Source organism: Mesorhizobium sp. WSM4850 (assembly GCF_055811735.1).
Window position 1 is genome coordinate 52,141 of the sequence record NZ_JBVVPV010000014.1, and the last position, 53,924, is coordinate 106,064.

General features: G+C 62.4%; 57 protein-coding genes, 1 tRNA gene and 1 pseudogene. 27 read left to right on the plus strand and 32 right to left on the minus strand.

Going from position 1 to position 53,924, the window contains the following annotated elements; genetic code table 11:
* Positions 1-135: 135 nt before the first annotated feature.
* Positions 136-1,716 (minus strand): PRC-barrel domain-containing protein, encoded by a 1,581-nt coding sequence (locus tag AC0L2Z_RS15845; protein ID WP_473628674.1) that lies wholly within the window; start codon positions 1,714-1,716, stop codon positions 136-138.
* A 284-nt stretch (positions 1,717-2,000) separates the two neighbouring features.
* On the opposite strand from AC0L2Z_RS15845, the gene AC0L2Z_RS15850 reads away from it, so the two are divergent.
* Positions 2,001-2,921: a diacylglycerol/lipid kinase family protein gene (locus AC0L2Z_RS15850; protein ID WP_128168775.1), complete on the plus strand. Its 921-nt coding sequence runs from the start codon at positions 2,001-2,003 to the stop codon at positions 2,919-2,921.
* Positions 2,922-2,950: 29 nt separating this feature from the next.
* Here AC0L2Z_RS15850 and AC0L2Z_RS15855 read toward each other — a convergent pair whose 3' ends face one another.
* Complete coding sequence (locus AC0L2Z_RS15855) at positions 2,951-3,151, minus strand: hypothetical protein (RefSeq protein ID WP_023797117.1); 201 nt, start codon at positions 3,149-3,151, stop codon at positions 2,951-2,953.
* 196 nt (positions 3,152-3,347) lie between these two features.
* Here AC0L2Z_RS15855 and AC0L2Z_RS15860 point away from each other — a divergent pair, with 196 nt between their 5' ends.
* A complete protein-coding gene (locus AC0L2Z_RS15860; RefSeq protein WP_287229610.1) occupies positions 3,348-4,865 on the plus strand; it encodes a sensor histidine kinase in 1,518 nt (505 codons plus the stop codon).
* A gap of 94 nt (positions 4,866-4,959) precedes the next feature.
* Here the strand turns inward: AC0L2Z_RS15860 and AC0L2Z_RS15865 are convergent, their stop codons facing one another.
* The 3 genes from AC0L2Z_RS15865 to AC0L2Z_RS15875 all read right to left on the minus strand — a co-directional run bounded on the left by AC0L2Z_RS15865 (position 4,960) and on the right by AC0L2Z_RS15875 (position 6,650).
* On the minus strand, positions 4,960-5,424 hold the full coding sequence (locus AC0L2Z_RS15865; RefSeq protein ID WP_473628676.1) for a hypothetical protein: 465 nt from the start codon (positions 5,422-5,424) through the stop codon (positions 4,960-4,962).
* Between the two features lie 11 nt (positions 5,425-5,435).
* The gene (locus AC0L2Z_RS15870; RefSeq protein ID WP_023797113.1) at positions 5,436-5,762 is read right to left on the minus strand and encodes an ElaB/YgaM/YqjD family protein; all 327 of its coding nucleotides are present in this window, start codon (positions 5,760-5,762) and stop codon (positions 5,436-5,438) included.
* Positions 5,763-5,888: 126 nt separating this feature from the next.
* Entirely contained in the window at positions 5,889-6,650 is a 762-nt protein-coding gene (locus AC0L2Z_RS15875; RefSeq protein ID WP_473532552.1) for a Crp/Fnr family transcriptional regulator, read from the minus strand.
* 260 nt (positions 6,651-6,910) lie between these two features.
* Between AC0L2Z_RS15875 and AC0L2Z_RS15880 the strand changes: the two genes are divergently transcribed.
* On the plus strand, positions 6,911-7,231 hold the full coding sequence (locus AC0L2Z_RS15880) for a response regulator (RefSeq protein WP_473532555.1): 321 nt from the start codon (positions 6,911-6,913) through the stop codon (positions 7,229-7,231).
* Positions 7,232-7,303: 72 nt separating this feature from the next.
* Here AC0L2Z_RS15880 and AC0L2Z_RS15885 read toward each other — a convergent pair whose 3' ends face one another.
* On the minus strand, positions 7,304-7,855 hold the full coding sequence (locus tag AC0L2Z_RS15885) for an RNA polymerase sigma factor (RefSeq protein ID WP_023797110.1): 552 nt from the start codon (positions 7,853-7,855) through the stop codon (positions 7,304-7,306).
* Between the two features lie 3 nt (positions 7,856-7,858).
* Positions 7,859-8,056 (minus strand): NepR family anti-sigma factor, encoded by a 198-nt coding sequence (locus AC0L2Z_RS15890; protein ID WP_027153467.1) that lies wholly within the window; start codon positions 8,054-8,056, stop codon positions 7,859-7,861.
* Positions 8,057-8,292: 236 nt separating this feature from the next.
* Between AC0L2Z_RS15890 and AC0L2Z_RS15895 the strand changes: the two genes are divergently transcribed.
* The 6 genes from AC0L2Z_RS15895 to AC0L2Z_RS15920 all read left to right on the plus strand — a co-directional run bounded on the left by AC0L2Z_RS15895 (position 8,293) and on the right by AC0L2Z_RS15920 (position 11,877).
* On the plus strand, positions 8,293-9,087 hold the full coding sequence (locus tag AC0L2Z_RS15895; protein WP_023797108.1) for a response regulator: 795 nt from the start codon (positions 8,293-8,295) through the stop codon (positions 9,085-9,087).
* Positions 9,088-9,315: 228 nt separating this feature from the next.
* Positions 9,316-9,483: a DUF1328 domain-containing protein gene (locus AC0L2Z_RS15900; protein WP_023797107.1), complete on the plus strand. Its 168-nt coding sequence runs from the start codon at positions 9,316-9,318 to the stop codon at positions 9,481-9,483.
* Between the two features lie 149 nt (positions 9,484-9,632).
* A complete protein-coding gene (locus AC0L2Z_RS15905; RefSeq protein ID WP_473628677.1) occupies positions 9,633-10,712 on the plus strand; it encodes a sensor histidine kinase in 1,080 nt (359 codons plus the stop codon).
* A gap of 109 nt (positions 10,713-10,821) precedes the next feature.
* A complete protein-coding gene (locus AC0L2Z_RS15910; RefSeq protein ID WP_473628679.1) occupies positions 10,822-11,073 on the plus strand; it encodes a hypothetical protein in 252 nt (83 codons plus the stop codon).
* A 153-nt stretch (positions 11,074-11,226) separates the two neighbouring features.
* The gene (locus AC0L2Z_RS15915; protein ID WP_473628681.1) at positions 11,227-11,553 is read left to right on the plus strand and encodes a hypothetical protein; all 327 of its coding nucleotides are present in this window, start codon (positions 11,227-11,229) and stop codon (positions 11,551-11,553) included.
* Positions 11,554-11,634: 81 nt separating this feature from the next.
* Entirely contained in the window at positions 11,635-11,877 is a 243-nt protein-coding gene (locus tag AC0L2Z_RS15920) for a YMGG-like glycine zipper-containing protein (protein WP_027153471.1), read from the plus strand.
* Between the two features lie 124 nt (positions 11,878-12,001).
* On the opposite strand, the gene AC0L2Z_RS15925 is transcribed toward AC0L2Z_RS15920, so the two are convergent.
* The 4 genes and pseudogenes from AC0L2Z_RS15925 to xylF all read right to left on the minus strand — a co-directional run bounded on the left by AC0L2Z_RS15925 (position 12,002) and on the right by xylF (position 17,146).
* A complete protein-coding gene (locus tag AC0L2Z_RS15925) occupies positions 12,002-13,645 on the minus strand; it encodes a CHASE domain-containing protein (protein ID WP_473628744.1) in 1,644 nt (547 codons plus the stop codon).
* Positions 13,646-13,758: 113 nt separating this feature from the next.
* A pseudogene (locus AC0L2Z_RS15930) lies at positions 13,759-14,552 on the minus strand (ATP-binding cassette domain-containing protein).
* Positions 14,553-14,645: 93 nt separating this feature from the next.
* Positions 14,646-15,965: a sugar ABC transporter permease gene (locus tag AC0L2Z_RS15935; protein ID WP_287175717.1), complete on the minus strand. Its 1,320-nt coding sequence runs from the start codon at positions 15,963-15,965 to the stop codon at positions 14,646-14,648.
* Between the two features lie 140 nt (positions 15,966-16,105).
* A complete protein-coding gene (gene xylF / locus AC0L2Z_RS15940; protein WP_091593248.1) occupies positions 16,106-17,146 on the minus strand; it encodes a D-xylose ABC transporter substrate-binding protein in 1,041 nt (346 codons plus the stop codon).
* A gap of 266 nt (positions 17,147-17,412) precedes the next feature.
* Between xylF and AC0L2Z_RS15945 the strand changes: the two genes are divergently transcribed.
* Positions 17,413-18,660, plus strand: a complete 1,248-nt coding sequence (locus AC0L2Z_RS15945; RefSeq protein ID WP_473628682.1) for an ROK family protein — start codon at positions 17,413-17,415, stop codon at positions 18,658-18,660.
* A 268-nt stretch (positions 18,661-18,928) separates the two neighbouring features.
* On the opposite strand, the gene phoB is transcribed toward AC0L2Z_RS15945, so the two are convergent.
* The 6 genes from phoB to AC0L2Z_RS15975 all read right to left on the minus strand — a co-directional run bounded on the left by phoB (position 18,929) and on the right by AC0L2Z_RS15975 (position 25,324).
* Positions 18,929-19,618: a phosphate regulon transcriptional regulator PhoB gene (gene phoB, locus AC0L2Z_RS15950; protein ID WP_031254097.1), complete on the minus strand. Its 690-nt coding sequence runs from the start codon at positions 19,616-19,618 to the stop codon at positions 18,929-18,931.
* Between the two features lie 16 nt (positions 19,619-19,634).
* Positions 19,635-20,342, minus strand: coding sequence for a phosphate signaling complex protein PhoU (phoU, locus tag AC0L2Z_RS15955; RefSeq protein WP_023797095.1), 708 nt, complete (start codon positions 20,340-20,342; stop codon positions 19,635-19,637).
* Positions 20,343-20,377: 35 nt separating this feature from the next.
* Entirely contained in the window at positions 20,378-21,193 is an 816-nt protein-coding gene (gene pstB / locus AC0L2Z_RS15960) for a phosphate ABC transporter ATP-binding protein PstB (protein ID WP_091593253.1), read from the minus strand.
* Between the two features lie 12 nt (positions 21,194-21,205).
* Positions 21,206-22,819: a phosphate ABC transporter permease PstA gene (pstA, locus tag AC0L2Z_RS15965; protein WP_473628683.1), complete on the minus strand. Its 1,614-nt coding sequence runs from the start codon at positions 22,817-22,819 to the stop codon at positions 21,206-21,208.
* Entirely contained in the window at positions 22,812-24,200 is a 1,389-nt protein-coding gene (gene pstC, locus AC0L2Z_RS15970; RefSeq protein WP_473628685.1) for a phosphate ABC transporter permease subunit PstC, read from the minus strand. Before pstC ends, pstA begins: the two co-directional genes overlap by 8 nt.
* Positions 24,201-24,319: 119 nt before the next feature.
* Positions 24,320-25,324 (minus strand): PstS family phosphate ABC transporter substrate-binding protein, encoded by a 1,005-nt coding sequence (locus AC0L2Z_RS15975; RefSeq protein ID WP_091593258.1) that lies wholly within the window; start codon positions 25,322-25,324, stop codon positions 24,320-24,322.
* Positions 25,325-26,138: 814 nt separating this feature from the next.
* On the opposite strand from AC0L2Z_RS15975, the gene AC0L2Z_RS15980 reads away from it, so the two are divergent.
* From AC0L2Z_RS15980 to AC0L2Z_RS15990, 3 genes are all read left to right on the plus strand, one after another.
* Positions 26,139-26,465, plus strand: a complete 327-nt coding sequence (locus tag AC0L2Z_RS15980; RefSeq protein ID WP_473628686.1) for a hypothetical protein — start codon at positions 26,139-26,141, stop codon at positions 26,463-26,465.
* A gap of 320 nt (positions 26,466-26,785) precedes the next feature.
* Positions 26,786-27,043 (plus strand): hypothetical protein, encoded by a 258-nt coding sequence (locus AC0L2Z_RS15985; protein ID WP_128175409.1) that lies wholly within the window; start codon positions 26,786-26,788, stop codon positions 27,041-27,043.
* 529 nt (positions 27,044-27,572) lie between these two features.
* Positions 27,573-28,457 carry a hypothetical protein gene (locus AC0L2Z_RS15990; protein WP_473628687.1) on the plus strand — a complete coding sequence of 295 codons (885 nt, stop codon included), beginning with the start codon at positions 27,573-27,575 and terminating at the stop codon, positions 28,455-28,457.
* Positions 28,458-28,921: 464 nt separating this feature from the next.
* On the opposite strand, the gene AC0L2Z_RS15995 is transcribed toward AC0L2Z_RS15990, so the two are convergent.
* The 5 genes from AC0L2Z_RS15995 to AC0L2Z_RS16015 form a co-directional block, all read right to left on the minus strand.
* A complete protein-coding gene (locus AC0L2Z_RS15995; RefSeq protein ID WP_473628688.1) occupies positions 28,922-29,878 on the minus strand; it encodes a glutathione S-transferase family protein in 957 nt (318 codons plus the stop codon).
* A gap of 27 nt (positions 29,879-29,905) precedes the next feature.
* Positions 29,906-30,487 (minus strand): VOC family protein, encoded by a 582-nt coding sequence (locus AC0L2Z_RS16000; protein ID WP_027153486.1) that lies wholly within the window; start codon positions 30,485-30,487, stop codon positions 29,906-29,908.
* Positions 30,488-30,701: 214 nt separating this feature from the next.
* Positions 30,702-30,776 (minus strand) — tRNA-Glu (locus AC0L2Z_RS16005).
* A 90-nt stretch (positions 30,777-30,866) separates the two neighbouring features.
* Entirely contained in the window at positions 30,867-31,274 is a 408-nt protein-coding gene (locus tag AC0L2Z_RS16010) for a VOC family protein (RefSeq protein ID WP_473628690.1), read from the minus strand.
* Positions 31,271-31,648 (minus strand): fimbrial protein, encoded by a 378-nt coding sequence (locus tag AC0L2Z_RS16015; protein WP_287341922.1) that lies wholly within the window; start codon positions 31,646-31,648, stop codon positions 31,271-31,273. The genes AC0L2Z_RS16010 and AC0L2Z_RS16015 overlap by 4 nt, the downstream gene beginning before the upstream one ends.
* Positions 31,649-31,673: 25 nt before the next feature.
* Between AC0L2Z_RS16015 and AC0L2Z_RS16020 the strand changes: the two genes are divergently transcribed.
* The 3 genes from AC0L2Z_RS16020 to AC0L2Z_RS16030 all read left to right on the plus strand — a co-directional run bounded on the left by AC0L2Z_RS16020 (position 31,674) and on the right by AC0L2Z_RS16030 (position 34,679).
* Complete coding sequence (locus tag AC0L2Z_RS16020) at positions 31,674-32,762, plus strand: RluA family pseudouridine synthase (RefSeq protein ID WP_473628692.1); 1,089 nt, start codon at positions 31,674-31,676, stop codon at positions 32,760-32,762.
* A 207-nt stretch (positions 32,763-32,969) separates the two neighbouring features.
* The gene (rpoH, locus tag AC0L2Z_RS16025; RefSeq protein WP_023797074.1) at positions 32,970-33,881 is read left to right on the plus strand and encodes an RNA polymerase sigma factor RpoH; all 912 of its coding nucleotides are present in this window, start codon (positions 32,970-32,972) and stop codon (positions 33,879-33,881) included.
* A gap of 180 nt (positions 33,882-34,061) precedes the next feature.
* Complete coding sequence (locus AC0L2Z_RS16030; protein WP_473628693.1) at positions 34,062-34,679, plus strand: hypothetical protein; 618 nt, start codon at positions 34,062-34,064, stop codon at positions 34,677-34,679.
* A 183-nt stretch (positions 34,680-34,862) separates the two neighbouring features.
* Here AC0L2Z_RS16030 and AC0L2Z_RS16035 read toward each other — a convergent pair whose 3' ends face one another.
* The 4 genes from AC0L2Z_RS16035 to AC0L2Z_RS16050 all read right to left on the minus strand — a co-directional run bounded on the left by AC0L2Z_RS16035 (position 34,863) and on the right by AC0L2Z_RS16050 (position 37,401).
* Positions 34,863-35,735 carry an MBL fold metallo-hydrolase gene (locus tag AC0L2Z_RS16035; protein WP_473628694.1) on the minus strand — a complete coding sequence of 291 codons (873 nt, stop codon included), beginning with the start codon at positions 35,733-35,735 and terminating at the stop codon, positions 34,863-34,865.
* A 145-nt stretch (positions 35,736-35,880) separates the two neighbouring features.
* The gene (locus tag AC0L2Z_RS16040) at positions 35,881-36,540 is read right to left on the minus strand and encodes a peroxiredoxin (RefSeq protein WP_077380501.1); all 660 of its coding nucleotides are present in this window, start codon (positions 36,538-36,540) and stop codon (positions 35,881-35,883) included.
* Between the two features lie 211 nt (positions 36,541-36,751).
* Positions 36,752-37,117, minus strand: a complete 366-nt coding sequence (locus tag AC0L2Z_RS16045) for a cell division protein ZapA (RefSeq protein WP_023797070.1) — start codon at positions 37,115-37,117, stop codon at positions 36,752-36,754.
* An 11-nt stretch (positions 37,118-37,128) separates the two neighbouring features.
* Positions 37,129-37,401 (minus strand): DUF4164 domain-containing protein, encoded by a 273-nt coding sequence (locus tag AC0L2Z_RS16050; RefSeq protein WP_128170608.1) that lies wholly within the window; start codon positions 37,399-37,401, stop codon positions 37,129-37,131.
* Positions 37,402-37,705: 304 nt separating this feature from the next.
* Between AC0L2Z_RS16050 and tkt the strand changes: the two genes are divergently transcribed.
* The 7 genes from tkt (at position 37,706) to AC0L2Z_RS16085 (ending at position 47,194) form a co-directional block, all read left to right on the plus strand.
* Complete coding sequence (gene tkt, locus AC0L2Z_RS16055; protein ID WP_473628696.1) at positions 37,706-39,697, plus strand: transketolase; 1,992 nt, start codon at positions 37,706-37,708, stop codon at positions 39,695-39,697.
* 157 nt (positions 39,698-39,854) lie between these two features.
* Positions 39,855-40,865, plus strand: a complete 1,011-nt coding sequence (gap, locus tag AC0L2Z_RS16060) for a type I glyceraldehyde-3-phosphate dehydrogenase (RefSeq protein ID WP_473628698.1) — start codon at positions 39,855-39,857, stop codon at positions 40,863-40,865.
* 251 nt (positions 40,866-41,116) lie between these two features.
* Positions 41,117-43,006, plus strand: a complete 1,890-nt coding sequence (locus AC0L2Z_RS16065; protein ID WP_473628699.1) for a potassium/proton antiporter — start codon at positions 41,117-41,119, stop codon at positions 43,004-43,006.
* Positions 43,007-43,116: 110 nt separating this feature from the next.
* Positions 43,117-44,313, plus strand: coding sequence for a phosphoglycerate kinase (locus AC0L2Z_RS16070; protein WP_473628701.1), 1,197 nt, complete (start codon positions 43,117-43,119; stop codon positions 44,311-44,313).
* A gap of 159 nt (positions 44,314-44,472) precedes the next feature.
* On the plus strand, positions 44,473-45,498 hold the full coding sequence (locus tag AC0L2Z_RS16075; protein ID WP_473628702.1) for a class I fructose-bisphosphate aldolase: 1,026 nt from the start codon (positions 44,473-44,475) through the stop codon (positions 45,496-45,498).
* A 136-nt stretch (positions 45,499-45,634) separates the two neighbouring features.
* Positions 45,635-46,375 (plus strand): DUF899 domain-containing protein, encoded by a 741-nt coding sequence (locus AC0L2Z_RS16080; RefSeq protein ID WP_473628704.1) that lies wholly within the window; start codon positions 45,635-45,637, stop codon positions 46,373-46,375.
* 87 nt (positions 46,376-46,462) lie between these two features.
* The gene (locus AC0L2Z_RS16085; RefSeq protein WP_287229985.1) at positions 46,463-47,194 is read left to right on the plus strand and encodes an SGNH/GDSL hydrolase family protein; all 732 of its coding nucleotides are present in this window, start codon (positions 46,463-46,465) and stop codon (positions 47,192-47,194) included.
* A 41-nt stretch (positions 47,195-47,235) separates the two neighbouring features.
* Here AC0L2Z_RS16085 and AC0L2Z_RS16090 read toward each other — a convergent pair whose 3' ends face one another.
* Together AC0L2Z_RS16090 and AC0L2Z_RS16095 are read right to left on the minus strand one after the other, a co-directional pair.
* On the minus strand, positions 47,236-47,397 hold the full coding sequence (locus AC0L2Z_RS16090; protein WP_023797063.1) for a hypothetical protein: 162 nt from the start codon (positions 47,395-47,397) through the stop codon (positions 47,236-47,238).
* A gap of 75 nt (positions 47,398-47,472) precedes the next feature.
* Positions 47,473-48,426 (minus strand): ring-cleaving dioxygenase, encoded by a 954-nt coding sequence (locus AC0L2Z_RS16095; RefSeq protein ID WP_473628705.1) that lies wholly within the window; start codon positions 48,424-48,426, stop codon positions 47,473-47,475.
* Positions 48,427-48,683: 257 nt separating this feature from the next.
* On the opposite strand from AC0L2Z_RS16095, the gene AC0L2Z_RS16100 reads away from it, so the two are divergent.
* The 4 genes from AC0L2Z_RS16100 to AC0L2Z_RS16115 all read left to right on the plus strand — a co-directional run bounded on the left by AC0L2Z_RS16100 (position 48,684) and on the right by AC0L2Z_RS16115 (position 50,839).
* Positions 48,684-48,851: a hypothetical protein gene (locus AC0L2Z_RS16100; RefSeq protein ID WP_473628707.1), complete on the plus strand. Its 168-nt coding sequence runs from the start codon at positions 48,684-48,686 to the stop codon at positions 48,849-48,851.
* Between the two features lie 83 nt (positions 48,852-48,934).
* Complete coding sequence (locus tag AC0L2Z_RS16105; protein WP_473628708.1) at positions 48,935-49,537, plus strand: DJ-1/PfpI family protein; 603 nt, start codon at positions 48,935-48,937, stop codon at positions 49,535-49,537.
* Positions 49,538-49,638: 101 nt separating this feature from the next.
* Entirely contained in the window at positions 49,639-50,049 is a 411-nt protein-coding gene (locus AC0L2Z_RS16110) for a hypothetical protein (RefSeq protein ID WP_473628710.1), read from the plus strand.
* Between the two features lie 70 nt (positions 50,050-50,119).
* Positions 50,120-50,839: a helix-turn-helix transcriptional regulator gene (locus AC0L2Z_RS16115; protein WP_023797058.1), complete on the plus strand. Its 720-nt coding sequence runs from the start codon at positions 50,120-50,122 to the stop codon at positions 50,837-50,839.
* Between the two features lie 171 nt (positions 50,840-51,010).
* Here AC0L2Z_RS16115 and AC0L2Z_RS16120 read toward each other — a convergent pair whose 3' ends face one another.
* The 4 genes from AC0L2Z_RS16120 to AC0L2Z_RS16135 all read right to left on the minus strand — a co-directional run bounded on the left by AC0L2Z_RS16120 (position 51,011) and on the right by AC0L2Z_RS16135 (position 53,902).
* Positions 51,011-51,715, minus strand: coding sequence for a DUF1013 domain-containing protein (locus AC0L2Z_RS16120; protein ID WP_473628711.1), 705 nt, complete (start codon positions 51,713-51,715; stop codon positions 51,011-51,013).
* Between the two features lie 152 nt (positions 51,716-51,867).
* Positions 51,868-52,332 carry a hypothetical protein gene (locus tag AC0L2Z_RS16125; RefSeq protein ID WP_473628713.1) on the minus strand — a complete coding sequence of 155 codons (465 nt, stop codon included), beginning with the start codon at positions 52,330-52,332 and terminating at the stop codon, positions 51,868-51,870.
* Between the two features lie 64 nt (positions 52,333-52,396).
* Complete coding sequence (locus AC0L2Z_RS16130) at positions 52,397-53,494, minus strand: helix-turn-helix transcriptional regulator (protein WP_473628714.1); 1,098 nt, start codon at positions 53,492-53,494, stop codon at positions 52,397-52,399.
* A gap of 267 nt (positions 53,495-53,761) precedes the next feature.
* Positions 53,762-53,902, minus strand: a complete 141-nt coding sequence (locus AC0L2Z_RS16135) for a DUF1127 domain-containing protein (protein WP_023797054.1) — start codon at positions 53,900-53,902, stop codon at positions 53,762-53,764.
* Positions 53,903-53,924 lie beyond the last annotated feature (22 nt).

Here is a 53,924-nt window from a genome sequence, read left to right on the forward strand (position 1 = left end):
CTGCTATTCCAAGGCGGTATCGCGGGGCGACAAAGGGGCCCCCGGGGGGCGCCCCGGCCCCCGGCCGCCCCCCTTCCCAATAATAAAACGCCCCGCGCGGTGGCGGGCGCGGGCCTCTTTCATCGTTGGCGCAAGCTAGCGCATCATCATGCGCTGGGTGTCGCGGTTTTGCGCATATGTGGCCTTGTCATAGGGGGCCTGCGCCTCGAGCTGCTCCTTGGTGAAGTTCGTGTAGAGATAGCGATTGCCATCCTTGTCGGTCATGAATTTAAGGTTGTCCATGCCGATCGCCACTTCCTTCTCGCCAACGCCGAGGAAACCGCCAACGTCGATGATGACGGCGTCGACCTTCTTGTCGCCGGTCAGCACGACGTCACCAATCTCACCGACGTTGACATCGTTGGCGCCATAGACCGTGGTTCCAACCAAATCCTCGGAGCGGATTTCGTTGATCGGCATTTCGGTCAGCGCCGACTTGTCGATCGCCGCGGTCTTCGTCTGGTCGGGGGTTGCGTCAGGCGTTGCTGCAGCCGGAGCCTCGGCTGTCTTGTCCGCCGGTGCCGGAGCAGCCGGGTCAGGCGTTGCTGCAGCCGGAGCCTCGGCTGTCTTGTCCGCCGGTGCCGGAGCAGCCGGGTCTGGCGTCGTCGCCGGAGCCTCGGCTGTCTTGTCCGCCGGTGCCGGAGCAGCCGGGTCTGGCGTCGTCGCCGGAGCCTCGGCTGTCTTGTCCATTGGAGCCGGAGCAGCGGGTTCAGGCGTTGCCGCCGGAGCTTCCGCAGTCTTCTCCGCCGGGGCTGGAGCCGCAGTGACAGCAGGGGTGGTGGTCACTGGCGCCGGCGTCGCCGCGTCAGTCGATGCGGTTGTCGCCGGGGCGGGATCATAGGGCTCGCGGTCGAACTCCGGCAGCGCCTCCAGGTCTTCCTTCGTGGTCTCGGCGACCAGCCAGCGGTCGCCGTCCCTCTCCGCCCACTTGGCCTTGTCGAACTGATAGGCGACATTCTTTTCGCCAACCTCAAGGAAGCCGCCGACGCCAATGATCAGCGACTCGGCCTTGCCATCCTTGGCCAGAACGATGTCGTTCACGTCGCCGATGTTTTGAGCGTCGTCGCCAGTGCCGTTATAGACGGTTTCGCCGATGATATTCGTGGCAAGGTTGCCGTCGGCACTCTTCACAGGTTCGGCCGGAGCTGCGGCGCTATCGGCTGGAGCCGCCGGAGCATTCTGCGCCGTTGTATCCGTCGAGGTCGATGGAGCGGGAGCCGTAGCCGTGGTGTCGGTGGCCGCAGGAGCCGGATCATAGGGCTTGCGATCGAAGTCCGGCTGAGCCGTCAACTCATCTTTTGTGGTTTCGGCAATCAGCCAGCGGTCGCCATTCCGTTCGGCCCATTGCAGCTTGTTGTAGTCGAAAGCGACATTCTTGGCACCGACGCCAAGAAAGCCGCCGACGCCGATGACGACGGATTTCGCCTGACCGTTTTCATCGAAGACGACATCACTGACCTCACCGATATTCTCGGCATCGTCGCCGGTGCCGTTATAGACGGATTCACCAATGATATTGGTCATCAGGCTGCCCTCGGCCCGCGCAACGGGAGCCGCCGGAGCGGTCTCCTGGACCGCCGGGTCCTGGGTGGGCGCCGGTGTGGTGGCTTCCTGCGCATACGCACCGGTCGCAATCAACGCTGCCAGTGCGGTGGTGGATAAAAGGGTGCGGATCATCGTAATCCTCCTCGTGCGTTATCTCTGGCCGCGAGCAGGGGAGATCGGTCGCGGCGTTACACATTCACAACGTCGTGACCGCGCCGTTGTTCCGACACCAGGGCGAGCGTTGTGAAAAAACCACCCGAATCGCGCTCAATTATGCGTTTGGCCGGGTGAGATTGGCTCCTGTATTTTCGTCAGAGCGGCGGAACTTTTTTTCAACCGCCCCGTTTCCGCCCATGGCTCGGTCTGTTACGGCCGATGATTATCCAATGGTAGCCAAGAAAAATCGGAGCGGGGGAATGCGATTTGCGGCGGTGCTGAACCAGGAGGGCGGCACCCTGCGAACGGTTGATCTCTCCGCCTTCACCGACCGAATGCGCCAGACATTGGAGGCAGCAGGCCACCGCATCGATATCGAAATCGTTGCCGGCAGGGACATTGTCGCAACGCTGGACCGCATCGCTTCCAGGCATAGTGTCGACATTGTGCTGGCCGGTGGCGGCGACGGCACCATTTCGGCCGCGGCGGCTCGGTTGATGGGCAGCAAGAAAGCGCTTGCCATTTTACCGGCTGGCACGATGAACCTGTTCGCGCGCGGGCTCGGCATTCCACAAACCCTTGACGCGGCCGTGAAATCCTTTGCCGACAGTGAGGTTATTGCAGTCGATATGGCAACCGCCAACGGCAAGCCATTCGTGCATCAATTCTCGATCGGCATGCATGCTAGGATGGTCCAGCTTCGCCAAGCCATGGAGTATGGCTCGCGGTTGGGAAAGATGCGGGCCTCGGCAAAGGCTGCCTGGGCGGCGATCAACAACCCTTCGGCGATGAAGGTGACGCTGACCATCGGCGAGGCCGAGATCGTGACGCGCACCACCGGCATCGGCATCACCAACAATCTGTTCGGTGAGGGTCATCTGCCCTATGCCGACAATCCCGCCGGCGGCGTGCTCGGCATCTATGTCACGGTGGCGCGGCGGCGTGGCGAACTGGTCAGGGTCCTCTTCGACATGGCGCGCGGCAAATGGCGCGACAGCGAGCATGTGGAGATCCACCAGGCTGACCGGGCTGTTTTGAAACTCCACTCGGCTGCGAAGAAATTTCGCGCCGTCATGGATGGCGAACTGGTCAGGCTTGACCGCGAAACGACGATGGAAATTCATCCTGGTGCGCTGAACGTTCTCGTCCCGGCGCGCGCCGTCCAAGCGAGGGCAGCGTGATGCATCCCGGCACAGTCGATCGGAAGGCTTCAGCCTCTGGGAATCTCGCCCTGCTCATTCCTGGGAAGCTCGCCCTGTTCGGTTGTCGGCGTCCGGTCTATCATGTTGCCGTAGATCTCGGCGATGCCCCAGGCGATAAACGCCAAAAGCAGCGCAGCGATCAAGATACGGAAGGTGTGCCACCCCCAGCGTCCCTGCCGGGCTTTGTCTTCAGGAACGATCTTGGGCATGATCGGCCTCCATTTCGGTTGGCGCTGGCATTTCGTTTGGCGCTGGCATGTCGGTTGGCGCTGGCGGCGCGGCTGGCAAAATGTGGTTGGGTAACGGTTCCTCAGGGCGAAGGTTCCGGTTTCAGGGCCCGGCAACTGGGCCCAGCGCGGATGGCTGCAAGCCGATGCATCTGGGGGACTTGTGGATAGCAGGGTAGTGACAAAGCCGAATCTGCCGGTCGATGTCCTTAGCGTGGTAACGGCGCAGGATCGGCTTGCCGTGCTCCATGATCTCGATGCAATCGACACGGCGGCCGATCCTGACTTCGACACTATCAGTGGGCTCGCCGCCGCGGTGATGCAAACACCTGTCGCGCTGGTGACGGTCGTCGATGTCGAGCGGCAGTGGTTCACGTCCTGTGTCGGCCTGGACGAGACCGAGGCCGCGACCGATACATCCTTCTGCGCCCACACCATTGCTGCCGGCGACCAGCCGATGGTGGTTACGGATGCGACCATGGATTCACGCTTCAACGCCAGCCCGCTGGTCACTGGCGAGCATCATTTCCGTTTCTATGCGGGTGCGGCGATTGTGGTGGCCGGTGCCCGGATCGGCACGCTCTGCGTGCTCGACCGGAGGCCGCGCGGGTCGCCGTCCGCCGCCCAGCTCGAACAATTGACGGCGCTCGCCAGCCTCGCTGCCAGCCTGTTCGCATTGAAGGACGCCACCCGCAACGCCGCCAGCGCCGCTGCGGCACTGGCGCGCGAGGAAAAGCGGCGCGGCATTGCGCTCGATGCCGCATCGCTCGCGAGCTGGGCATGGGATATCCATAGCGATATGATCGAATGCGATGCCCGATTGTCCGAGCTGTTCGACCTGCCGCGCTCGACCCGGCTGAGAGCACGCGATATCCTCGCCGCCATCGACCCGCGTGACGCCTACCAGACCGAGACGCGCTTTCGCGACGTGCTGAGCGGCGGCGACGATTATTTTGGCGAATACCGCGTCAAGGGCTTCAGCCCGCCGCGCTGGCTCGCTACGCGCGGCCGGGTCATCGAGCGTGACGGCGACGGCAAGCCGACGCTGATCTTCGGCGTCAACTACGACATCACCGAACGCAAGCTCGGCGATGAGCGGCAGCGGCTGTTGCTGCGCGAGCTGAACCATCGCGTCAAGAACACGCTGGCCACCGTCCAGGCGCTGGCGACGCAGACAGTTCGCCATGCCCGCCAGCCGAGGGATTTCCTCGACGCCTTCAGCGCCAGGCTTCAGGCGCTGGGCGCCGCCCACAGCCTGCTGTCCGACCGCGAGTGGCGCGGCATTGGCATCCGCGAACTCGTGCAGATCGAGGTCAAGCCGTTCGACACCGCCGATCAGCCGCGCATGACGATCTCAGGCGCCGATCTGCTGCTTTCGCCCGACCAGGCAGTCGGGCTTGGCCTGATCCTGCATGAACTGGCCAGCAACGCGCTGCAACACGGAGCGCTGTCGGCGGTGTCGGGCACGGTCGATCTCGACTGGAAGGCACAGGTTAGGAAAGGCGCCCGGCGCCTGGTCCTGACCTGGCGCGAAAGCGGCGGGCCTGAAGTTGCCTCGCCCGAACGCCACGGCTTTGGCTCGATCCTGATCCGCCGCAGCCTGGCCAAGGTCATCTCCAGTGAAGTGACCCACGAATTCCGGCCGGAAGGCGTGTTCGCCGAAATATCGATGCCGCTGGAGGATCTGCCGAAGTGACCGCTCGACTATGGACCCGAACCAAAGGTCCGCGTCAGGGAAAAGTGGAACCCGGTTTTTCGGATCATTGCCGAACAAGAAGAAACGCTTCGAGCTATTTCGCCTCGCCGGCATCCGGATCGTCGGCATCGGGCTTTGTGTTCTCGCGGTAGATGGCGTAGGCGGCGAGCGCAATCGCCGGGGCGAGTATGGTGCCGAGGCCGCCTTTCCCCTTGAGTAGCGCCGGCAGCGCGGCGAGCGCGGCCGTGATGCCGACCGCCTTCATATCGGCATTGCGCCTCCGCGCCCGGCGTCGGGCGCGCGCGCCGGCCGACAGCTGATGGATGAGCAGGAGGAGCCCTGCGATCACCAGGAAGCCGACCCCGAAACCAAGGCAGGCTGCCATCGGCCCATAGCGACCCGCCACCCAGACATAGGCCGCTCCGACGAGGAAACCGAGGCCGCACAGTGCTGCAAGTGCTGCGAGCGCATAGACGATCGCAGCCGTGCGCGCGCGGCGCACGGCGGCAACGGCTTCACCCGAGGCGAGGCCCGAGATCAACGATGCCAGCATTCGCATCTGGGCTGAGACTAGCGGCGCGCGAGAAGCGCAAACAGAAAGCCGACGCCTGCCGCGATTGCCAGCGACGTCACCGGCTTTTCGCGCACGCTCGCCACCACTTGCGCTTCGAGATCCTTGGCGTTGCTGCGCATATTTTCAAAGGCTGCTTCGCCTTGGGCGCGCAATTGCTCGACCCCTTCCGCAGCAACCCGACGGGCAGTCCCGTAACCATGTTGGCCGGTCTCGGCCAGCTGTTCGGTGAGTTTCTGAATGTCGACTTTCAGCTGCCTGATGTCGTCTTCAAGGTCCGAATTCGGCCGGCTTTCGTTCGGGGACTTTCCTGCGGCAGTCGCCATTGCTTGACTCCTTGCGTTTGCTCGGGTCGAAACGTTCGACCCACCCCAAGGTTCCGAAATCGGAACAACGGCCATGAAAGGGTTTTTGCGCAGCCGAGTCCAGCCCGGCACGTCTCCGGCAGCCGCTCAGATCAGCGGTCGGCGACCTTCGCTCAACCCTTCCCAGCGGGCGAGGTCCTTGAGCCTTTCGTTGTCGACCACCTCGCAGCCGCCGTCGCGCCAGAAGATAAGCTTGCGATCGATCAGCTTGCGAATCGTCTTGTTGGTGTGGACCAGCGACAGGCCGAGCGTATCGGCGAGGTGCTGCTGGGTGATCGGAATCTGCACGGGCGTCCTGCCGTTCAACCCGACCACCCTGGCGCGAGTGGAGATGAAGGCGATCAGATAGGCAGCACGCTCGAGCGCGGTGCGTCTGCCGATACTGAGCAGGTTCTCGTCGAGCATGCGCTCCTCTCGCGCTGCGATCCAGGTGATGTCGTAGGCGAGGCCCGGATGGCTGCGGTAGAGTTCGGGGAGGGCCTCCCGCTCGAAGAGGCAGAGCAGCATCGGCGACAGAGCTTCCACGGAGTGCTGCATTTCGCCCATCAGACTGCCTTGCAGACCGATGAGGTCGCCTGGCATGGAATAATTCAGAATCTGCCGGCGGCCATCCGACAGCAACTTGTAGCGGAAGGCCCAACCCGACAGCACTGTATACAGATGGGCACTGCGGCTTCCCTCAACCAGAACCGTGTCGCCCTTCTCGACGGCCAGTTCGCCCTTCTTGAAGCCATTGACGAAGACGAGTTCCTGCTTCTCGAACGCCCGGAACGCCGGCAACGGCCGCAGCGGGCAGTTCTCACATGTATACCGGCGGGCGGACAAGGAACGGCCGTTCTGGCCAGACATTTCAATCCTCTTTGAAGCCCTCTTCCGGAGGGCGATAGCAAACGTCCCTGCAGGCGTCGAGGTTCCGCCATCTGCGGCGGCATGTCTTTCTTAAATGACAGGATGCGAAATAACTTTAAATGACAGGAAGCCAAATAGGGATCATGACTCCTCTAGCCCTTGCGCTCCCTGTTCCCTGCGCCCCACGGAGACATCGCCACGTGCCCCCATTGCTGGACGGATTGCGGATTCTTGTTCTGGAGGATGAATTCCTGATCGCCATGGATGTCGAGCAGCTTTGCCGCGACTATGGCGCCGGCGATGTTGTCGTCGCCCGCGATCTGGCTGAGATCGATCGGCAGAGCATTGCCTCGCAATTCGACGCGGCCATCGTCGACCTCATGCTGGGCGGCACTTCGACACTCGATTTCGCTTCGCGGCTGCGCGAATCGGGCGTGCCTTTCGTCTTCGCCTCGGGCTATTCCGAGATGGACGAAATCAGGGTGGCGTTTCCGGATGTCAGGTTGGTCACCAAGCCCTATTCGGGAGACGATCTCGTGGAGGCGGTGGCGTCGGCGTGCGGGCGCGGACCTGTTGTTTGATGTCCGCAAACCGGAGCCCGATTACCGGGCCCGACATTAATTACAGGGTCCCACATTACCGGTGCTGCGTATTCAGGCGGCGTTCGACCCCGTCACCTGAGCCGAGATCGCATCCGGGCCAAACTCGTCGTCGCCGGAAATCTTCAGGATTTCCTGCAGCCGCGTGCGGGCGCGGCTGACGCGGCTCTTGATCGTTCCGACCGCACAGCCGCAAATTTCGGCGGCTTCCTCGTAGGAAAAGCCCGACGCGCCGATGAGGATGATGGCTTCGCGCTGGTCCTCTGGCAATTGCTCGAGCGCGCTCCGAAAGTCCTTGAGGTCGAGCTGGCCGTGCTGGGCCGGATGGACGGCCAGTCTGGCGGTCATGATGCCGTCGCTATCCTGCACCTCGCGGCCGCGCTTGCGCATCTGCGAATAGAATTCGTTGCGCAGGATGGTGAACAGCCATGCCTTGAGATTGGTGCCCGGCTCGAAGCTCTCATGCTTGTCCCACGCCTTCACCAGCGTTTCCTGGACCAGATCGTCGGCCTTGTCGGCGTTTTGCGTCAACGACACGGCAAAGGCCCGCAGGCTCGGAATCGAGGCGAGCAGATCCGTCTTGAAGCTCTGGGAGACGGCCGCCATGCCTCAGTCCTTTTTCCGTGCAGGTTGGGCCTGTTCCAACTGGCTGAGCAATTGGGCGAAACGATCCGGCACGCTGTCGGAGACCAGCTCGTCGTAATATTGTTTGAGTTTGCGGCCGATTTCCGAGTTTGGCCCGAGCGGGTCGCCGGAAGCAGCCCGGCGCCTGTTCGTTGCAGCGCCAGCCGTGTTGTCTTTCCTCATGTCGTCATTTCGCCCTTTGTTCCCAGTACCCTGCCGCCCTTCAATACGCGACGCAAAGCAGCCGGCCCCCTCGTCTGGTTGCCCGTCCCGATCTCAAACGCCTTCCGCTTACATTAGTTCCAACCCCTCGGAACTTTTTCGGAAAGCCGGCGTTTATGCTTTCAGGGTTTATTCTCGGGGCTTGTCATTAGCTTGGCCTGCAATCTATGCAATTACGTCAGAGGGAGACGTCTATCATGAGCCTATCCGCAACCATCGCTCCACACCTGCCGTTCCTGCGCCGCTTTTCGCGGGCCGTCTCCGGATCGCAGGAGAGTGGTGACGCGCTGGTCGCCGCGATGCTCGAGGCCATCATCGCCGACGTCGACATCTTTCCAAACGCGTCGAATGACCGCATCGCGCTCTACAAGGTCTTCGCCAGGCTATTCACCTCGGTCGCCATCCGCGTTCCGCAGGAACACCCGCAGTCGGCGTGGGAACAGCGCGCCGCCGCCAATCTGAACGCGATCTCACCCCGCCCCCGCCAGGCCTTCCTGCTGGTCGCCGTCGAAGGTTTCAGCGAAGACGAGGCGGCGGAGATCCTCGACGTCGACGATCAGGAGTTCTCCGAGCTTCTTGCCGAGGCCAGCAACGAGATTTCCCGCCAGGTGGCAACCGATGTGCTGATCATCGAGGACGAGCCGCTGATCGCCATGGACATCGAGCAAATGGTCGAGAGCCTGGGGCATCGCGTTGTCGGAACGGCGCGTACCCATGCCGAGGCGGTGGCGATGTTCGCCAAGACGCGGCCGAAGATGGTGCTGGCCGACATCCAGCTTGCCGACGGCAGCTCGGGCATCGAAGCGGTCAACGAGATCCTGTCGACCACCCCGGTGCCGGTGATCTTCATCACCGCTTTTCCCGAGCGCCTGCTGACCGGCGAGCGGCCGGAGCCGGCCTTCCTCGTCACCAAGCCGTTCAATCCGGAGATGGTCAAGGCCCTGATCAGCCAGGCGCTGTTCTTCGATCGGCACGCGAAAGCCGCTGCATAGGCCGGGCAGCCCGGCCCTGAGCGGCCCTTTCCACAGTTCCTCCGATCGCCCGTTTTCCACAGATGAGTAACGCTGGCCGCTTGCGGCCGGCACACGCTCTTGCAACTCACCTGCGCATGACGATCCAATTCGAGCGGGAAAGCTTTCCGGGGCTCGTCTTTTTCGGGAAATGCTGGAACAAACGGCAGCGAAAGACGTTTTTGGCATACTATTTGAAGGAGATGGACCATGCTTTACTGGGCCCTCGTATTTCTCGTCGTCGCGATCATTGCAGGCGCTCTTGGCTTCGGCGGCATTGCCGGCACCTCGGCTGGTATAGCGCAGATCTTGTTTTTCATCTTTCTCGCTTTCCTGATCATTTCGCTTATTGCGGGCTTGTTCAAACGCGCGTCGTGAACTGCGATCGAACACTGGGAGCCGCACCCCTCAAGCGGTTTCCAGCTACCGCCGGGCGGTGTCCTTAGCAGGACGTCGCTCGGCGGACTCTTTTTGGAACCCAATTTTCCGTCAGCCGTTCAGCCTGCATTGGGCGGGTGAAGTGACCGATGCAATCCAGAGCCGGAGACATGAAATTCAGCGGACGGAGTGATGAGATCATCGCTTTGCAGTCCGCTGAGAGTGGAATGCAGGTTGGCCGGGCCCTTCTCCATGCACTGCACAACGCCGGTATTTCGGTTCTCTATCAGGATCGCGAGATGAAAACCGTCTGGGCCCGCAACATGCGCCCGCCCTGGATTGCCGACACGGGGATTTCCGGCACGGGGGTTTCCGACACGGGGGGTTCCGACACGGGCGACGGCAACGGCATCCTGCCGCTTGCGCAGGCGGAGCGCATCGGCGCGGCCAAACGCAAGGTCGTTGCATCCGGCAATCCGGAACATCTTGAGTTCAGCGTTCCGGCCGACGATGGCGTCCGCTGGTTCCAAATATGGGTAGACGCGGATCATGACGACGGCGGTGCCGTGCAGGGCGTCGTCACCACCATGGTCGAAACGACCGAGCAGAAACGTCGCGAGCAAACCCTGAAGACGCTGCTGCGCGAGGTTAGCCACCGTTCGAAGAACCTTTTGGCGATCATCCAGAGCATCGCCACCCAGACCAGCCGTTATTCGGACACGCTCAGTGATTTCCTGACGCGCTTTCGCGGCCGGCTGCAGTCGCTTGCCTCATCCCAGGACCTGGTGACCTCGTCCAACTGGCGGGGAGCGGCACTGCGCGAACTGGTGTCCGGCCAGGTCGGCCGCTATGGCGCCGACCCTGTGCGCAGCCTGCGTTTTCGCGGTGCAAACCCATACCTCAATCCCAATGCGGCCCTGCATATCGGCTTGGCCATGCACGAGCTTGCCGTCAATTCTGTCAGCTACGGCGCTCTGTCGCGAGCCGACGGCTTCGTCGAGGTGACGGCCGATCTGACGGCCGCTGCCGCTGGCGAGACCGCGCTGTCGCTGACATGGGCCGAGGCCATCGGAGCCAATGACAATCAGCCCAGCGAGAAGCGCTTTGGCAGCGTCGCGCTCGAGCGCGTCGTGCCTGCGTCGTTGAACGGCACGGCGAAACTTGAAATCAGCGGGGATCGTCTCGAGTACCATCTCGTCGTTCCTCGCAGCAATTTCGAGACGGATTGAACGGGCAACAGCCGAGCCCAAGAGAGGTGGCCGAGGGGGTTGGGGCCAAGAGGGGTGGGGATTGATACCAGCCGCGCCGGCTTTAACCATCTGTTCACCATAAGGTTCGATGCTGTTTTTCTCAGGCACCACTCCGCACGACGTTTTCGATCGCAGTTTGCTGCGCAGTACGGGAGAAATGGCTTTGACGGTTGCCGACATCAACAGGCTGGAACAGGCCGCACGCGTTTCGATGAGCGGGTTTCAGGATCTCGAAGCATCCGCAATGCGGTCGCCCCGTGCTTCTCTGCCGATTCCCGGCCTCGCCGCAATCGGGCTGGCTGCAGTGGTCGTCCTGGCCGCCGCGTTCCAGTTGGTCTAATGCATGTCACGCGAAAAGCATGCCCTCAGGCTTGAACCGAGGGTGTGCAGCGTTTTGCGATAATAATTTCAAGCAAAGCGTCGGACGCAAAGTGGCCGGCATCGCAGGAACTTTGGCGGATGTGGCCCGTTCTATGGCGGGAGGACCGACGCCATGGAACATATCGCTGCCGTGCTGCTGGTCATCGGCTGTTCGAACACGATGACCGAGTGCCGCGAACTGCCCGTATCGGTGAGCGTTTTCGAAACCGCTCAGGAGTGCACCGCGGCGCGTCCGTTTGCCATGGGCGATGTGCAGGGTCAGGCTCCGCGCATCATTGCCAAATGCCTTTCCGTCGATCCGACACTTGAGGATGACTACGACCGGATCGTCTGGAACGTACGCCCGGACGGCACCCTCGACGCTTCCGTGGAGATTTCCGACCTCGAGCTTGCCTCGAGCGGCGCGCGCCCCGAAAAAGATTCTCTTAGCCAACAATGAAATCGAGCAGGGCAAAACACTTTTTCGCGTGATAAATGACGGGCGGAGCTACAAGTGAGGACAAAGGCGAGGAGTGACCCTATGCGGAAGATGATTATTGCCATGGTTGCCGCAATCGCGGTCAGCGGTTGCAGCACCACCGAACAGGATGTCGGCGTCGGCGCCGGTGTCGGCGCTCTGGCCGGCGGCCTGATTGACGGCGGCAAGGGTGCGCTGGTGGGCGCAGCTATCGGTGCCGGTACCGGCCTGCTGGTGCGCAACCTGCGCAATGGCTATTGCCAGTACCGCGACAACCGTGGACGTCTGTTTACGGCGCGCTGCTGATCCGTTTCAAACGCAAGAGGCATTGGAAGCGGAGACCGGACGAGCCGGTCTCTGTTTACTTGGGTGCTTCATTTGGGGCGCTTTATTCGGGCGCTTTCGAAAACGGCCGGTTTGCGGCAGCGTTTCAGTCCGACAGCGGGATCCTGATTTCCACGCTTAGCCCGCTATCGTGAAAATCGCGATTAATCGTACCGCGCAATTCGCGCGTCACGTTCAGATCGATCAGCTTGGTGCCAAAACCTGTTTTGACCGGTGGTTCGAGCTTCTTCTTGCCGGCTTCGCGCCAATTGAGAACCAGCGTTCGGTCGCTCCTGTGGCCTTCGACCGACCAGTCGACCTTGAGCGACCAGTCGCCGTTCCTGGTAATGGCCGAATTGCCGGTTTCGCCATATTTTAGCGCGTTCGTCGCCAGTTCGTGAAAGGTCAGGCCGAGCGCTTGCGTCGTCGTCTCGTCGAGCAACACCTCTGGCCCCGACAATATCCCGTCGGGAAGCTCCTTGCCGAACACCTGGCCAAGCTCGATGCGCAAGAGATCGCCAAGATCGGCCTTCTGCCAGCGCGAGCGCGTCAGCATGTCCTGAGAAGCCGCCATCGCTTGCAGCCGGGCCGAAAAAGAAGACGAGAACTCGTGGACGTCGGTGGCATGCGATGCCGTCTGGCGCGCGATCGCCAGCACCCGCGTGATCGAGTTCTTGATGCGGTGCTTCATCTCCTGCAGCATCAGGTCTTTTTCGAGCAGGCTCTTTTCCGTCGTCTCATGAAGCAGCGAGACCGCGTCATAGGCCCGCTCCTGATAGCGGGCCACCAGCGCGATGGTGCCCGCGAGCAGCAGCCCGAACAGGCCGAGCATCACCGGAATGGCGCGCGAGGACGGTTGCGAGAAGGCGCTTGTCGGCCTGAACAGGACGGTCCATGGACGTCCGGCGATGGTGAGTTCGCGAGAAACCAGCAACCTGTCGCCGAAGCCCGACGCCGGCGGCGTTTCCGACTGGAACAAAAGATGGTCGGCATCCACCTTGCCGTCATAGATTTCGATGTTGACCGGCAGCAGCGGCGTCCGGCTGAGCGCGGTCTGGAACAGGTCGCGGGCGCGGAACGCCGCATAAAGCAAGCCTGTTGTCGAGGATCTGGACGCATCGATGCCGTCCCCCGCGGTTTCGATGTTGAGCCGCACGAAGACCAGGAAGCCGGTGAAGGTCTGCGCAGCACCTGTTTCCTGGCCTAGCTGCACGCGCCCGCTCGCGTGCTGCTGGTTGTCGGCCATCGCCCTTTCGATCGCGTCGCGCCGCACCGGTTCGGTGAACATGTCGTAGCCGATGCCGGATTGATTGGAAGGGTCCAGCGGCTCGAACAGCGTGATGGGCGCACGCCATGGCAGCGTCGTCGTGGCCGGATAGATCGCATCGCTGACGCCATAGTCGTGCAGGATAGCACGCTCGACCGCTGCCTCGTCGCCGGCTCTCACCAGCCGGAGAAAGCCGATGCCGCGCAGGCCGGCGAAATTGTCGTTGATACCCAGCGCATCGAAGAACGCCTTGAACTCGCCCCGCGAAATGTCACCATTGCGAGCCTCGAACAGCGCATGTGTCGATCGCAGCAGTGACAGATGCAGGTCGATGCGGCTATCGATCCGGTTGAGGGCGTCGTCCGCCGTCGCCTCGAATTTGATGCGCGCCGCTTCCTGGGTGGCGAAATAGGCGAATCCCGCCATTGTCAGGCTGATCAGCGCGACGGCAATGAACGCGACGATCGGGAAGAACTTCTTCAAATTGCTGCTGCGACCCATGGTTTCCCATCTTATGGGCAAGTCCCCGTGGCAACACAATGGCGCGGCCAAACCATCATGACGGCTGGCATATCACATGACAGGTATTTGACGCTTCAGGCGGCGATCTTCAGCGCGCCTGGTCCCGGAACGCGCCGGGCGGGCACTTGCCCAGAATGATCATGCCGAGCACCTCGTCCTGGGTGACGTCGCTGGTGCGCGCCGTTCCAACGACCCGGCCATTCTTCATGACGCAGACGCGGTCGGCAAGCTCGAACACATCGTGGATGTCATGGCTGATCAGGAAGATGCCGATGCCGTCGGCCTTGAGCTGCATGACCAGTTCGCCGACCTGCGCCGTTTCCTGCGGTCCCAGTGCCGCCGTCGGCTCATCCATGATCAGGATGCGGGCGTTGAACAGGATGGCGCGCGCGATCGCCACCGACTGCCGCTGGCCGCCCGAAAGCTTGACCACCGGCTCCTTGAATCGCTGGAAGCGGGGATTGAGCCTGCCCATCACCTTGCGCGCCTCGGCCTCCATGGCGCCATCGTCGAGCGTGCCCCAGCCGGTCATCAGCTCGCGGCCGAGGAACAGGTTGGCGGCGGCGTCGACATTGTCGGCGAGCGCCAGCGTCTGGTAGATCGTCTCGATGCCGTATTTCTTGGCGTCGCGCGGATTGGCGATCGAAGCCTCCTCGCCATTGACGAAGATTTGGCCCGAATCGCGCTTGTAGGCGCCGGACAGGATCTTGATCAGCGTCGACTTTCCCGCACCGTTGTGGCCGAGCAGCGCCACGACCTCGCCCGGGAAAAGGTCGATCGACGCATCGTCGACGGCGCGAATGCCGCCGAAGGCAATCGAGATGTTGCGCATGTCGATCAGTGGCGTGGGAGCAGTCGTGTCAGCCATGATCGTTCCTTTCCATGGTTTTGCCGAGCATGATGCTGGACCGAAACGGATGTCCACTTTTCGCTGACGCGGACCTTCGGCTCGGGATCATGCTCAGACCCGCTTGCGGTAGACTGTGTCGAGCCAGACGGCGACGACCAGCACGGCGCCGACGACGACGCTCTGAAGCGGCGAATCGATGCCGAGCAACACCATGCCGGACTGCAGCGACTGCATCAGAAGCGCGCCCAGCATGGCGCCGAGCACAGTGCCGGAGCCGCCGGCCAGCGACGTGCCGCCGATGACGGCTGCTGCGATCACCAAGAGTTCGTCCAGCGTGCCCAGCGCATTGGTCGCCGCATTGAGGCGGGCCGAAGCAATTGCCGCGCTGATCGCGGCCAGAACGCCCATGATCATGAACACTTTCATGGTCACCCAGCGCGTGTTGATGCCGGCGAGTTCCGCCGCTTCCGGGTTGCCGCCGATGGCAAAGACGTAGCGGCCGAAACGGGTGCGCCGGGTGATGAAGGTCATGACAATGCCGACTGCGACCGCGATCAGCACCGGTATGGCGATGCCATGGGCGATGAACAGCCCGCCTTCGGGGATGGTGATGCCGTTCCGCTGGGCGTATTGGCGAACGATGCCGATCGGCCAGGGGTAGGAATTGGCGATCCAGACGGCGCCGAGGATGGCGGCGCAGGCGACAACACCAAGCAGGCTCTCCGCCCAGACCGGGCGCAACGGAAACTTGAAGCGCTTGCGCTGCGACCGGCCGTTGAGCAGCATCAAGGCGACGGCCACACAGGCGAGAATGCCGACGATCCAGCTCGCGGTCGCCCCGATCGAGCCACGCGGCCCGCCACCCATGAGCTGGAACGTGGCATCGAGCGGCGCGACGGTGCGCCCGCTCGTCATCAGCCACGCCATGCCGCGCCAGATCAGCAGGCCGCCCAGCGTCACGATGAAGGCCGGAACCTCGAGATAGGCGATGATGAAGCCCTGAAGCGCGCCGATCATGAGGCCGAGCGCCACGCCGGCAGCCAGTGCGATGACCCATATCCAAGGATTTCCAAGCTGGAATCCCATGACGCGGATGAGGAATTCTGCCTGCGCAACGCCCATCACCATGCCGATCACGCCTTCGACGGAGCCGACCGAAAGATCGATGTTGCGCATCACGATGACCAGCACCATGCCGGTCGCCATGATCGCGACCGAGGAAGTCTGCACCGACAGGTTCCAGAGATTGCGCGGCGTGAGGAAAAGCCCGCCCGACAGGATGTGGATCCCAACCCAGATGATCAGCAGCGCGCCGACCATGCCGAGCATGCGTATGTCGAGCTCGGTTGCCTTGAGGAAGCGGCCGAAGGGGCTGAGCTCGGATTCACGCGCCCGATCGGCAACCGGCGTGTTGGAAGTCGTGTCGGTCATGATGTCCTCCCACCGTTGCCGTCTGCCGCGGATGCCGGAAGCAGCCTAGAAATTACCCGCGAGACGCGGAAAAACAACTCTTTTGAAAAAAACGCCGCGGCGTGAAGCCGCGGCGTTTCAGGTTTTTTGGCGAAGGCGGATCAGTTGCAGACCGGGACGGTGCCCGCCGCTACGCCGGCGCAGACCTCTTCCTGCTTGATCCAGCCGGCGTCGATGACGACGTTGAGATTGTCCCTGGTGATGGCAATCGGCGTCAGGAACAGCGACTTGACGACATTGCCGCCCGGCGTGGTGAAATCCTTGACGCCGGCAATGTCTGTCATCGGCTTGCCGTCGGCCAGCTGCGAGGCGATCTCGGCGGCGTTCTTGCCGAGCTCGCGCGCGTCTTTCCACACCGATACGGTCTGTGTGCCGAGCGCGATACGGTTCAGCGCGGCATGGTCGCCGTCCTGGCCCGAAACCGGGACGGATCCGGCCAGGCCTTGCGCCGTCAGCGCCGCGACGACGCCACCGGCGGTGCCGTCATTGGCGGCAACCACCGCATCGACCTTGTTGTCGTTGGCGGTCAGGAACTGTTCCATGTTCTTCTGGGCGTTGGCGGGAAGCCAGCCGTCCGTATAAGCCTCGCCGACATTCTTGATCTTGCCGCTGTCGATGGCATCCTTGAGCACTTCCATGGAGCCGGCGAACAGGAAATCAGCATTCGGGTCGGCGCCCGAGCCCTTGATGAAGACGTAATTGCCTTCCGGCGCCACCTTGAACACTTCGCGGGCCTGCATGCGGCCGACTTCCTGGTTGTCGAAGGTCAGATAGAACACGTCCTTGTTCTCGATCAGCCGGTCATAGCCGACGACCGGAATGCCTTCGTCCAGCGCCTTCTGCACCGCCGGACCGATGGCCGAGGCATCCTGCGCAAGGATGATCAGCGCGTTGGCGCCCTGCGAGATCAGGCTTTCGACGTCGGTCAGCTGCTTGCCGGGATTGGACTGTGCGTCAGCGGAAATATATTTGTCGCCGGCGGCCTCGATCGCCGCCTTCATGGCGGCTTCGTCGGTCTTCCAACGCTCTTCCTGGAAGTTCGACCACGAAACGCCAATGACCTTGTCCTTGGCCTGCGCGGCCGACGCGAGCGTCAGCGACATGGCGACCCCCGCCAGAATGGCGGCTGCGAATCTCTTCATGATATTCCTCCCTGCGCCGCGTAGGGCGCGACCAACTGGCCCGAAGGCCGGCACAAAGGCTCCTATTTTTTCGAGCCTCGAAAAAATACTGGTCCAACGCCGAAGCACTGTCAACACCAATTCTGATGGATTTTGACGTCCTGTCGGGCTTTTTTCGAGGCTCGGAATAAATAATGACAGCCCCCTCCGCTTCTGCCAGTATTTGTCGGACATTACCGACGGCTTCCGATTCATGAGCGGCCGCGGCGATGAGGAGGAAACAAAAAATGTCGGTGGGAATCCGTCATGACGATCTGCGCCGGCGCAACCGGGCGATGGTGATTTCGGCCGTGCGCCGGGCAGGCCAGCCGTCGCGGACCGAGATCGCCGCGACCACCGGCCTCAGCCATTCGACCATATCGGCGATCTCTGCCGACCTGATCCAGGAAGGCATCCTGGCCGAGAGCAAGGCGAGCGAGACGGTTTCGCTGAAACGCGGCCGGCCGCAGGTCGGCCTCAGCCTCAATCCGCAAGCCGCTGCGGTGTTGGCCGTCGTGTTGTCGCTGAATTTCCTGTCGGTCGCCGTCATCGATTATGCCGGACAAGTGGTCGCCGAGGAACAGCGCCGGCTGGACACGCTGACCATGTCGCGTGACGCGCTGATCGGCGAATGTGTCGCCATCGTCCGGCGCCGGCTCGAAGATCCCGACCTCGATGTCCAAAGTGTCGCCCGCATCGCGCTGGCGATCCAGGGCATCACCGATTCCCACGCGCGCGCCATGTTGTGGTCGCCGATCACGCCGCAGACGAACATCGCCTTCGCCGACATTCTGGAACGCGAGTTCGGCATCCCGGCCATCATGGAGAACGACTGCAACATGATGGCCGTGGCGCTGCGCTGGCGCCACCCGGATCGCTACCGCGACGATTTCATCGCCATCCTGCTCTCGCACGGCATCGGTATGGGGCTGGTGCTGAAGGGCGAGCTGTTCACCGGCACCCACTCCTCAGGCGGCGAATTCGGCCACATGATCCATCGGCCGGGCGGCGCGCTTTGCCGCTGCGGGCGGCGCGGCTGCGTCGAGGCTTATGCCGGCAACTACGCCATCTGGCGCAATGCAAGGCAATTGAGCGACAACGCCGAGCCGGTCGCCGATGTCAGCGACGCCGAGATGCGGGCCTTGGCGGCCCGGGCGCGCGAGATGGACGGACCGGAGCGCGAAGCCTACCGCAAGGCCGGCGAGGCGCTCGGCTTCGGGCTCGGCAGCCTGTTTGCGCTGATCGATCCGGCGCCGGTGGCCATGGTCGGCGCCAGCGCTGCCGCCTTCGACCTGATCGAGCCGGCCCTGCGCGAGGCCATCGCCCAGACCGCCGGCGGCCAGCATTCGGGTTCGATTTCCTTCGACACCGAGCCGAACGAGTTGCCGCTGATCCGCGAAGGCTGTGCCATGCGGGCGCTAAGCTTCGTCGACCAGGAGATTTTCGCGCCGAGCATCCAGGCACGAGCCGGCTCGGTCGGAAAGAACGTGGCTTGAAGGATTCCCGGGTCGCGACTTGGGGTGTGTTGAGATTCAGGTCAGGCCGAGTCGAGAATGGTGGGTTCCGAGAACCGGAGCGGAGCGTACTTTTGGGTACGTGAGCCCGCGCATGACCCCGAAATCGAGATCGATTTCGGAAAGGTCGTGCGCAAAATCAAAGTTCTACAGCGTCCTTTGCGTGCCCAACAGGGCGCGCGGCGCTGTAGGTAAGCGCGGTATCAGCCGTTCGCAGGCCGGCATCACCTGAATATCAGCACATCCCTAGCTAGTCTTCCCTGATCGCATAGCCGGCGCCGCGGATGGTTCGGATGACATCGGGCATGCGACCATTGTTGACCGCCTTGCGCAACCGGCCGACATGGACGTCCACCGTGCGCTCGTCGATGTAGATCGTCTCGCCCCAGACATTGTCGAGCAACTGACTGCGCGAGAAGACCCGGCCCGGGTGGCGCATCATGAATTCGAGCAGCCGGAATTCGGTCGGCCCGAGCCGGATCTCGCTCTTCTTGCGATAGACCCGGTGCGATTCACGATCGAGCATGATGTCGCCGACCTTGAGCACGCTGGACAGCACTTCCGGCTTGGCGCGGCGCAGCAGCGCCTTGACCCTGGCCATGAATTCCGGTGTCGAGAACGGCTTGACCAGATAGTCGTCGGCTCCGGTCGAAAGGCCGCGCACCCGGTCGCTCTCCTCGCCGCGCGCGGTCAGCATGATGATCGGCAGCCGCTCGGTTTCGGGGCGCACCCGAAGCCGCCGGCAAAGCTCGATGCCGGAAACCGCCGGCACCATCCAGTCGAGCACCAAAAGATCGGGCACGTTTTCCTGCAGCCGGATTTCGGCCTCGTCGCCGCGCGTCACCACCTCGACCTGATAGCCTTCGGATTCCAGATTATAACGGAGGAGGACGCCCAGCGGCTCTTCATCCTCCACCACCATGATGCGCGGCGCGATCATCGGCCGGTCACTCCTGTCATGTCGCCGGCGCCGACATCGTCGTTTCGTCGAGCTTCGGGCGATCCGCCGGCAATTGCTGCCCGGTCACGACAAAGTAGGCGTTTTCGGCGATGTTGGTGACGTGATCGCCGATACGCTCGAGATTCTTGGCGCAGAACAGAAGGTGCGTGCAGGCGGTGATGTTGCGCGGATCCTCCATCATGTAGGTCAGGAGCTCGCGAAAAACCGCCGTGTATTTCACGTCGATCTTCTGGTCGTCGGCGCGCAGTTCCTTCAACGCGCCGGCATCGCGCGACACATAGTGCTCGACCACGCCGCGCAGCTGCACAAGAACGAGATCCGCCATCGCATCGATACCGTGCGACAGATTCCGCGGCGTCGCGCTCTGCCCGACTGCGCTGACCCGCTTGGCTATGTTCTTGGCCAGATCGCCGATGCGCTCGAGATCGCCAGCCATGCGGATTGCGCCAACCACGGCGCGCAGATCCTGCGCCATCGGCTGCCGCTTGGCGATCAGCGTGATGGCGCTGTCATCGAGTTCGCGCTGCCGCGCATCCATGATGGCGTCGTCCGAGACGACGCGCTGCGCCATCGCATTGTCCGACGCAAGCAGCGCGCGGATCGAGGCCGCTACCATTGCGGCGGCGAGCTCGTCCATGTCGCGGATCAGCCGGTCGATGTGCTCCAGTTCCTCGTCGAAAGATGCGACGGTGTGTTCACCCATGGTGCTGTCCTCGTGTTCGAAATTCGCCGGACCGCTCAGCCGAACCGGCCGGTGATGTAGTCCTGGGTGCGCTTGTCGTCGGGGTTGGTGAACATCTTGTCGGTCGCGCCCTCCTCGACCAGATAGCCGAGATGGAACATCGCCGTGCGTTGCGACACGCGCGCCGCCTGCTGCATCGAATGGGTGACGATGACGATCGTATAGTTCTGGCGCAGTTCGTCGATCAGTTCCTCGACGCGGGCGGTGGCGATCGGATCGAGCGCCGAACAGGGCTCGTCCATCAGGATCACTTCCGGCGACACGGCGATGGCGCGCGCGATGCACAGGCGCTGCTGCTGTCCGCCGGACAGGCCAGTACCCGACTCGAGTAGGCGATCCTTGACCTCGTTGAACAGGCCGGCCTTCTTCAGGCTCGATTCGACGATGCCGTCCAACTCGGCCTTGGTCCTGGCCAGGCCGTGAATGCGCGGACCGTAGGCGACGTTTTCGTAGATCGACTTCGGAAACGGGTTCGGCTTCTGGAATACCATGCCGACGCGAGCTCGCAACTCGACGACATCGATTTTCGGATCGTAGACGTCCTCGCCGTCGAGCGTGATCTTGCCGCTCACCCGCGCGATATCGATGGTGTCGTTCATTCGGTTCAGGCAACGCAGGAACGTCGACTTGCCACAGCCCGATGGCCCGATCAACGCCGTCACCTGATGCTCGCGGACATCGAGATCGACGTCGAACAGAGCTCGCTTCTCGCCGTAGTGAACGGAGACCTTTTCGCCCTTCATCTTGATCGAAGGGGCGTTGGTTGCGCTGCTCAGTTTCTGCTCGACGCCGGCTTCCGTCATGATGTTCATATCCTCTACTCCTTACCAGCGCCGCTCGAAGCGCCTGCGCAGTATCACCGCGATGGCATTCATGATGACCAAAAACACCAGCAAAATCAAAATCGCCGCCGAAGTCTTCTGCTGGAACCCCGCTTCCGGGAAATCCGCCCACATGAAAATCTGCACCGGCAGGATCGTCGCGGGATCGGTGAAGCCGCCGGGAATGTCGACGATGAAGGCGACCATGCCGATCATCAGCAACGGCGCGGTTTCGCCGAGCGCATGCGCCATTCCGAGGATGGTGCCGGTCATGATGCCCGGCATCGCCAGTGGCAGGACGTGATGGAATACGGTCTGGACCTTGGACGCTCCGATGCCAAGCGCCGCCTCGCGGATCGAAGGCGGCACGGCGCGCAGCGAAGCGCGCGAGGCGATAATGATGATCGGCAGGGTCATCAGCGCCAGCACCATGCCGCCGACCACCGGGGCTGAGCGCGGCATGCCGAAGAAATTCAGGAATACGGCAAGTCCAAGCAGGCCGAAGACGATCGAAGGCACCGCCGCCAGATTGTTGATATTGACTTCGATCATCGTCGTCAGCCGGTTCTTGGGCGCAAATTCCTCAAGATAGATCGCCGCTGAAACGCCGATCGGGAAGGCGATGGCGAGGGTTACGATCATGGTCAGGAACGATCCGACGACCGCGCCCCAGACACCGGCCAATTCCGGCTCGCGGCTTGCGCCGGTGAAGAAGAAGATCGAGTTGAACCGGCTTTCGATCAGGCCGGCGCTCTTCAGCGTGTCGAGCCAGACGATCACCTTGTCCGAAATCTTTCGCGATGCTTCCGGCGTCTCGATGACGCGCAGGAATGCCTGGCCGCTCGCGGCGGGCGCCGTGCTGTCCAGCGCCTCGATCACCGTGCCTTTTGCGATCACCGTGCCGTTGGCCGCAGGCGACAGCGAGGTCAGCTTGACCGTGCCGCCATTGAACGCGACCAGCAGCGACGACGCGCCGCTCGTCAGCGTAAACATGCCGTTTTCGCCCTCGGTCGCACCATGGCCGCGCGCCAGCGCCAGCATGGCATCGTCGCCGAAGGTCAGATCGATGTCGCCGCTGGTTCCCGAAGGCGCGACGCTTGTCGAAATCGCTTCGTCCGAACCGACGTCGGCAAGCAAACCCTTGAGATAGAGGTCGGCAAAATCGTCAAGTGGAACCGCATAGTCCACCGTTCCTCCGAGCATCCCCGGATCAGCCGCAATATCCTTGCGCAGGAACACGCCTGTGCCGGTGGAAATCAGCCCGCGCAGCAGGCGCTTGTCCTGGCGGCTCGTCACATCCGGAAATTTTGCCGTAAGCGCTTCCTGAGCGATGGCGTCGTAGTTCACCTCATCGAGTTTCGCCGGGTCGACCTTGGCCGCTGAAAGATCGATCGGCAGCGTCACGTAGTTCTGCCGCAGCGCCGGAATCGCCTGCGTGACGATCGTCGACAGGAGCAGCACAAGGAACAAGCCGGCCAACGCGACAGCTGCGGCGCCGAGCCATTTGAACCATTTTTCCGTGCGGTAGCGGCCCTTCAGCCGCGCCTTCGCGGCATCGTCGGTATGAATGCTGACCGGCCGTCCGACGGCGCCGAATGACGAGATCGCATCAGTCATATTGCTCTCGGTATTTCTGGACGACGCGCAAAGCGACGATGTTGAGGGTAAGCGTGATGCAGAACAGCACCAGGCCGAGTGCGAAGGCTGCAAGCGTCTTGGCGCTGTCGAACTCCTGGTCGCCCACCAGCAGCGTCACGATCTGCACGGTCACGGTGGTGACCGCTTCGAGCGGATTTGCCGTGAGGTTTGCCGCCAGCCCCGCCGCCATGACCACGATCATCGTTTCGCCGATTGCGCGGCTGACGGCAAGCAGCATCGCCGAAACGATGCCCGGAAGGGCAGCGGGAAGGACCACCTTGCGGATGGTTTCCGACTTGGTCGCGCCGAGGCCGGCAGAACCGTCTCTCAGGGATTGCGGAACGGCGTTGATCACATCGTCGGAAAGCGAGGAAACGAAGGGAATGATCATGATACCCATGACCACGCCTGCGGCGAGCGCGGATTCAGACGCGACGTTGAGGCCCAGGCTTTCGCCGATACCGCGGAAGTAGGGCGCAACCGTCAGCGCGGCGAAGAAGCCGTAGACGACGGTCGGAATGCCGGCGAGGATTTCCAGAACCGGCTTTGCGACCGCGCGGACGCTTTTGGAGGCGTAATCCGAAAGGTAGATCGCCGCCATCAGCCCGATAGGCGCAGCCACAAGCATGGCGATGAAGGTGATGAGCAACGTGCCGGCAAAGAGCGGCACCATGCCAAAAATGTCCTCGTTGACCGCCCCGGCCTCCGCTCCCGCGCCGGTGAAGGCGCTCTGCGGCGACCAATGCGTGCCGAACAGGAACTTGTAGAACGGCACCTGTTGGAAGAACCGCAGCGACTCGAAGATAAGCGACAGGACGATGCCGATCGTCGTCAGGATCGCGACCACCGAACAGGCGATCAAGAATGCGCGAAGAACGCGCTCGACCACGTGGCGCGCCCGGTAGGCCTGTGCGATGCGTGAATAGGCCCAGTAAAATCCGGACGCGGAAAGCACGAGTGCGACGGTCCAGATGATCCAGGTGCTGGTCGCATGGACCGATTTGTAGAGGGCGGCGGCCGCCTCTTTCGTGGGGTCGGCGAAGCCGACAAGCCCGCCAAAGGCCATCGCGCGAGCGTCGCGGATGAAAGCTTCGACCTGCGGGACGCCCATTCCCGACAACTCGGAGGCGAAGCGGTCGGCAATGATCGACGATTCAATTCCCGGCGTCACCAGCGACCACAACACGATCGCAAGCAGCGCGGGACCGGCAGCAAAAAGCGCCAGAAACATGCCATGCTGGCCAGGCAGCGAATGCAATCGCGCAACGTCGCCATTGACACTGGCAATGGCGCGGGTCCGGCCTATCCAATAGGCCGCTGCGGCCAGAACCAACAGAAGAACAACGAGATAACCGACCATGATTCGGGACGTCCCCTCGACCGCCGGTCATTCACCGGCTCAAAGCACGGGACCTATGGTCCCGCGCTTTGTGCTTTAGGATATGAGGGGTCAGAGCGGTAGGCTCGGACCCCGAAACATCAGGAGCCCATGCCCTTCAGGGCCTTGGCGTTTTCGGCCGACTTGGCGCGCTCGGCGTCCGGCAGCGGGATCAGGCCCTTGTCGGCCAGATAACCATCAGGACCCCATGCAGCATCCGAGGTGTACTCGGCGATGAACTCCTGCATGCCGGGGATGACGCCGACATGCTCTTTTTTGGCATAGACAAAGAGCGAGCGGGAAACGCCGTAATCGCCGGATGCGATGTTCTCGAAAGTCGGCTCGACGCCGTCGACCTTGTGGCCCTGCAGCTTGTCGGCGTTCTGGTCAAGGAACGAGAAGCCAAAGACGCCGAAGGCATTGGGGTTGGCTTCCAGCTTCTGGACGATCAGATTGTCGTTTTCGCCGGCCTCGACAAAAGCGCCGTCTTCGCGGATCTCGCCGCAGCCCTTTTCATTAGCCGCCTTCACTTCTTCCTGGCAGGCCGCATCCATGACGAGTTCGACGAACGCATCGCGCGTGCCGGATGTCGGCGGCGGGCCAAGCACCTCGATCTTTGTCGCGGGAAGCGATGCATCGACATCCGACCAGTTCTTGTAGGGGTTGGGGACGACCTTGCCGTCGACAGCGACGTTCTTGGCGAGCGCCTTGAAAACCTGTTCCTTGGTCAGATCGACGACAGTCCCTGCCTTCGAGTTGGCCAGTACGATGCCGTCGAAGCCGACCTTGATTTCGACCGGCGTCACGCCGTTTGCCTTGCAGGTTTTAAGCTCGCTATCCTTGATGGCGCGCGAGGCATTGGTGAAGTCGGCGGTATTTTCGCCGACGCCCTGGCAAAACAGCTTCATGCCGCCGCCGGTGCCAGTCGACTCGACGACCGGGGTCTTGATCTTTCCGCTCTGGCCGAGTTTTTCAGCGACAGCCGTCGTGAAGGGGAACACTGTGGACGAACCAACGATTTGAATCTGGTCGCGCGCGGCGGCATAACCAGCCGACGCGGCGAGCGCAAGCGCCGCGGCCGACGCCGTAAGGAGGAATTTCTTCATGTGGCCTGCTCCTGTTCGGAAAAATGGTCTCTCGGCGCCATTCCTTCGGCGCCCGCTGAGGCCATAGCCCCCGATTATTACAGTCACATGACAGTTTGATGTCAGCCCGGTAACCGCCGCACAGCCCTGTCAAAAGGAAGGGCCGCGGGTCTCGCCGGTACAGCCGTAGTTTGCCGCTGGAATCAGCAGCTTGCGCGAATTGCGGCCGGCATTTGCCTGGACGGGCGAACAATTGGCGCCGAAAAAGAAAATCCGGGCGGGAGCGCGTTGCATGCGGCCAAGGAGGTCATGGCCGTGCCATCGCCGAAGCAGGTCCGTTGGGGTAAATCTGACCCTGCTTCTTGCCGGCGGTCGCTGCTCCCGCCCGTAACTGGAGGAGCGGAACTCGAATGCGCTTATTGTTCCAACCGGACGCATGCTTTGGTATGGTGCGATCGCACCATAGTCTTGTCGCAACGCGTCGCCGAATCGGCTGGACCCGACAGGCTGATGTGGCTATCCCGCGCGTGGATTTCCCCGTCCGCGGACCTTTTCGAGCAAGACGCCGCCTGGGGCTAATGGGCTTAGGGCTGATGGGCTTGGGCAGGCAGTCGTCCATGCCCGCCCCCAATCGCGCCAAAGTCGCGCCAGGGACGCTGCGGCACTTTGATTTTTGCGCATGATCCCCAGCGAAATCGATTCCGATTCTCCGGGTCATGCGCTAGCCTTGCCCGCAGTGTATTCCGACGGTTGTCGGTAGAACCGAAGCCACGTTATAGATCCCGCAAGGGTGTTGCCGATGTTGCGACGGATCCTGCCTTTTTTCGTGTGCCCGATGCTGCTGCTAGGGGGCGGCTGCTCGCGCAGCTACGACGGCACCGTCGTCATTCCAAGGCCGCTCGATGTCCGGCGGTTCTGGGACCGGCCGCCGCAGCAGGCGCAAGCCGAACAGCCGCAGTTGCTGCAGACCGATGTCTTTCCTGCGGCGCCCGAAACGCCGGAAACAGCGGCGGCCCGCAAAATCGGCACCTCCGTGGCGCCGAGGAGGAAAATCGCCAGGACTGCCAAACAACCGCCGATGCCGTCATCCGAGCCGGCGAAACCGCTCACCTGCAGGAACGTCAGCCAACCCGGAAAACGGGTCCGCATGGTCTGCGAATAGCCAGCCGGCATTCAAGCGCTGGCAGCTAAAAGATGCGCCGCCTTGAAAACGTTGCTGCGCAGCTGCCGCAGCGGTTCGGTCAGACGCGCAGGCCGAGAGCATGAGCCGACCTGATGGGTTTCGGGCTGCCTGATCGGCGTTACCGCCAGCCGCGTTGAACCTTATCCGGCCTTCGACGTTAAACAGCCATTGCAGCGCCGCGCGTCGCTTTGGACGCACAAAGCATGCTGTGGCGTTTTGATTTGGCGCATGGTCCTTTCCGAGCCGAAGGCAGCGGAGCGGAGATCGATCCCGATCCCTGGTCAAAGGAGACCGAACACATGTCGATCCACTTCACTGTCTCGAACGTGACCAGAAATCTGTTTCACTTGCCCGGAAATCTGCTTCACTCGCCCAGAAGTCTGTTTCACTCGCTGAGAATGGACCATGAGCGCGCGCCGAGACCTCTCAGTCCTGAGCAAAGTCTTTTGCTGGAATGCTATCTGGTCGGTCAGATTCCGGAATCGGCCTGGAGCGACTACGTCTTCGAGACGCCGGAATTGGCACGCCATGTCAATGCGAGACGCGGGCAATACTGATATCTGGTGAACCGGTCCGATCGCTCGAGGTGACGCCAACAACGCTTGGCTGAATCGGCGGCCCGATCAGCGTGCCGCTGCGCTTGAAGCCGCGGCTTCCCGGGGACAATAGCCCGCGAGACAAAAAGGCCGGCACATGGCCGACCTTTCCTTCCACCTCGACCGCGCCAGTACATCCGTGGTCACGGGTTGGAGGTGAATTGCCGACCAGTAGATAGGGATTTGGTTAACGAATCCTTAACCGACGGGAACCGCTCGTCGACGCGTCGTGGCCAATCTGATTTGCGTCTTCGTGATCAGTGCAGAAAGTCGTCTTTAAATGCTGCACATATTATTAATCGTTGTACACCAACGTGTTAGCGTATGAGGCATATCGAAGACGCATGTCGCGCAAAAGCATGCCCTCGGGCCTGACCCGAGGCTGCGCAGCGTTTTTGCGATAACGACATGCATCAAAACAAGAACTTAAAGCGCGTCGCAATGGATCCGTTCAGCCGCAACGCGCTTAGCCTATTCTGGAAGTCGACTTATGGCCGTGCTTGGCGCTCTCCCTCCTGGCGTTCACTGTCGACCAATTCGCGAAGCAGATTGGCAAGGAGTGGTCGACTGCCTGTGCCGGGGGTTTCCGAAGCGTGACCGGAGTTACTGGATACAGGCGCTGACCCGTTTGTCGCAGCGGCCTCCCGTCGCCGAGTTCCCACAATACGGCTTGGCCTTGGAGAAGGCCGATCGGATCGTCGGCGTTGTGCTGACCCTTTATACCCGTTATCCCGGGCAGGAAGGCGACGAAGTCCGCTGCAACCTTTCAAGCTGGTCCGTCGATGCAGAATTCCGTCCCTATGGCGCCAAATTGGTCACGACGATTCTCAAGCGAAGGGACGTGACCTACACCAATATTTCGCCGGCGCCCGCAACATTGAAAGCCAACTGGGCGCTCGGTTTTCGGCCCTTCACCACCGGACAATTTGCCTTCTTGCCGGCTTTTAGTTCGGCGCAGCCGTCATGTCGCGTGCTTGAAGCTCGTCCCGATCTTGCGGAAATGGCGATGCTGTCCGACAGCGAGAGGTACATACTCTCGGAACACTCAGCACTTGGCTGCCGGTCATTGATTTGCATTTGCGACGGAGCAGCGTTTCCTTTCGTATTGATGCCGCGCCGGATATTGCGCGGTCTTATCCCATCCTATCAGATCGTCTATTGCCGCTCCCTCGCGGATTTGAGCCGGTGCGCCGGTGCCATCGGGCGCTTTCTCTTGCGAAGCGGCATCCTGCTTTGCGTCGTCGACGCCAGGGAGCCGATTGGAGGTCTGTTCGGGTGGTACCGCGCCAACAGCGGGCTGAAATATTTTAGGGGTCCCAGACCACCCTCGCTTGGAGATCTGTCGTTCACCGAGCTTGTAATGTTCGGTCCCTGAACGACAAGCGCAGCATCAGTCATGCCGCACCGCTTTGCAGCTGAAATGGCAAAAGCGAACCCCCGCCTCTCGGGGCGAGGGTTCCTTTTTGAAAACGACGATCTGCTACTGAACAGGGGCTGTCTGAGCTGGCGGGGTTGCGGGTGCCGGCGTCATCGTGTCGGCTGGAGGTGGCGGCAATTGGCCAGCGGTCGTCGCCTGCGTTCCTCCCGATTGAGTTTGGTCACACGCCGCCAGGGCAGCAAGCGCCAGGCCGAACGCGGCGAATAAGGGTAGTTTGCGGGTCATACACAGTCCCTTCTATGGACGCCACCCGCGCAGGCCTGATCATCAGGACCGCTGCCTCCAGGTCAATCGTCGCTTCGTCGTCGACGCTTCAAACATTCTTACGTCCCGTAAAAGGCGGCGGGCCTTCGGGCTCGGTTAGATCGGCCTGGGCAAGCAAAACCGTGAGAGTGAAAGCCTCACGCCCCGGCCTGCGACTTCACATGGGCGATATAGCCGCGCACGTCGGCCGCCGGCTCGGTATAGGCCTTGCCGAGCTTCTTTTCGATCGCCGTCATGTACTCCTTCGCCCATTGGGGCAGCGCGTAGTCGATGGCGGCCAGGAATTCGAGCGTCGCCGCCAGGCGGATGTCGGCGATCGACGGGTTCTTGCCGCCGATGAACGGCTTGCCGTTCCTGAAGAAGCTGTGAAAGACCTCCAGCGGCTCGGCTATCGCTGCTATAGCGGCCTTCTGGGCTTCCGCCTTCTTGTCGGGATGAGCGTCGCTGTGGCCGACCTCGCCGGCATATTGCGGGAAATTCAGCGCAGGATAGGTGGCGCGCGCCACATAGGGGTAGAGCGTGCCGATCAGATAGAACATGGCGCTGTCGATCATCGCCCGCTTGGCCGGCGCCTTGGGATATAATTTCTCCAGCCCGTGCTTGTTGGCGAGATACTGCATGATGGCGCAGCTTTCCCACAACACGCTCCTGGGCAGGCCCTTGTCCTCGATCATCGGCGTCAGATGGGCCGGGTTTCGCGCCATATACTCGGGCGAGCGCGTGTGGCCCCATACGTCGGTCTCGGAATGGTCGAGCCCGGCCGCGCGCGCAAACACCCGTACGCTCATATTGTTGACGCTCGGCTTCAGCATGCTGAGCGTCAGCGCAGGCTTCTTTCCTGATTTCGCCTTGGTCTTCCGCGCCGATTTCGCGGACGCCTTGTCTGCAGCTTTTGCGGCGGCTTTCGTTGCCGATTTCGCGGACGCCTTGTCTGCAGCTTTTGCGGCGGCTTTCGTTGCCGACTTGGCGGAAGCGCCTGACGCCTTGGCCGCAGGCGTTGTCGCCTTGGCCGCAGGCTTTGTCGCCTTGGCAGCTGGTTTCGTAGCGGCCTTGGCGGCCGGCTTCTTCGCACTTTTCGTGGTCGTCTTTGCCATTGTGTTCCTCCCTTTTTTGGCCTGTCGTCAGTATGGATTTTTCGGCGCGCGGTCTTCCGATAAGGTCGCACGGGAGCGCTCGACCAGCGCCTGGATCGCGTCGGCGAGATGCACTTCGGCGATTGCGTAGTCGCCGCGCGCGACGCGAAGCTTGTGCGCCTGCATCAGCACGTCGGCATGGGTAAATCCCGCCGGCGGCTCGAAACGGTAGGAAGCGAGCTCGATCAGCAGGCCGAGCGGATCCTCGAAATAGATCGAATCCATAAAACCGCGATCCTTGACGCCGCTGTGCTTGATGGCGCGCTCGTCGAGCCGGGCGACCGCCTGCAGGAAGGTGACCCGCGACACCGCAAACGCGATGTGATGGACGCAGCCCGGATCGGTCGGCGTGCGCCGTTTGACCGGCGTGCGGCTCTCGTCGGTGAAGATGGTGATCAGCCGGCCGTCGCCCGGATCGAAATAGAGGTGGCTTTCGCTGGCCTTGTCGAGGTTGGGCTGCTCGAAGATGAAAGGCATGCCAAGCACGCCTTCCCAGAAATCGATCGAGGTCTGGCGCCCGGCGCCGACCAGCGTGATGTGATGGACGCCTTGCGATTGCAGCTTCTGCATTGGCCTTCCTCCCATGATCTCCGCGTCCCAGGAAGAGCGTCGATCTATTCGCTGCACGACAGATTCGTCCCCGGCGGCGTTCTGCGCACCGTCCTGGACCCTTGGCCCCTGGCTACATGACGCGATGCTAATTCAATTGAAGGGGCCGCGCCAGAAGCGGCGAATCTGGCCGTGACAGACGGCGGGGCCAGCATACGGAAAAGTTTGAAATCCTTGGTACGCCCAAGGGGAATCGAACCCCTGTTCCCGCCGTGAGAGGGCGGTGTCCTGACCGCTAGACGATGGGCGCGTTCAAGAACCGGCGATATAGGCTGACGGCCGGGAAAAAGCAACTGGGCTTCTGGCAGTCAATGATGTCGGGGAAATATCCGTTGCAGGCCTATCGTTTTGGCTCGATCAAGTCCCAGAGATTTCCATGGAGATCGGCGAAAACCGCCACAGTGCCATAGGCCTCGCGGCGGGGCGCCTCGCGGAATTCAACGCCCTTTTTGAGCATTGCCGCATGGTCGCGGACAAAATCGTCGGTTTCGAGAAACAAAAAGACGCGGCCGCCGGCCTGGTTGCCGATGCTATCCCTTTGCGCATCATCCGACGCTTCGGCCAGCAGCAGCTGCGCGCCTTGTCCGTTCGCCGGCGCCACCGTGACCCAGCGCTTGCCTCCGCCGAGATCGACGTCCTCTGTGAGCAAGAAGCCCAGCTTGTCGACATACCAGGCGATCGCCTCGTCGTAATTGGCGACGACAAGCGCAACGCTGGCGACGCGGCGATGTTCGGCGAAACCAGTCACTTGTTGCGGATCGAGAAGCGACCGATGATGCGGCGCTCAGTGATGTCGTAGACAAAAATGGCGCGGCTGCCGTCGGCAAGCTCCGCATCGATGGAGACGCGGTTGCCGGAAAGCGACTGGCTGATGACCCTGGCGCCGACCGGCAGCACGATGTCGCCGGTCAGCGGCTCGCCAGAGGGCACCTGGATGTCGCCGGCAAGGGATGGGGCTGCCGGTGGCGCGCTGCGCGTTTTGTAGACAAGGGCTGCAATCACCACCATAAGGGCGAGGAACAGCAGGCCGAGATTGATGCCGACGAAGCGGACGAGCTTCTTGCGCACCTTTTCGACTTCGGGGTCGAGCGGCTTTTCCTCGTCTTCATCGGCAGCAGCCATGGCAAACATTCCGGAACGATTTTCGATGAGCGCTCATAACGAAGAGACCCCGATATTGATAGAGGATGGATTGACGGGCGGATCACCAGACACTGTCGAGGGATCGCCAGACGGGGGATCAGTCGTGCTGGAAGCAGGCCCCGATGCGGCCGGCCAGCGGCTCGACCAATGGCTGGCGGGCAAGCTCGGCCCGGACATGTCGCGCAGCCGGGTGCAGATGCTGATCCGGCAGGGCGCCGTCAAGGTCGGCGGCCAGCCGGTCAACGAGACCAAACGCAAGATGGCAGCCGGTGACCGCGTATCGGTCGACATGCCGGAGCCGGAGCCGGCGGAGCCGCAAGGCGAGAACATCCCGCTCGACGTCCTCTATGAAGACAATGAATTGATCGTCATCGACAAGCCGCCGGGGCTGGTCGTCCATCCCGGCGCCGGCAACTGGACCGGCACGCTGGTCAACGCGCTGATCCACCATTGCGGCGACAGTCTTTCCGGCATCGGCGGTGTGCGGCGGCCGGGCATCGTCCACCGCCTGGACAAGGAGACCAGCGGCGTCATGGTCGTGGCCAAGACCGACCGCGCCCACAAATCATTGTCAGAGGCCTTTGCCGACCATGGCCGGACCGGCGATCTCAAACGCGCCTATCTGGCGCTGGTCTGGGGCATTCCGATGAGACCGACAGGCACGGTCGACGAGCCACTCGGTCGCGCCGCCGACCGCGTGCGCCGTGCCGTGGTGCCAGAGGGCCGCGACGATGCCCGCCACGCCGTCACCCATTTCACGGTGGTCGAGCGCTTTGGCGAGCAGCAAAAGGAGTTTGCCACGGCGAGCCTGGTCGAATGCCGGCTCGAAACCGGCCGCACCCATCAGATCCGTGTCCACATGGCTCATATCGGCCATCCCGTCGTCGGCGATCCCGATTACGGCCAGGCCTTTCGCACCAAGGCGAACCGGCTGCCCGAGCCGCTGAAAGGCCAGGTGAAGGCCTTTCCGCGACAGGCATTGCATGCCCGCCTGCTTGAATTTCGGCATCCGACTACCCATTTACCGATGAGGTTCGAGGCGCCGCTGCCGAGCGACATGGAGGAACTTGTGGACGGTTTCCGCAGACTCTGAACCGGCTTCATCCATTCAAAACCAGATCGGCAAAAACCTGACCCGCGTTGTTCACTTTGGCGTGACACACTGTTTCGTGTTGAACCAAATGCTGTCCTTTCTGGTTTTGTTCCTGTATACATCCGCTGTCGCGAACGAGCCTTTTGGCGTTCGTGACATATGCCCGCCGCGTTAGGGGGCACCACTCCAAGAGAGAGGGGCGCTATCATGGCCCAGTCACTACCCAGTATCGTTTCCGGTGAAGGCGGCCTCAGCCGCTACCTGGAAGAAATCCGTCGCTTTCCGATGCTTCAGCCGCAGGAAGAGTACATGCTCGCCAAGCGTTACGCTGAGCACGAGGACACCACGGCTGCGCACAAGCTCGTCACCAGCCACCTTCGGCTCGTCGCCAAGATCGCCATGGGCTATCGCGGCTATGGCCTGCCGATCGGCGAAGTGATCTCGGAAGGCAATGTCGGCCTGATGCAGGCCGTCAAGAAATTCGAACCGGAGCGCGGCTTCCGGCTCGCCACCTACGCCATGTGGTGGATCAAGGCCTCGATCCAGGAATACATCCTGCGCTCGTGGAGCCTGGTCAAGATGGGCACCACCGCCAACCAGAAGCGCCTGTTCTTCAACCTGCGCAAGGTGAAGGGCAAGATCCAGGCGCTCGACGACGGCGACTTGAAGCCCGAGCAGATCGCCGAGATCGCCACCCGCCTCAACGTGTCGGAAGCGGAAGTGGTGTCGATGAACCGCCGCCTGTCGGGCGACGCCTCGCTCAACGCGCCGATCCGGGCGAGCGAAGGCGAGTCCGGTGAGTGGCAGGACTGGCTGGTCGATGACCACGAAAGCCAGGAAGAGGCGCTGATCGAGCAGGACGAGCTGGAAAACCGGCGCGGCATGCTGTCCGGCGCTCTTGCCGTGCTCAACGAGCGCGAGCGGCGCATCTTCGAGGCGCGCCGCCTGGCCGAGGAGCCGCTGACGCTGGAAGAGCTGTCGGCCGAGTTCGACATCAGCCGCGAGCGCGTGCGCCAGATCGAGGTGCGCGCCTTCGAGAAGGTGCAGGACGCGGTCAAGGCCGCAGCCAAGCGCCAGATGCAGGCGCTGCGCACCATCGAGGCGCAGCCGGCGGCGTAAAACCTCCGGCGGAAACAAATAGCGGCGGCGCCAGGTAACTGGCGCCGCCTTTTTTGTGGGTCCTCGGTGTGATCAGCCTGGCTGGCTCATAGCGGCTTATAGCAATTTTCCCCAAGCCCTGGAAACCGCAACGCTGCAAATTGTGGCGGCAATGTTCCGGCGCCGACACGGGCTTCCGTCGTGAAATTTCACAAGGCGACGCTTGCGGCAAGCGGGCGCGACAACCGGCCGTCGGGGCTGCGCTGGGCAATTGAGCTCGCCTATTTGGAAACCAAAGGCAGTATGACGATGACGATTTCTCCGTTTCTCACCGCTCTCGGGTCCGCAGGTCCCCCAGCCGACCGAGCGAAAGACATGAACCTGTATGGATGGCTAATTGGAAGCTGGGAAATGGACACGGTCCACTACCGCGATGACGGCACAATCCAGAAATGGGATGGAGAATGCCATTTTGGCTGGGTGCTCGAAGGCCGCGCGATTCAGGACGTCTGGATCAGGCCCAAGCGCCCTGCGCCATCCATGATGTATGGCACGACTTTGCGCATCTTCGATCCTGGGATCGATGGCTGGCACGTCATATGGAACGACCCGCTCAACCGAGATCACTCGCGCCAGATCGGGCGGGCCGAGGGTAAGGACATTGTCCAACTCGGCATTGATTCGCGCGGTCTGAAAACTCGATGGCGTTTCACCGAGATCACTGCCAACAGCTTCCATTGGATCGGCGAGGAAAGATCTTCCGAGAGCGACCCTTGGCAAATCACGTATGAACATTTAGTCCGCCGAACAAAACCCTGAAGCTAGAATGGCTGGCGTCTGCGCTGCCCCTCATCTGGCTGCCGCCACCTTCTCCCCGTATAGTGACGGGGAGAAGAGGCTGCGTCAGCCAAAGCGTCCTTCTCCCCGTCACTATACGGGGAGAAGTGCCCGGCAGGGCGATGAGGGGCGGCGCCGAGATTGCAAAAGTTGGACCCGCGCCCCTCAAAGGCAATCGAGCGGAAATTTCAAATAGCGGCGGCCGTTGGATTCCGGTTCCGGCAAGCGCCCGCCATTCATGTTGACCTGCAGCGCGTGCAGGATCAGCCTCGGCATCGGCAGCGTCCTGTCGCGCGCCTCGCGCAACGCAACGAAATCGGCCTCGGTCCTGCAAGCGGCAACATGGGTATTCCCGGATTTTTGTTCCGCGACCGTGCTCTCCCACAAGGGCTCGCGCCCCTCCGCCTGGTAGTCATGACCGACGAACAGACGTGTCTCGTCCGGCAGCGCGAGGATATTTTGGATCGAGCGCCAGAGTTGCGCGGCACTGCCGCCGGGAAAGTCCGCTCTCGCCGTGCCGCTATCCGGCATGAACAGCGTATCATGGATGAAAGCGGCGTCGCCGATCACATAGGTGATCGAGGCCAGCGTGTGGCCCGGCGAAAAAAGCACCTTTGCCGGAATGCCGCCGACCATAAAGGTCTCGCCGTCGGCAAACAGCCTGTTCCACTGGGATCCGTCGGCAGGAAACCCCGGCCAGTTGTAGATTGCCTTCCACAGTTTCTGGACGTCGACGACCTTCTCGCCGATCGCCGTCGGCGCTCCTGTCTTCGTGCTGAGATAGTGTGCCGCCGAGAAATGGTCGGCATGCGGGTGGGTGTCGAGGATCCATTCGACAACCAGCCGTTGATCTCTAATGAAGTCGAGCAGGGCGTCGGCATTTTTCGTGGCAGTGGCGCCGGACTTCTCGTCGAAATCCAGGACCGGATCAATGATTGCGCATCGTCGCGTCTGCGGGTCGGCAACGACATACTGGATGGACCCGCTCGGCTTGTCGTAAAAGCCTGCCACCTGCAGCTTGGCCGATGATGCGTCCAATCCCGGCTCCCTCAACTCCCACCCGGCAGGAATGGTTTTCCCTGCCGGGGTAAAAGAAGAGCATGGTCATTCGCCAGCGCCACGCCGTCAAGCACCGCATGCTTCGCCGAGGCAAAAAAGCCGAAAATCCTTCCGTGCCGCCTTCTCAGGCGGAGGGCTGCTTGGTCTTGCGGAGATACGGCAGGATCGTCTCGAAGGCGCCGAAACGCTTGACCGCATCCTCGTTCGAAACAGCGGCGGTGATGATGACGTCCTCGCCCTGCTTCCAGTTCGCCGGCGTCGCCACCTGGTGCTTGGCGGTCAACTGTATGGAATCGATCGCACGCAGGATCTCATCGAAGTTACGGCCGGTCGTCATCGGATAGGTGAGAACCAGCTTGATCTTCTTGTCGGGGCCGATGACATAAACTGAACGCACCGTAGCGTTGTCGGCGGGCGTGCGGCCTTCCGAGGTTTCGCCGGCGCCCGCCGGCAACATCTCGTAAAGCTTGGCGACCTTGAGGTCCTTGTCGCCGATCAACGGGTAGTTCACCGATTGGCCGGTCGCCTTCTTGATGTCGTCCTGCCATTTGCCATGGCTTTCGACCGGATCGACGGAAATGCCGATGATCTTGACGTTGCGCTTCTTGAACTCGCCTTCCAGCCCGGCCATCGTGCCGAGCTCGGTCGTGCAGACCGGCGTGAAATTCTTCGGATGGCTGAAAAGCACTGCCCAGCCGTCACCGATCCATTCGTGGAAGTTGATCGTCCCTTGCGTGGTTTCGGCCGTGAAATCCGGCGCGGTGTCGTTGATACGAAGGCTCATGATGCGTCCCTACCCTGTGATTGCAGCCGGCATGGACCACCCACCGGCCCTGCTTCCGCCTTTTTACCACTGCGGCGTCATCCTTCAAACGCCTGTTGCACCGGTACCGGGGCCGGCGACGACAACTTTTTCGCTTTTTGTCGTAAACAGCAGCATTTCGCGCCCATTGATGCCGGCGCAATAGGGCGTTGGGCCCGACAGCAGTGGAAATCTAGGCCTTGTTCACCGCCAGAGTCGTCGCCAGATCTTCCATGCGCTGGGCGAGCGCGCCAAGCGCCTGAGTCAGTACGGAATCGTTCTTGTCGGCCTTGGTCAGCGCGTCGTCACGCGTCTTGCGCAGCGTCAGCACTTCGCTTTCCATGCCCTTGACGCGCTTTTGCAGTTCCGAAAGCTCGTCCATGACCATGATGCCGGCCATCACCGTCAGCCGCTGGTCGCCGATTTCGCCGAATGAGTCTTTCAGATGCGAGACATAGCGGTCGAAGCGCTCGGCAAGGTCGATCAGATGCTCTTCCTGGCCCTCGTCGCAAGCCATGCGATACTGCTTGCCATCGATGGAAACCGTGACTTGTGCCATTGGGCCAGCCCCTATCTATCCAACACGGCGCGGATGGTTTCCATGGCGGTCACCAGCCGACGCGACACTTCCTTGTTGGCGTCTTCCAGCCGTTCGGCGCGCGCTTCGGAATTGTCGAGTTCCTGCGCCAGCCGAGAGCGGTCGGCGTTCATGCGCTGCACCTCCGCCTCGGCTTCCGTATAGTCGCGCTCGTGCTCGAGCTTGGCCGCGACGGCGTCTTCCAGCCCCTCGATGGCCTTACCCAGCCTGGCGATGACTTCCTTGAGTGTCGTTTCCCCGGTCATGGCTTTCGTCCTGCGCCCTGCCCATCACCGAATCATCCACGTTCAGAACGCGTTATGTCTGAAACATTATGCGCCGTGTGAAGCCAACGTCAATAAAGCTCTCGCGACTGTCCCCTGCTAACGCTAATTTAGGCCACCAAAGCCCTTCTGGCGCCATCGCAAGTCCGGCAAAAGCGCCGGTTTACTGAACAACAAGATCGGCAAAAACGCGCCGGTTTGTTGACTAAAAAGCCGCGCCTGCTATGTGTCGCGCACCCCTTTCCAGGGCTCTCCCAAGGCCCCGAACCCCGACACTGGAGGAAGCATGACCTCGCGTGAACAACATGACCGGATGACCAATGCGATCCGTTTTCTTTCCATGGACGCCGTCGAGAAGGCCCAGTCCGGCCACCCCGGCCTGCCCATGGGCTGCGCCGACATCGCCACGGTGCTGTTCACGCGTTTCCTGAAATACGATGCGAAGAACCCGCATTGGCCCGATCGCGACCGTTTCATCCTGTCGGCCGGCCACGGTTCTATGCTGCTTTATTCGCTGCTTTATCTGACCGGCTACGAGGACATCACCCTCGACCAGATCAAGCATTTTCGGCAAGTGGGATCGAGGACGGCGGGCCATCCCGAATACGGCCATGCCGCCGGCATCGAGACGACGACCGGCCCGCTCGGCCAGGGACTTGCCAATTCGGTCGGTTTCGCGCTCGGCGAGCGCATCATGAATGCCGCCTTCGGCAACGACCTCGTCGACCACTACACCTATGTGCTGGCCGGTGACGGCTGCCTGATGGAGGGCGTTTCCCAGGAAGCCATCGCGCTTGCCGGACATCTCAAGCTGAACAAGCTGATTGTATTTTGGGACAACAACAACATCTCGATCGACGGCCCGGTTTCGCTGGCCGACAACACCGATCAGGTCGCCCGCTTCCAGGCGTCCGGCTGGAACGCCAGCCACATCGACGGCCAGGATCCGGAAGCGATCGCCTATGCCATCGAGGCGGCGCGCCATTCCGACAAGCCGACGATGATCGGCTGCAAGACGACGATCGGCTTCGGCGCGCCGACCAAGGCCGGCACCAACAAGGCGCACGGTTCGCCGCTCGGCGCCGAGGAAATCGCCGGCGCGAGAAAATTCTTCGGTTGGGATTATCCGCCTTTCGAGCTTCCTGCCGATATCCTCGATGCCTGGCGCGAAGCCGGCAAGACCGGCGTCAAGGCACGCGCCGACTGGGAAGGCCGCCTGGCTAAGGCCGACGCCCAATTGCGCAGCGAATTCGAGCGCCGCATCAGCGGCACGCTGCCGGCTAATTTCGACGCCGTCATCGCCGACTACAAGAAGAAGCTCGCCGCGGACAAACCGAAGGTCGCCACCCGAAAATCGTCGGAAATGGCGCTCGAAATCATCAACGGCGCCGTGCCGGAAACCATCGGCGGCTCGGCCGACCTGACCGGCTCCAACAACACCAAGACCAGCCAGACCAAGAACATCACATCAGACGACTACGGCCAGCGCTACGTTCACTACGGCGTCCGCGAGCACGGCATGGCCGCCGCGCTCAACGGACTGACGCTGCATGGCGGCCTCATCGCCTATGGCGGCACGTTCATGTGCTTTTCCGACTATGCCCGTCCGTCGATGCGGCTCGCCTCGCTGATGGGCATCCGCTCGATCTTCGTCATGACCCACGATTCCATCGGTCTCGGCGAAGACGGCCCCACCCATCAGCCAGTCGAGCATCTGGCCGCACTGCGCGCCATTCCGAACCACAATGTCTTCCGCCCGGCCGACGCGGTCGAGACCGCCGAATGCTGGCAGTTGGCCCTCGAGCAGGAAAAGACGCCTTCGACGCTGGCGCTGACCCGGCAGAACCTGGCGGCGGTGCGCAACGACTTCGTTGCGGAAAACCTTTGTCGCCAGGGCGCCTATGAGCTGGCCGCTGCCAGTGGCGATGCGGCGGTGACGATCTTCGCTTCGGGTTCCGAGGTCGAGATTGCGCTGGCGGCGCGCGAGGCGCTGGAGAAGCACGGCCATCCGACCCGCGTCGTCTCTGTGCCCTGCTTCGAATTGTTCGACAAGCAAAGTGCCGATTACCGCAACAAGACGATCGGCAACGCGCCGGTCAAGATCGCCATCGAAGCCGGCATCCGCCAGGGCTGGGATCATTTCATCGGCACCGACGGCATCTTCATCGGCATGACCGGCTTCGGCGCCTCTGGCACGATTGAACAGCTCTATCCGCATTTCGGCATCACCGCCGAAGCAACGGTGAAGGCAGCGGAAGCCCGCCTGCACGGCGAGTAAATATGCTGGTCTCCAGCGAAGCCGCACATGGCGGTTTCGCCGGCAGCCGCGACCTAATGGACTTAAATCCAACCCATCGACGGCTGGATTCTTTGCCAGCCCGCCGTTATGAAGCTGCGGACTTGATCTTCGGCCTCCAACTCCCAGGGAGAGAAAAATGACCGTCAGAGTTGCCATCAACGGATTCGGCCGCATCGGCCGCAACATCCTGCGCGCCATCCACGAATCCGGCCGCAAGGACATCGATGTCGTCGCTGTCAACGACCTCGGCCCGGTCGAGACCAATGCGCATCTGCTGCGCTACGACAGCGTGCATGGCCGCTTCCCGCATGAAGTGACGGTCGACGGTGACCAGATCACCGTCGGCAGCGAAAAATTCAAGGTCACCGCCATCAAGGACCCGACGCAGCTGCCGTGGAAGGAACTCGGCATCGACATCGCGCTCGAATGCACCGGCATCTTCACCGCCCGCGACAAGGCCGCTGCGCATCTGACCGCTGGCGCCAAGCGCGTCCTCGTCTCGGCGCCTGCCGAGGGCGCCGACCTCACCGTCGTCTATGGCATCAACCACGACAAGCTGACCAAGGACCACATCGTCATCTCGAACGCCTCCTGCACCACCAACTGCCTGGCGCCGCTGGCAGCCGTGCTGCATGAGGCCGTCGGCATCGAGAAGGGCATGATGACGACGATCCACTCCTACACCGGCGACCAGCCGACATTGGACACCATGCACAAGGATCTCTACCGCGCCCGCGCCGCGGCGCTGTCGCAGATCCCGACCTCGACCGGTGCGGCCAAGGCGATCGGCCTGGTGCTGCCCGACCTCAAGGGCAAGCTCGACGGCATCTCCATCCGCGTGCCGACCCCGAACGTCTCGGTCGTCGATTTCAAGTTCATCGCCAAGCGTTCGACCACGGTGCAGGAAATCAACGAGGCGGTGATCGCCGCCTCCAACGGCAAGCTGAAGGGCGTTCTCGCCGTCACCCGTCATCCGAACGTGTCGATCGACTTCAACCACGACCCGCATTCCTCGATCATGGCGCTCGACCAGACCAAGGTCATGGACGGCAACTTCGTTTCGGTGCTGTCCTGGTACGACAATGAATGGGGTTTTTCCAACCGCATGGCCGACACATCAGTCGCCTTCGGCAAGACCATCGCCTGACCGCAGAACCGTCTTCTTGCGACTTGAAACGCCCGGCCTGTCCGGGCGTTTTCATGAGAGCGCCCAGCGCCCTTTTGAATGTGCAAAGACGTTCTAAGGGTTTTTTTGGCAAGACCCGCGCCTTGAGCGCCAAAACACTCGAAAATCAGCGGCATAGCGCAAAAAACCACCCTCGCGCCTTGCACCGGTCATGTCTTCGCCTCACTCTCCCGTAAAGCGAGAGGGACACGAATTCGAGGGGCAATTGGCGGATGGAGCATGCGATCTATCTCGTGACGCTTGTCGGCGCCGCTCTCGTCGTTGCCGCCGCGTTTTCGAGCCTGATCGCCTTCCGCTTCGGCGCCCCTCTCTTGCTGCTGTTTCTCTGCATTGGCCTGGCCACTGGAACCGACGGCCTCGGCATCCAGTTCGACAACGCGCGGCTGGCTTATTTTGCCGGCTCACTGGCGCTGGCGGTGATCCTGTTCGATTCCGGTTTCGGCACACCGCTCAACGCGTTGCGCCAGGCGGCCGGACCGGCGCTGTCGCTGGCGACCGTCGGCGTCCTTTTGACCACAGGCCTGTTCGGCGCCGTCGCCCATTATCTGCTCGATCTCAGCTGGCTGGAATCCTTCCTGCTCGGGGCCGCTGTCGCCTCGACCGACGCGGCAGCGGTGTTCTTCCTGTTGCGCGCCGGCGAGATCAATTTGCGCGAACGCGTGCGTTCCACGCTCGAGGTGGAATCCGGCACCAACGACCCGATCGCCATCTTCCTGACCATAAGCCTGGTCGAGATCATCGCCGCCAACGCCAGCCCCGAGGCCAGGGTGCTGGTTACCGACCTTGTCCTCGGCTTCCTTCTCAACATGGGGCTTGGCGCCGTCGTCGGCATTTTCGGCGGCCTCGCCATCGTTCGCCTCGTCGACCGGCTCAATCTCGACCACGGGCTGCTGCCGATCTTCGTGCTGACGCTGTCGCTGATGGTGTTCGCCGCCGCCGGCGCCATTGGCGGCTCCGGCTTTCTGGCGGTCTATCTCGCCGGCCTCATTGCCGGCAATTCCGACATCCGCGCCGTCACCATCCTCAAGCGCTTCCAGGACGGCATGTCGTGGCTGGCGCAGATCATCATGTTCCTGATCCTCGGCCTGTTCGCGACGCCCTCGCAATTTCCGGCGATCCTGCTGCCGGCGGTGCTGCTGGGCCTGTTCCTGATATTCGTGGCGCGGCCGATCGCCGTCTGGCTTTGCCTGATGCCGTTTCGTCTGCCGCGCCCGGAAGTCGCCTTCGTCTCATGGGTGGGTCTGCGTGGCGCCGTGTCGATCCTGCTCGCCATCACGCCGCTGCTTGGCGGTCTTGAGAATGGCCGCCTCATCTTCAACACCGCCTTCATCGTGGTGTTGGTATCGCTGGTCATCCAGGGATGGACCGTCGGACCGCTGGCGCGCCGGCTCGGCCTGATCGTGCCCGCCCGGCTGGGTCCGTTGGACAAGGTCGAGCTCGAATTGCCTGGCTCCGCCCATCACGAACTGCTCGCCTACCGCGTGGCGCCGGGCAGCCCGGTGGCGCGCGGCGAGCGCATTCCGCGCTGGGCGCGGCCGTCGCTCGTGCTGCGCGACGGGCGCTCGATGCGCTTCCAGGACATGGGCAGGCTCGCCGCCGGCGACCATGTCTACATCTTCGTGCCGGATCGCTATCCGGCCCTGCTCGATAAGCTGTTCGCCAGCCGCGCCGTGGTCGATCCCGAGGATGCCGACTTCTTCGGCGCCTTCGCCGTCGATCCGGCACGCTCCGCCGCGGAACTGGAAGCAGCTTACGCGCCGGGCCTGACCGAGGAGGAACGCAAGCTGACGGTTGGCGACCTGGTGACGGAGCGGCTCGGTGGCCATGCCGAATATGCCGACCGCGTGCTAATTGGTCCGATCGAGCTGATCGTCCGCGATGTCGACGACAAGGGCAGGATCACTGGCCTCGGTCTTTCCCTGGAGCCGACCGCGCCGGTGGCACGGGTGCCGGTGTTCCTGAGTGCCGGCGAGATCGCCGACCGCATCGTTGGCTTTGTGCGCAATTGGCGCAAGCGGACCAAAAAGGCGGGTGCCGAGGCGCCGGCGGACGCGGACCCGGCTCCACAGCCAGTGGTGGAAAAAACAACCGGCGAGGGCTGACTGCCTGCGACCCGAGGCGTGGATCATATTTTCCGTGAACTCCCATGCAGGTCTTGCATCGTCGTTGATGCGGGGTAAGGTCCCCGCGATTTTTCGCGAAAGGGAACAGCATGGCCGGCTTTAAGGCACTGGACGACATCGGCAATATCGACGGCAAGCGCGTGCTGGTGCGCGTCGACCTCAACGTTCCCGTCGCCGACGGCAAGGTCACCGACGCCACCCGCATCGAGCGCATCGCGCCGACCATCGCCGAGCTTTCCGGCAAGGGCGCCAAGGTCATCCTGCTTGCCCATTTCGGCCGGCCCAAGGATGGCCCTTCGCCCGAATTCTCGCTTGAGCCGATCGCCAGGGCGGCCGCGGAGGTGCTTGGCCACCCTGTCGGCTTCGCGGCCGATTGCATCGGCGACAAGGCCGCGAGCGCCGTCGCCGCCATGAACAACGGCGACGTGCTGCTGCTCGAAAACACCCGCTTCTACAAGGCCGAGGAGAAGAACGACCCGGCCTTCACCGAAAAGCTCGCCGCCAATGGCGACATCTTCGTCAACGACGCCTTTTCCGCCGCCCACCGCGCCCATTCGTCGACGGAAGGGCTTGCGCAGCTGCTGCCGGCCTTCGCCGGCCGTACCATGCAAGCCGAGCTCGACGCGCTGGAAAAGGGCCTCGGCAATCCCGTCCGCCCTGTCGTCGCCATCGTCGGCGGCGCCAAGGTCTCGAGCAAGATCGACCTCCTGATGAATCTGGTGAAGAAGGTCGACGCGCTGGTCATCGGCGGCGGCATGGCCAACACCTTCCTCGCCGCGCGCGGCACCGCCGTCGGAAAATCGCTGTGCGAGCATGATCTCGCCAACACCGCCAAGCAGATCATGATCGAGGCGGCCGAAGCCGGCTGCGCCGTCATCCTGCCGGTCGACGGTGTCGTCGCCAGGGAATTCAAGGCGGGCGCCGCCAGCGAAACCGTCGCCATATCAGAGGTGCCGGCCGACGCCATGATCCTCGATGTCGGCGAAAAGACCGTGAAGACCGTTGCCGACTGGATCGACCGCGCCGCGACGCTGGTCTGGAACGGCCCGCTCGGCGCCTTCGAGATCGAGCCGTTCGACCGGGCGACGGTGGCGGCGGCCAGGCACGCCGCGGCCCGCACCAAGGCCGGCAAATTGATCTCGGTGGCAGGTGGCGGCGACACGGTGGCCGCCCTCAACCATGCCGGCGTCGCCGACGACTTGACCTATGTCTCGACCGCCGGCGGCGCCTTCCTGGAATGGATGGAGGGCAAGCCGTTGCCCGGTGTCGACGTGCTGAAGCGCTGAGGCCTAGGCCCTGGGCAACAGGCGAACAGGGGCGTTTGCGCGTTTCAATCGATTCGAGCTTTCCGCTTGGAATGGTTCGACTTGAACCTGCTTTGCTCTAGTGGTCTGCTAGCCCGGATTTTCATACTGTTTGGAACAACCGGTTCAGGAGGATGCACAATGAGCGAACGACTCGAGGACATTGCCGCTGCGATGGTGGCCGACGGCAAGGGTCTTTTGGCCGCCGACGAGAGTTCCGGCACCATCAAGAAGCGCTTCGACGTCATCGGCGTCGAATCGACCGCCGACAGCCGCCGCGACTATCGCGAGATGATGTTCCGCGCCAGGGAGGCGATGACCAGATACATCTCCGGCGTCATCCTCTATGACGAGACCATTCGCCAAAAAGCCGCCGATGGCACGCCGCTGGTCGACATCATCAAGGCGACCGGCGCCATTCCAGGCATCAAGGTCGATGCCGGCGCCAAGCCGCTGGCCGGGTACCCCGGCGACACCATCACCGAAGGCCTCGACGGCCTGCGCGAGCGGCTCGCCGACTATTACAAGCTCGGCGCCCGCTTCGCCAAATGGCGTGCGGTGATCGACATCGACGTCGCCAGGGGCGTGCCCTCCGCCACGTCGATCGGCTCGAACGCCCATGCGCTCGCCCGCTATGCGGCGCTCTGTCAGGAGGCCGGCATCGTGCCGATCGTCGAGCCGGAGGTGCTGATGGACGGCGCCCACGACATCGGCACCTGCTACGAGATCAGCAAGGCAACGCTGGCGAAACTCTACACCGAGCTCTACGCCGCCCGCGTCGTCCTTGAAGGCACCATTCTGAAGCCGAACATGGTTCTCGCCGGCAAAAAGTCCGGCAACACCAGCAGCCCCGAGGAAGTCGCCGAAAAGACCATAAAACTGTTCCGCGAGACGGTGCCGGCAGCGATTGGCGGCATCGCCTTTCTCTCCGGTGGGCAATCGGATGAGGAGGCGACCGCCAACCTCAACGCCATCAACGCCATCGGCCCGCATCCATGGAAGCTGACCTTCTCCTATGGCCGCGCCTTGCAGGCGGCGCCACAGAAGGCATGGAGCGGCAAGGCGGCCAACGTAGCCGCTGCCCAGGCAGCCTTCGCCCACCGGGCCCACATGAACCACCTGGCAGCGCTTGGCAAATGGCAGCCGGAATTGGAACAGGCCGCCTGACCGGTTTTTCTATCTTCGTCCGAACCCGGGCCATGTGCCCGGGTTCCATCTGCTCCAAAATGCTCCAAAAAAATGCGGCGCCGTGTCGGCTTGGGTTGAGCCCGAACGTCCTTGGGGCTCAACGAGGAGCAGGCTGATGCCAAACAACAGGATCGTTTCACAGCAAGACTGGTTCCAGGCGCACAAGGCGCATCTGGCCCGTGAAAAGGAATTGACGCGTTTTCGCGACCGCATCGCTGCCGAACGGCGGCAATTGCCTTGGCTGAAGATGCGAAAGGACTATGTCTTCGAGACCGAACAGGGCCCGAAGACACTGGCCGACCTGTTCGGAGGCGCGAGCCAGCTGATCGTCTACCACTTCATGTTCGGGCCGGGCGCCGACTACCGTTGCGAAGGCTGTTCCTTTCTTGCCGATCACATCGACGGCGCCAACCAGCACCTCAAGCACCATGATGTGTCGCTGATCGTGATCTCGCGGGCGCCGCTGGCCGAATTTCTGCCCTACAAACAGCGCATGGGCTGGAAATTCGACTGGGTGTCGTCCTACGCTTCGGACTTCAACTTCGACATGCAGGTTTCCTTCACCGACAAGCAGATCGCATCCGGCGACACGACCTACAATTTCGAGCAGCGCCCGCTGAGATCGAAGGACCTTCCCGGCATCAGCGTGTTCTACAGGGATGAGAACGGCGACATCTTCCTGACCTTCATGTCGCGCTCCAGGGGCGGCGATCCGCTGATCGGCGCTTATCACTATCTCGACCTGACGCCGAAGGGCCGCAACGAGACCGGTCCCTACCACAGCCTGATGGACTGGGTGCGGCTGCACGATGAATATGCAGACATGCCCGAGATGCAGGACGCCTGCTGCCATTGACGACAGGCGGCCGACGCAAGGTCTTTCGCCTCTGGCCCGATATGCGCTAAGTGCTGCTCGACGGACTTGCCGCTTTAACGGTTTGCGATGCAGCGCTTTCTTGCCCTTCTCACCTGGCTCGCCTTTCCGGTCTATGTCTGGCAGGGACTCGGCGTGCGCCGCCGCACCAGCCGCATGCTGCCGGCGCAAGGTCCGGTCATGCACGAGATTTCGGGCCTGGCGCCGGCGATCTCGCTGCTGATGCTTGGCGATTCTTCCGCCGCATCGGTCGGCATCGGCAATTCCGAGTACGGGCTCGCCGCGCAACTGGCCGAGCTGATCTCAAAACGCACCGGCCGCGCGGTGCGCTGGCGGGCAGCCGGCTTCAACTCGGCGACCTCAGGCCAGATCCGCGATCATGTGCTGCCCAATCTGTCGGCCGATCCGTGGACGCATATCGTGCTCGCCGTCGGCACCAACGACACCAAGAACTTTCACTCGGTGCCACGCTTCAAAAGCGATTTTGGCGGCCTGCTCTACGCGCTGCGCGCCAAATGGCCGGAGGCGCGCGTGGTGTGGTCGCCGGTGCTGGAATTCACCCGCGCACCGGCAATGCCGCCGCTGCTCGGAAAAATCCTGGAGATCCGCGCCGCCGAGATGAACCGGATGGGCGAGCGCCTTTGCCTCGAACGCGGCGCTGTGCCGGCGCCGCGCCTGCCGATCACCGATGCCGAAGCCGGTTTTGCCTCCGACGGATTTCATGCCTCGGAAGCCGGCTACCGGGCCTGGGCGGAACATCTGGTCGATTTGGTGCTGGCCAACGAACCACGCCTCGCGTAGCGGCCCGCCAGCGCTACGTCCCCAGCCCTACATCCCAATCCCTACGTCCAATGGCCCAGCGCCGCTGTTATCGAAATCGCCGCCATCGCCAATACCGCCAGCTTCCAAAAATCGCTGCGCCGCTTCAGCCCCGGCCAGCCGAGCGGCTTGATCAGCTGAATGACCATCATGGCGACGATAACGAGCGCAAGAAGTTTCGACATGCCGCTTTTGATCAGCGTTGCGGGCGGCTGTCAAAGTGCTCCGCTCGCACCAGAACGCCATAACGCTGAGAGGTTCTATGCCAGCGGCTTGAGGCCGGCCTCGATCGCAGCCCGTTTCGGTTCGAGGAACGGTGGCAAGGCCAGCCTTTCGCCCAGCGTTTCCAGCGGCTCGTCGGCCGTAAATCCCGGGCCGTCGGTGGCAATCTCGAACAATATGCCGTTCGGCTCACGGAAGTAGAGCGAACGGAAGTAGTATCGCTCGACCTCACCGCTTGACGGCAGGCGGAACTCGGCCAGCCGCGCCGTCCATTGATGCAAAATCTCCTGGTCCGGCGCCCTGAATGCCACGTGGTGGACCGCACCGGCGCCCTGCCGTGCCGGCGCAAGGCCCGGCTGCACGGCGACATGAAGCTCCGCCGCCGGGCCGCCTTCTCCCATCTCGAAGACGTAAACCTGGCCCTGACCATCCGGCGAGGCATAGTCCCGCGCCTTGCGCATGTTCATCACCCTGGTCAGCACGGTTTCAGTGTTGGTGATGTCGGGAACGCTGATGACGATAGGCCCGAGCCCGCGTATCTGGTGCTCGATTGGGACCGGGCTTTGCACCCAGGGGTGACTGTAGCCCTTGCCGCCATCGCTGACGAGACGCAGGCGCTGGCCTTCCGGGTCTTCGAAGTCCAACGACGGGTAGCCGCCGATATCGCCGGTCTCTCCCGTCGCGACGGTCTCGCCGGACAAGTGTTGCTTCCACCAGGCAAGGCTTTCAGGGCTGGCGACCCTCAGGCTGGTCCGCACGATGCTGTTGGTGCCGCGCCGCTCGCGTCCTACCGGCCAATCGAAGAAGGTAAGATCGGTGCCAGGCGTCGCCTCGGCATCGGCATAGAAAAGGTGATAGGCCGACGTGTCGTCCTGATTGACCGTCTTCTTGACCAGTCGCAGGCCCAGGGTCCTGGTGTAGAAACGAAGGTTTCCGGGTGCATTGGCCGTGATTGCGGTCAGATGGTGAATTCCTGTCAGTTGCAGGCTCATTGTCATCTCCCTGATCTCTGGAAAATTTTTCTCCTTAGATATCAGAACCCCGGCCCTGTCGCTGCTGCGGATTCCGACGGTCCGTCGTTGGCAGATGAAAGACTTGATCCCGGCGACGAGAAAGCCTGCTTCACTCGGGCAAACGGATCAGAACCGGCAAAACCTGGCACGCTCACCAAAGACCGCTCAGCCTCCTGACAGACTGCTGTCAGGAGGGGTGTGCGATAGTGTCTCCATCGAAAGAGAGGAGACCAGCTATGAACGGTTTTACCATTCTGCGTAGCGTTCAGCACTATGTCGGCAAGATCCGGACGATGCGCAACGAGATCCGCACCCGGCGTTTCATAAACGGGTTGCCGCAGAGCATCCGCAAGGACATCGGTTGGCCGGATAACTATGAAGGCCGCCACGGCCGCGGCCATTGAGGCGATTTTTTGCGGCAGCGGTTGCATGCCAACGCCACGCGCCCAGATAAACAGGTCAGGCGGACCGAAAGACGGAGCAGCAAATGTCGGAACAGAAAACTATCGGCGTACTTTTCATCGATCGCTTCGCCGACTGGGAATACGGGCTGCTGGCGGCTTCGGCGGTCGAATGGTTCGGCGCACGCGCGGTTGCGCTGGCGCCGAACGGCAAACCGGTGACTTCGGCCAGCGGATTTATGCTGACGCCCGACCGCTCCACCGCGGTTGATGAAAACACCGATCTTGACGCCGTCGCGGTCATCGGCTCCGACCAGTGGGTCGATGCTCCGCCTGACGTCTCCGCACTGCTGACAGCGGTCGCAGCGCGCGGCGGTGTGGTCGGCGGCATCTGCGCGGGCACGCTGGCACTAGCGCGTGCCGGCCTGTTCGGCAACGCCAAACACACCAGCAATGGTCGTGACTGGATCAACGAAAAGGAACCGGGCTATCCGGGCGCCCAGAACTATCAGGACGTGCCCTATGCCGTCGCCGACGGTCGCATCGTGTCCGCGCCGGGTTCGGCTCCCGGCACCTTCGCTCTTGCCTATTTGAAGACGCTCTATCCCCAGAGAAGCAGCGATCTCGCTGAGATGCGCACGCTGTTCGCCAAGGAGTATGCCGAAGGGGAATATGCTGAAGCCTCCTGACAGTATGGTGTCAGGAGCGGCGTGCAATAATTCGAAAGTATCAGGAGACAGACATGGCCTTCATCCCTGCAAAAGCTTCGGGCTCTTCGTCTAGGTGACGCATGGTAAAGAGCTGGAACGACAGGCTGAACACGCCGGGCATCAACGGTATCAAGCCGACGCCGCGGACTGTTGGCGACGTCGTCGAGGGCCAGCCGATGCTGGTGCCGACGGCTCGGCAGGTCGATGATTTCATTTGCTCGATTCCAGAGGGCGTGGCCATGGATATCCGCGCGTTGCGCGCCGCGCTCGCCATTGAGCATGGCGCCGAAGTGACATGTCCGGTCACAATCGGCTATCATCTGCGCACTGTCGCCGAGGCCGCGAACGAGGATCTGGAACGTGGCATGACGCTGAGCGACATCACGCCGTTCTGGCGGGTGCTGGATGCAAAGACGCAGACAACAGGGAAGTTGTCCTTCGGCGCGGCATTCGTGGCCGCGCAGCGCAAGCGCGAAGGGCTTGAGCCATAATGCATCGCCCAAAAGTTGGAACCGGTTTGGGGACAACGACAGGCTAAAAACAACATCGAGGGACCGTACGATGCGCCGCGCCGACAGGCTCTTCCAGATCGTGCAGCATCTGCGCGGTGGCCGTCTGGTCACCGCCCAGAAGCTGGGCACGTGGCTCGAGGTTTCCGAGCGAACCATCTACCGCGACATCGCCGACCTGCAGTCGACGGGCGTGCCGATCGACGGCGAGGCCGGCGTCGGCTACATGATGAGGGAGGGTTTCGACCTTCCGCCGCTGATGTTCACGCGTGACGAGATCGTCGCGCTGGTCGCCGGCGCCCGCATGGTGCGCGCATTTGGCGGCGCTGCCATGGCGCGGGCCGCCGACGAGGCGCTGGTCAAGATCGGCGCCGTGCTGCCCGATGCCGAAAAGGACCGCATCGCCCGCACCGAGATCCACACCCCGATGTGGGTGGTGAGCGACGCCGCCCGCGAAGCAATCGACCTGATCGAGCGCGCGGTGGAAAAACGCCAGGTGCTGACCATCGACTACTCCGACGAAGCAGGCCGCAGCACCGTGCGCGACATCAGGCCATTGGGCCTGTGGTTCTGGGGCAAGGTGTGGACGCTGGTCGCCTGGTGCGAGATGCGCGACGACTTTCGCGCTTTCCGCATCGACCGCATTGCTTCAGTGGTCATAGCCGGCCGCGTCTTCAAGCCGGAGCGCGGCAAGCAGCTCGCCGATTTTTACCGTGCGGTGGAGCGCAGTGAGGACTACGGCATGGCGCCGGACCGGGCCGCGCGAACCTAGGCGCGGCGCCTCTTCCTTCTCCCCTTGTGGGAGAAGGTGGCCGAGCGAAGCTCGGTCGGATGAGGGGTGTTCCAGGGAACACCAACGTCTCATTCCTTCCAGCACCCCTCATCCGTCTCGGCGCTGCGCGCCGATCCACCTTCTCCCACAAGGGGAGAAGGAAGAAGCGCCTCAGCCCTCCTCGTCGTCCTTGTCCTTGTCCTCGTCCTTCGACTTCAGCGCCGAGAGCTTGGCGAAGACGGCGTTGGCGTCGAGTTCCGCATCCTCGTCCCTTGGCTTCTCCGGCGCCGGCACGAGGCGCTCGGTCAATGCCGCCGGCAGCAGCGTGTCGCCGGCCGGCTGTGCCTGTTCGCGGCCACGCGAGGCGCGGTTGACTTCCATGTCGAGGTCGATCTGCGAGGCGAGCCCCAGCGTCACCGGATCCATCGGCTGCAGGTTGGCTGAGTTCCAGTGCTTTCTGTCGCGGATCTGGTCGATCGTCGACTTGGTGGTGCCGACGAGGCGCGCGATCTGCGCGTCCTTCAACTCGGGATGGTTGCGCACCAGCCAGAGGATGGCGTTGGGCCGGTCCTGGCGCTTCGACAGCGGCGTGTAGCGCGGACCCTTGCGCTTGGATTCCGGCACCCGCACCTTGGGGTCTGACAGCTTCAGCCGATGGTTCGGATCCTTCTCGGCGCGTGCGATCTCGTCGCGGCTCAGCTGGCCGGTCATGATCGGGTCCATGCCCTTGATGCCTTGCGCCGATTCGCCGTCGGCGATCGCCTTGACCTCGAGCGGATGCAGTCCGCAGAACTGCGCGATCTGCTCGAAGGACAGCGCGGTGTTGTCGACCAGCCAGACGGCGGTCGCCTTGGGCATCAGCAGCGTATTGGCCATTGCAAATATCCTTCTCGTTCGCCCGCGTTCCCGCGCGGGCGGTGGTTTTAGAGCCACCAAAATGGGAAAATCGCGGTTTATATAGCCGCTCCGTTGCCGTTCCGCAACGTTTTTGGAAGGTAGTCGCGAGATGGCGGGAGATATCGAACCTGTCAAGGCAGCCTTGTCGGCTTCAGCATCGCGCCTTCGGTGAGCCGCTCAGCGGCCGCGGCCGCTAGCCCGGCACGATCGGCACCGACGAGCCGAAGCCGCTTCCCATCGTTCGGTACTTCCGGCTGGGGTTTGTCACGGCGGCGGCAAATCCGGCCACCGCATTGTTTTTTGCATCCTCTGCGCTGAGCTTGAATATGCGCGGGCCAACCCAGATATCCGTGGTAGCGCTGGTTTTTGCCATTGCAATCGCCTGGTTTGGCCTTGTCGGCCTGGCTATTTCTCAGCCAGCCATGCGCGAATTCTACAACCGTTTCCGTAAGCCCGTGGACATCGTGCTGGGAGGCGCCTTGATAGCGATTGGTTTTGCCGCGCTTAGCCATTGAAGCGACAAATAGACGGCCTTTCCACCGATTTAATGCATGTCGCGCAAAAGTGTGCAGCGGTTTTGCGATAACGACATGCATAAAAACAACAACCTTAAGCGCGTCGCATGAGGCCGGTCGAACGCGACGCGCTTTAGGCCGATCGTCATCTGCGATTGAGCGGTTCTGTGCTCTTGAGCAAGGCGACGAGTTGGCTTTGCTGACTTGTCCCGGTCTTGGCGAAAATCCGTTCGAGATAGGTCCGGCCGGTCTTCACGGTGATCTTCAAGTCGGATGCCGCATCTTTCAAGGGTCGTCCCTGCGAAAGCGCGGCGGCCAGACGAGCCTCGGAGGGCGTCAGGTCGAACAGGCCCGCGAGCAGGGTTGGTGAAGGCACGACGGAACTGGCGCTTACCGCCGTCGCCGCAACCAGGATGTCCGCGCCGGAGAAAATATCATGTGCGGCGCGGCGCAGCGGCAAAAGATGGATGACCACAGCCGGCCGGCTTTCGTTCGCAGCAACAGGAATGGATCGGATCGCGAAATCGTTGCGGTTCTCGAGAATGGCCCGCTGGAAAAGCGCATTGGCGGAGGCATTGGCGATCGCCATGCCGCCATAGGCGGTTGGCAGAAACATCTCGGTCATTTCTTCCAGCAGGCTGTTGGCCGTCAGCACGCGTCCCGATGCAGCCATGACCGCGGCCGGCAGCCCGATGGTCTCGAGTGCCGAGACGTTCGCCCTGGCCTGTTCCAACCCCAATCGCGCCGAGACCATGCCGGCCCGCGCGAAATGCGGGCGAAGCTGGTCCAGCCGATCGACCGACGCCCGATCGTAGGTGCCATCCTTCATCCACCGTTGAAAGACGAAAGTGACGAGTTCGCCGCTCGGCATCGCAACTGCCGAACAAACGTGCGCGCCGATACCGGCCGCTCTCAGTTTTACCCGCACAGGATCGTTTTCGACCTCTTCGACTGTCAGGAAATCTTCGACCTGAACGAAGCTCGCCGGCTGCATGCTGCACATACGCTGGGTGGCGTCAGAGAATTTCCAGGCGTCGCTGGCGACAAATTCGTCAAACAAGGATCGGATGGCGTTGCCCGAAGAAACGTCACTCAATCTGCCGCGGACCGGAGAATCGGCGCTGAACAGGAAGATGGCGCCAGTGGCCGAACCAGAAATACTGCCGGCAGATTCGAGCGTCTCCCCCCAAAGCTCCGGCACGAAAGCCGCCTCGTAGATCTTGTCCGTCAGATCGTCGAACATGGGCGCAAGCCTGTTTCAGAGTCAGCACGCTACTGGCCCGGATCAGCGCTCCCACCCTCTGACCTAGTCCCGCGCGATCAAAATGCCCACGCTGAAACTGGAGTCAACCGCAGATTGCGGTCGAGTTGTATTCGGATCTGGATAGTGGCCATCATAGCAGCCGCTGCTGTTGCCTCGGACTTCAAAACGACAAAACCCGCCGGACTGGTCCAGCGGGCTCGGAACCGGCGGCGGGAAATCCGCCTGCCTCGGCTCTTGCTTGGCGGATCAAAGCGTCTTGCGGGCGATCCTCTCGATGTCACCACGGTTGATGCCGAGGTCGTTGAGCTCGCGGGCGTTCAAGCGGTTCAGTTCGCGCACGGTTTCATTGTACATGCGCCAGTTACGGAAAGCACGGATCGGGTTCATGGTAGGTCCTCCATCGTTTCGA

What these genes read in the sequence shown, in the direction of transcription:
- pstA (WP_473628683.1), bottom strand. Translation starts at nt 22,819, where the DNA reads ATGACTGATGCGATCTCGTCATTCGGCGCCGTCGGACGGCCGGTCAGC.
- AC0L2Z_RS15920 (WP_027153471.1), top strand. Translation starts at nt 11,635, where the DNA reads ATGCGGAAGATGATTATTGCCATGGTTGCCGCAATCGCGGTCAGCGGT.
- AC0L2Z_RS16115 (WP_023797058.1), top strand. Translation starts at nt 50,120, where the DNA reads ATGCGCCGCGCCGACAGGCTCTTCCAGATCGTGCAGCATCTGCGCGGT.
- AC0L2Z_RS16040 (WP_077380501.1), bottom strand. Translation starts at nt 36,540, where the DNA reads ATGAGCCTTCGTATCAACGACACCGCGCCGGATTTCACGGCCGAAACC.
- AC0L2Z_RS15875 (WP_473532552.1), bottom strand. Translation starts at nt 6,650, where the DNA reads ATGTCTGGCCAGAACGGCCGTTCCTTGTCCGCCCGCCGGTATACATGT.
- AC0L2Z_RS16075 (WP_473628702.1), top strand. Translation starts at nt 44,473, where the DNA reads ATGAGCGAACGACTCGAGGACATTGCCGCTGCGATGGTGGCCGACGGC.
- AC0L2Z_RS15985 (WP_128175409.1), top strand. Translation starts at nt 26,786, where the DNA reads ATGTCGATCCACTTCACTGTCTCGAACGTGACCAGAAATCTGTTTCAC.
- phoB (WP_031254097.1), bottom strand. Translation starts at nt 19,618, where the DNA reads ATGATCGCGCCGCGCATCATGGTGGTGGAGGATGAAGAGCCGCTGGGC.
- AC0L2Z_RS15880 (WP_473532555.1), top strand. Translation starts at nt 6,911, where the DNA reads ATGGATGTCGAGCAGCTTTGCCGCGACTATGGCGCCGGCGATGTTGTC.
- pstC (WP_473628685.1), bottom strand. Translation starts at nt 24,200, where the DNA reads ATGGTCGGTTATCTCGTTGTTCTTCTGTTGGTTCTGGCCGCAGCGGCC.
- AC0L2Z_RS16135 (WP_023797054.1), bottom strand. Translation starts at nt 53,902, where the DNA reads ATGAACCCGATCCGTGCTTTCCGTAACTGGCGCATGTACAATGAAACC.
- AC0L2Z_RS15905 (WP_473628677.1), top strand. Translation starts at nt 9,633, where the DNA reads ATGCAATCCAGAGCCGGAGACATGAAATTCAGCGGACGGAGTGATGAG.
- AC0L2Z_RS15845 (WP_473628674.1), bottom strand. Translation starts at nt 1,716, where the DNA reads ATGATCCGCACCCTTTTATCCACCACCGCACTGGCAGCGTTGATTGCG.
- gap (WP_473628698.1), top strand. Translation starts at nt 39,855, where the DNA reads ATGACCGTCAGAGTTGCCATCAACGGATTCGGCCGCATCGGCCGCAAC.
- AC0L2Z_RS15915 (WP_473628681.1), top strand. Translation starts at nt 11,227, where the DNA reads ATGGAACATATCGCTGCCGTGCTGCTGGTCATCGGCTGTTCGAACACG.
- AC0L2Z_RS15975 (WP_091593258.1), bottom strand. Translation starts at nt 25,324, where the DNA reads ATGAAGAAATTCCTCCTTACGGCGTCGGCCGCGGCGCTTGCGCTCGCC.
- AC0L2Z_RS15900 (WP_023797107.1), top strand. Translation starts at nt 9,316, where the DNA reads ATGCTTTACTGGGCCCTCGTATTTCTCGTCGTCGCGATCATTGCAGGC.
- AC0L2Z_RS16100 (WP_473628707.1), top strand. Translation starts at nt 48,684, where the DNA reads ATGAACGGTTTTACCATTCTGCGTAGCGTTCAGCACTATGTCGGCAAG.
- AC0L2Z_RS15885 (WP_023797110.1), bottom strand. Translation starts at nt 7,855, where the DNA reads ATGGCGGCCGTCTCCCAGAGCTTCAAGACGGATCTGCTCGCCTCGATT.
- AC0L2Z_RS16090 (WP_023797063.1), bottom strand. Translation starts at nt 47,397, where the DNA reads ATGTCGAAACTTCTTGCGCTCGTTATCGTCGCCATGATGGTCATTCAG.
- AC0L2Z_RS15890 (WP_027153467.1), bottom strand. Translation starts at nt 8,056, where the DNA reads ATGAGGAAAGACAACACGGCTGGCGCTGCAACGAACAGGCGCCGGGCT.
- AC0L2Z_RS15895 (WP_023797108.1), top strand. Translation starts at nt 8,293, where the DNA reads ATGAGCCTATCCGCAACCATCGCTCCACACCTGCCGTTCCTGCGCCGC.
- AC0L2Z_RS16065 (WP_473628699.1), top strand. Translation starts at nt 41,117, where the DNA reads ATGGAGCATGCGATCTATCTCGTGACGCTTGTCGGCGCCGCTCTCGTC.
- AC0L2Z_RS16015 (WP_287341922.1), bottom strand. Translation starts at nt 31,648, where the DNA reads ATGGCTGCTGCCGATGAAGACGAGGAAAAGCCGCTCGACCCCGAAGTC.
- AC0L2Z_RS15910 (WP_473628679.1), top strand. Translation starts at nt 10,822, where the DNA reads ATGCTGTTTTTCTCAGGCACCACTCCGCACGACGTTTTCGATCGCAGT.
- AC0L2Z_RS16085 (WP_287229985.1), top strand. Translation starts at nt 46,463, where the DNA reads ATGCAGCGCTTTCTTGCCCTTCTCACCTGGCTCGCCTTTCCGGTCTAT.
- xylF (WP_091593248.1), bottom strand. Translation starts at nt 17,146, where the DNA reads ATGAAGAGATTCGCAGCCGCCATTCTGGCGGGGGTCGCCATGTCGCTG.
- AC0L2Z_RS16110 (WP_473628710.1), top strand. Translation starts at nt 49,639, where the DNA reads ATGGTAAAGAGCTGGAACGACAGGCTGAACACGCCGGGCATCAACGGT.
- AC0L2Z_RS15850 (WP_128168775.1), top strand. Translation starts at nt 2,001, where the DNA reads ATGCGATTTGCGGCGGTGCTGAACCAGGAGGGCGGCACCCTGCGAACG.
- AC0L2Z_RS16125 (WP_473628713.1), bottom strand. Translation starts at nt 52,332, where the DNA reads ATGCATGTCGTTATCGCAAAACCGCTGCACACTTTTGCGCGACATGCA.
- AC0L2Z_RS16000 (WP_027153486.1), bottom strand. Translation starts at nt 30,487, where the DNA reads ATGCAGAAGCTGCAATCGCAAGGCGTCCATCACATCACGCTGGTCGGC.
- AC0L2Z_RS15935 (WP_287175717.1), bottom strand. Translation starts at nt 15,965, where the DNA reads ATGACCGACACGACTTCCAACACGCCGGTTGCCGATCGGGCGCGTGAA.
- AC0L2Z_RS15855 (WP_023797117.1), bottom strand. Translation starts at nt 3,151, where the DNA reads ATGCCCAAGATCGTTCCTGAAGACAAAGCCCGGCAGGGACGCTGGGGG.
- pstB (WP_091593253.1), bottom strand. Translation starts at nt 21,193, where the DNA reads ATGAACATCATGACGGAAGCCGGCGTCGAGCAGAAACTGAGCAGCGCA.
- AC0L2Z_RS15945 (WP_473628682.1), top strand. Translation starts at nt 17,413, where the DNA reads ATGTCGGTGGGAATCCGTCATGACGATCTGCGCCGGCGCAACCGGGCG.
- AC0L2Z_RS16120 (WP_473628711.1), bottom strand. Translation starts at nt 51,715, where the DNA reads ATGGCCAATACGCTGCTGATGCCCAAGGCGACCGCCGTCTGGCTGGTC.
- AC0L2Z_RS15865 (WP_473628676.1), bottom strand. Translation starts at nt 5,424, where the DNA reads ATGCGAATGCTGGCATCGTTGATCTCGGGCCTCGCCTCGGGTGAAGCC.
- AC0L2Z_RS16070 (WP_473628701.1), top strand. Translation starts at nt 43,117, where the DNA reads ATGGCCGGCTTTAAGGCACTGGACGACATCGGCAATATCGACGGCAAG.
- AC0L2Z_RS16050 (WP_128170608.1), bottom strand. Translation starts at nt 37,401, where the DNA reads ATGACCGGGGAAACGACACTCAAGGAAGTCATCGCCAGGCTGGGTAAG.
- AC0L2Z_RS16130 (WP_473628714.1), bottom strand. Translation starts at nt 53,494, where the DNA reads ATGTTCGACGATCTGACGGACAAGATCTACGAGGCGGCTTTCGTGCCG.
- AC0L2Z_RS16105 (WP_473628708.1), top strand. Translation starts at nt 48,935, where the DNA reads ATGTCGGAACAGAAAACTATCGGCGTACTTTTCATCGATCGCTTCGCC.
- rpoH (WP_023797074.1), top strand. Translation starts at nt 32,970, where the DNA reads ATGGCCCAGTCACTACCCAGTATCGTTTCCGGTGAAGGCGGCCTCAGC.
- AC0L2Z_RS16080 (WP_473628704.1), top strand. Translation starts at nt 45,635, where the DNA reads ATGCCAAACAACAGGATCGTTTCACAGCAAGACTGGTTCCAGGCGCAC.
- AC0L2Z_RS16095 (WP_473628705.1), bottom strand. Translation starts at nt 48,426, where the DNA reads ATGAGCCTGCAACTGACAGGAATTCACCATCTGACCGCAATCACGGCC.
- AC0L2Z_RS15980 (WP_473628686.1), top strand. Translation starts at nt 26,139, where the DNA reads ATGCTGCTGCTAGGGGGCGGCTGCTCGCGCAGCTACGACGGCACCGTC.
- AC0L2Z_RS15995 (WP_473628688.1), bottom strand. Translation starts at nt 29,878, where the DNA reads ATGGCAAAGACGACCACGAAAAGTGCGAAGAAGCCGGCCGCCAAGGCC.
- AC0L2Z_RS15990 (WP_473628687.1), top strand. Translation starts at nt 27,573, where the DNA reads ATGGCCGTGCTTGGCGCTCTCCCTCCTGGCGTTCACTGTCGACCAATT.
- AC0L2Z_RS16020 (WP_473628692.1), top strand. Translation starts at nt 31,674, where the DNA reads ATGAGCGCTCATAACGAAGAGACCCCGATATTGATAGAGGATGGATTG.
- AC0L2Z_RS16045 (WP_023797070.1), bottom strand. Translation starts at nt 37,117, where the DNA reads ATGGCACAAGTCACGGTTTCCATCGATGGCAAGCAGTATCGCATGGCT.
- tkt (WP_473628696.1), top strand. Translation starts at nt 37,706, where the DNA reads ATGACCTCGCGTGAACAACATGACCGGATGACCAATGCGATCCGTTTT.
- phoU (WP_023797095.1), bottom strand. Translation starts at nt 20,342, where the DNA reads ATGGGTGAACACACCGTCGCATCTTTCGACGAGGAACTGGAGCACATC.
- AC0L2Z_RS15870 (WP_023797113.1), bottom strand. Translation starts at nt 5,762, where the DNA reads ATGGCGACTGCCGCAGGAAAGTCCCCGAACGAAAGCCGGCCGAATTCG.